The organism is Corallococcus sp. RDP092CA (assembly GCF_041903675.1).
Lineage (GTDB): Bacteria > Myxococcota > Myxococcia > Myxococcales > Myxococcaceae > Corallococcus.
In genome coordinates this window covers 57394-115064 of the sequence record NZ_JAYESI010000015.1, presented here as the reverse complement: position 1 = coordinate 115064, position 57671 = coordinate 57394, and the positions used below count along the sequence as shown (strand labels likewise).

Genomic DNA, 57671 nt, shown 5'->3' with positions numbered 1-57671 from the left:
GGGCGCTCCGGCGGGGACGGCGTGGCTCAGCGGCAGGGGGGCGGCCATGGGGGGCTGGGACTCTAGCCGCCGCCGTCCGCTCCGCCAGTCCGTCTCAGGGAGGGGTGGATCCAGCCAACCGGGAGGCCGCCGCGGCGCGGACCTCCGGGGACGGATCGCGCTCACGGGCCAGCTCCAGGAGCAGCGTGCCCACGGGCTTGGGCAGCTTGCCGCTCGCGGCCTGCTGGAGCGCCTGGGTGCGCTCCCTCACGCCCTGCGACAGGCGCTCGGCGACCTGCTGATCCGCGCAGGTGCGCACGCCCGGGTGCTGCTGGCGCAGGAGCAGCTCCGCGTCCGCGAGCTTCGCCTCGGCGAGCCGCACGGCGTCCTGGGCGGTGCGCTCGTAGGTGTCCAGGTCCTCGGGGAACTCCGTCTTCTCGCCGCGGACCCGGGAGATGGCCTGGGCCGCGAAGCGCGCGTCCACCACCGCCGCGCAGAGCTGCCGGGCCGACGCCAGGGGCACCCCGCCCTCCGCGGACACGAGCTCCTCGCGCGCGGTCGTCTCGGCCCACACCGCGAGCTGCCGGGCCGCCACCGCCGAGGAGAACGCCTGCCGGCGCTGCTCGCGCAGCTGCACCCAGCGCCAGAGCACCAGCGGATCCGTGCCGCCGGCCTCGTAGACGCGCTGGTACTGGCTGGCGGCCTGCTCCAGCTGGCCGCTCAGGTCCAGGAGCGCCGCCACGGTGATGTAGAGCTCCGGGCTGCTGGCGCGCTCGCGCAGCGCCTCCAGCCGCACGGCGACCTCGTAGCCGGCCACCGGGGCTGGCAGCGCGGAGAGCACCGAGCGCAGCGCCGAGAAGGCGTTCTGGCGGATCAGCGGGTTGCGCGCCGTGCGCAGCGCCTCCAGCAGCGGATCCACCGCGCGCACGGAGACGTGCTGGCCCAGCTCCTCCGCCGCCTGCCAGCGGTCCAGCGGATCCGGCGCCACGAGCGCGCGCTTCAGGTCGTCCAGGTCGCGCAGGTAGTGGCCCGGCTGCATCGCGCGGGCGGCGGGCTCGGTGCGGGCGAGGGCGTCCTGCTCGGCGCGGGCGCGGGCCAGGCGCGCGGGGAAGCCCGTCAGCTTCGGCCCCAGCGGGTGGGCCTTCACCTTCGCCTCGGCCTCATCCACCAGCCCGGAGACGAGCAGCCCCTCCACCTCCAGCTCCAGCAGCTTGACGCGGACCTCCTCGCGGTGCGCGCCCGCGGGGAAGTCGCGCAGGTAGGCGAAGAGCCTCCCGGCGTCGCTGGCCTGGGCGAAGGTCGCGTCGTCCAGCTTGCGCTCCAGCTCCTCGCGGCGCGCGCCCGCGGTCTCCCCCTGGAGGAGCTGCGTCACGCGCCGCGGATCATTCGTCGCCTGGAGCTCGCGCTCCTGGGCCGCCTGGAGCCGGGCGCGCGCCTCGTCGCGGTGGGCGCCGTCGGGGTGCTCGGCGAGGAACTGCCGCCACGCGGCCTCCGTGTCCGCCTCCTTCGCCGCGTTGAAGCGCAGGCCCTCCAGCAGCGACTGCGCCCGCTGCCGCTGCGGCGCGTCCGGGTACGTCTCCAGGAAGCGCTTGTAGGCGATGACCGAGTGCAGCCGCTTCGCCTCGTCGAACTCCAGCCCCTCGATGCGCCCCTGGGCCGTGGTCGCTTCGGGGTCATCCGGGTTCTCCCGCAGGAAGTCCCGGTAGGCCTGCACGGTGTCCTGCTCGCTGGCCCTCTCGAAGGACATGTGCGAGCAACCGGTGGCCAGGAGCGCGAGGGCGAGGACGCGTCGGAAGGTGGGCATTCGCCTCCAGCAATACCCCACCCGTCCCCGCTCGAAAACCCGAGCCGCTCCGCCCGGTTGCCTGGGTGGTTTTCTTGCCTACACGCATCAGCGGAGGGAGCCTCTGTCCCAGGACGCTACAGGACGAGGTGGCCATGAAGCTGGGCGCGTGGATGGCGATGCTGGCGATGATGACGGGCTGTGCGACCGGGAGCCCCACGGGGGCCTGGGTGGCATCGGATGCCGTGCGCTACCGCTCCGCCTCCCCGCCGGCCTTCCCGCGCGCCGCGCTGTCCGACGAGGTGGCCGTCCGCGAGCGCGCCCCCGCCAGGCGCCCCGCGAAGGCCCCGGCGCCGAGCAAGGCCCCGGCGGTGGCGAAGGCCCCGTCCAGGGCCAGGGCCCCGGCGAAGCCGCGCGTCACGCCCGCGAAGCAGACGGTCGCGAGCCCGGCCCCGTCGGACACCCCTCGCGAGCGCGTGCTGGCCACGGCGCGCGCGCTGGTGGGCCAGTCCACGGTGCAGGTGAACGGCAAGCGCTACCCGGCGGACTGCACGGCGCTCATCGAGGCCACCTACGCGCAGGCGGGCGTGAAGTTCCGGGGCACGCTGAAGCCCGGGGACAACGGCGTCACCGCGATGTACCGCTACGCCCGGGCGAACGGCCGCGTCTACACGGAGGGGCGCCCCGTGCCGGGCGACCTGGTGTTCTTCCGCGAGACGTACGATCAGAACCGCGACGGCCGGCGCAACGACGGCCTCACCCACGTGGGCCTGGTGGACGGCGTGGACGCGGACGGCACCGTCACCGTCATCCACCGGGTGAAGCGCGGCGTGGTGCGCTACCGCATGAACCTGGCGCGCCCGCACCTGGCCCGCGATCCGAAGACGGGCGAGGTGCTCAACGACATCCTGCGCAGCCCCGCCCCCGGTCAGCCGCACGTGCTCACCGGCCAGCTCTTCGCCGCGTTCGGCAGCGTGCTGCCCTCGGGCCCGGCGAAGCCCCTGGCGGTGGCGGCCCGGTAGGCCTCCGGCCCTCGCGGGCGCTGAAAGAAGAGGGCCCGCCGGTCCCAGCCGGGCGCTTCCGGAACCAGCCGGAGCGCCGCGGGGAACCGACGGGCCTGGACTGCTCGAAGCGTTGAAGCTCAGGTCGACGAGGAGGTCGGCACGCGGGCGGTGCGGTCCCACGCGGCGCGCTGCGTGTTGCGCAGGAAGCGCCAGAAGCCCACGGCGATGGCCGCGTTCATGGTCACGAAGTAGTACGCGATGGACGTGGCCTTCTTCGCGGCGCCGCGCTTGAAGACGCCAGCCCGGCCCAGGTACGCCAGCGCGTAGAAGCCCAGCTGCGCGCCCAGCGTGAAGCGGTAGAACAGGCCGTCCAGCAGGAACAGGTTCGCGAGGAGCGCCACGGCCATCAGCGCGGGCGCGCACCAGCGCAGCAGCTTGTGCGACCAGAAGGCGAACGCGGCGAAGCCCGCCGTGGGCAGCAGCAGCCCGGGCACGAGGCGCAGGCTCTGGAAGTTGCCCGCCGCGATGCGCGCGCGCCGGCCGAACTCCTTGTCGTAGTCCTCCGTCGTCTCCTCGTGGGCGACGGCGCCCTCCTCGTAGACGACCCTGTAGCCGCTCTCCAGGATGCGCAGCGGGATCACGAAGTCATCCACGATGGTGGACGGCGGCAGCTGCGTGAAGAGCGAGCGCCGGATGGCGTAGAGGCCGCCGTTGGCCCCCACCACCGCGCCGCGGCGGCCCTCGTACATCTTGATGAGGGACTCGTAGCTCCAGTAGGCGCTCTCCTCGTAGTCCTGCTTCGTGGGGTTGTAGAGGCGCAGCTTGCCGCAGACGGCGCCGACCTCCGGGTCCTCGAAGTGGCGGATGAGCTTCCGGACCGCGTCCTGTTCGATCATCGTGTTCGCGTCCGAGAGGAGCACGATGTCGCCGTGCGCGGACGGGATGCAGCGGTTGAGCACCGTCGTCTTGCCGGCGCGAGGCGCGGGCGACAGGCGCACGCGAGGGTCGCCGCACTGCTGCACGAGCGCGTCCGTGCCGTCCGTGGAGCCATCCGAGCCGATGACGACCTCGAAGCGGTCCGCCGGGTAGTCCAGCGCCAGGCTGTTCCTCAGCTTCGACTCGATGCAGTCCGCCTCGTTGTAGGCGGCCACCACCAGGCTCACCGAAGGCAGCGGCCCGGCCGCGCCGGCCGCACGGGCGCCCTCCCCGCCGCGCGTCCTCCGCAGGTTCTGGAAGACCTGGGCCCCGCCCTCCAGGGCGAACAGCACCAGGGGATAGAGAAAATACGTGTGCACCAGCGCCAGCGCCGCGCACCAGAAGAAGACCTCCGCCATCGACCTGCCCTCCGAACCCTGAGTCCTCGTCGCCCCAAACCGAAGCAAGGCGCGTGCCCGGACGTTCCGAGGGCCTTCAGGGCGAGGAGCCCCACGAGCGCCCGGGGAGGACTGGAGTTTCTCCAGGGTCGGCCGGAGGTGATCCGGTCAACGCTTCAGGGCGAGGGCTCGGCCTCGGCGGTCTGGGCGAGCATGCGCTTCGCCAGCGCGTGCTTCGGGTTGAGCGCCACCACTTCGTCCAGCAGCTTCCGGGCCGTGTCCGGGTCGCCCAGGCGAACGGCCAGCCGAGCCCCCAGGACGAAGGCGCGCAGGAGGAGCCGGTCCTGCGCGCGCAGCGCCTCCAGCTCCTCGGAGACGGTCTTGAGCGTGGCGGCGGGTGAGCCGGAGCTGAGGGCGTACTCGGCGCGGGCCATGACACTCCAGGAGTGTGCGAGCTCCACCTGGCGAAGGCGCTCCGCGAGGGCCAGGGCGTTGGGAGCGGCGGTCACGGCGGCATGGAGGGCCTGGGCCTTGATGCGCGCGGCGACGGTGGCGGCGGGCTCCACGTCCGGAGCCGCCCGGAGGGTCTCGATCAACGCGTCGAGCGCCTTGCGCCGCTCGGCGATGGTGGTGCGCAGCGGCTGCATGCCGCGCTCGAGCTCGCGCATGTCGTCGCGGAGCGCGTTCACCTGCCCCACCCACCCCTGCGGCGACTTCGCGCGGGTGAGCTCGTCGCTCCGACGCTTGATGGCATCCGACCGGAGGCGCAGCCGGTCGAACTCCGCGTTCAGGTCGCTCAACTGGAGGGTGTAGGCCACGGCAAGCTCGGCCTGGACCTCGGCGTACTGGGGGTGGGCGGTGGCCAGGGCCTGGAGGCTCTGGATGGCCTGTTCGCGCGCGGGGGCGTCATCGCGGCGAAGGAGCATCATGGCTTCGTCCTTCTTCGCCACGGCCGCTTCGGGCATGGCCGCGTTGCGGTCACGGAAGGCGGGATAGGCCAGGTACCCGGCCAGGACGATGCCCAGGAGCACCGCGAGCACGAGGAGCCCCCGGATCAGCATCGATGGCCGGTGGGAGCCGTCCTCGATGACGAGCGGGGCGCTGCGGGAGGAAGCCCCGAGCAGTTCGGGAGGCAGGTCGCCGCCGGGCCTCCGGGGAGGGAGGGGCCGGTCCAGGCCGCTCCCGAGCAGCGACGCGTCGGAAGGAGGAGCCGCGGGCTTGGAGGGCTCGGTCCGCGCGAAGGGCGCGTCGTCTCCGGGCAGCGAGACGATCCCGGTCGGCGCGGAGCCCGCCCAGGGCGCATCACCGTGGCCCTCGGGAACGAGCCTGGGGCGTGAGCCGCCAGCCCCCGACCAGGGCGGATCCGAGGGCTCACCCGCGGGCGAGATGTCCTCGAAGGACCGGGGGGCGGCGCGGGCAGCGGAGGACTCCGCCGCGCCGGACGCCTGCGTCGAAGCGCTGGCTTCACTGGGCCCCGACACCGCACCGAACGCACGCGTCGATCCACTGCCGACGTCAGCGGCTTCCGAGGGCGCGGGCCCCGACACCGCGCCGAACGCACGCGTCGCGCCCCCAGCCTCCGCGCCTCGCGATGACGAGCCGGGCTCCGCGAGGCGGAACGACCCCGAGGACGACGCCGAGACCGCGCCGAACGCACGCGTCGTCGCGCCGGGGGCCGGGGCAGGCCCTGTCCCCTCCCCCATCGGAGCCACGGGCGGAGCACCCACTCCGGGGCCCACGGCCCCGAAGGCACGGGTCGTCCCCATCGGCGCGGGAGCCTGCGCACCGGACGGCACGGGCGCCACCGGAGCCACGGGCTGCGCCGCGACCGGCGCGATGGACGGAGGCGGAGGAATCACACCGGACGACGACAGCGCGCCCGAGGGCGGCGTCGGCTGCGGAACGAAGGCGCCGGGAGCCGTGGTGGTACCCGCGAACAGCTGCGTGGACTTCAGGCCGGACGCGCCCTCACTGCCGAAGATCTGCGTGGACGACTGCGCGCCCGCGTGCTCCGCGCCACCCGCGGGAGGGAGCTTCGGCGCGGGAGCGATGACGCCGGTGGGCGACGCCATGAACACATGGCCACACCGCGTGCACTGCACCGAAGCGCCGCCAGGCGGCAGGAGTCGGGCATCCAGCACGTACTGCATCGGGCATTGCGGGCAGGCGATCTGCACCGGCCGTGCTTACCACACGCTCCCAGTGGCCGCCGCCGCGTCCAGCACCGTGGCAGCCCGAAGGGTCTCCAACCTGGCAGCGCCCACACCGGGCACCGCGTCCACGTCGTCCCAGCTCGTGAACCGGCCCTGCGCTTCACGGGCGTCCACCAGCCGACGGGCCAGGTCACGGCCCACGCCGGGCAACAGGGCCAGCTCGGACTCGGAGGCCGCGTTGAGGTCCAGCTTGAGCCCCAGCGCGAGCGCCTGGGCTCCCGTGGGCGCCGTCCCCGGGCCGCAGGTGGCGAGCCCGGCAGGGTCCAGCCGCACGGCCTCTGGCGGGCAGTCGAGCGACGGCCGCGAGTCCGGCCACCGAGCCCGGGCCGTGAACCCCAGGGCGAGCAGCCCCAGGGCCAGCGCCGCGAGCGCGGACGTGCGCCCGAAGCGCCTCAGGCCTTCTGCCCCTGGAGCGCGTCCACCTCGGACACGGTGGGGTTGGCCTGCACGGGGGGCGGCGCGTCCAGCCCGAAGGCCGTGTGCAGCGCGCGCACCGCCAGCTCCGTGTACTTCGTGTGGATCACGCAGGAGGTCTTGATCTCCGACGTGGAGATGAGCTGGATGTTGATGCCCTCCTGGGAGAGCGTCTGGAACATCCGCGCCGCCACGCCCGAGTGGTTGCGCATGCCCACGCCGACGATGGACACCTTGGCGATGGCGTCATCCACCTCGACGCCGGTGGCGCCCACCTCCTGCGCGGCCTGCCTCACGACCTCGTGGGCCTTGGCGAAGTCGGCCTTGGCGACGGTGAAGGTGACGTCGGTGCGCCCGTCGCGGGACGGGTTCTGCACGATGAGGTCCACCACGATGTGCTTCGCGTCGAGCGCCCCGAAGAGCTTCGCCGCGGTGCCGGGCTGATCCGGCACGCCCACCACGGTGATCTTCGCCTCGTTCCGGTCGTAGGCGACCCCTCGAACCAGCACGTCCTCCATGGATGCGTCCTCCTCGCAGACGAGCGTGCCCGGATCCTCGGTGAAGGAAGACTTCACCCACAGGGGCACCTTGTACTTCATGGCGAATTCGACCGAGCGGATCTGCAACACCTTGGCGCCCAGGCTGGCCAGTTCCAGCATCTCCTCGTAGGTGATGCGGTCCAGCTTCTTCGCGGCCGGGCAGACGTTGGGGTCGGTGGTGTAGACGCCGTCGACGTCCGTGTAGATCTCACACGCGTCGGCCTTGAGCGCCGCGGCCAGCGCGACGCCCGTGGTGTCGGAGCCGCCGCGGCCGAGCGTGGTGACGCTGCCGGACTCGTCCACGCCCTGGAAGCCGGCGACGACGACGATCTTCCCCTGCTTCAGCGCGCCGCGGATGGGCTCCGCGTCGATGCTCTTGATGCGCGCCTTGGAGAAGGTGCTGTCGGTGACGATGCGCACCTGGTGGCCGAGGAAGCTCACGGCCTTGCCGCCCTGCGCCTGGATGGCCATGGCGACGAGCCCGATGGACACCTGTTCGCCGGTGGCGACGACGACGTCCTGTTCCCGCTCGTCGGGCCGGTCGGTGATCTGCGACACGAGCTTGAGCAGGCGGTTCGTCTCACCGGACATGGCGGAGACGACGACCACGACGTCATGGCCGGCGCGCTGGGCGGCGAGGCAGCGGCGCGCGACGTTCTTCATGCGCTCGGTGTCACCCACCGAGGTACCGCCGTACTTCTGGACGATGAGCGCCACGGGGCTTGCGACCTCCCTGCACGGACGGGCACGGGCTATATGAGCGCCGGGGCCCGGGTGTAAAGGGCCCTCAACCTGTCCGCCGCGAATCCGCTAGCGTTCGTGGCCCAACGACTTCAAGCCGCATTCCCGGAGTAGCCAGAACATGTCCCGCCCCCGCCTCCTCATCGATGGTGACACCCTGAAGCTGGAGGAGATCCTCCAGGTCTCCCGCCACGAAGTCACGGTGGAGCTCGCCCCCGAAGCCGCGAAGCGGGTGCAGGCCTCCCGGGCCTTGGTGGACCGGGTGGCGGCGGGCGACACGCCGTCCTACGGCATCAACACGGGCTTCGGGACGCTGGCGGAGGTGCGGATCGACCGGAAGGACCTGCGCGACCTCCAGCGCAACCTCATCCTGTCGCACGCCTGTGGCGTGGGGAATCCGCTGCCGCTTCCGGAGGCGCGCGTGCTGCTGCTGCTCCGGGCCAACGTGCTGGCGAAGGGCTTCAGCGGCATCCGGATGGAGACGTTGCAGCTGGCCATCGACATGCTGAACCGGGACGTGGTGCCGGCGGTGCCCGAGCGGGGAAGCGTGGGCGCGTCCGGAGACCTGGCCCCGCTGGCGCACCTGGCGCTGGTGCTGATCGGCGAGGGCGAGGCGTTCTTCGAGGGCGTGCGGATGCCGTCGAAGCAGGCGCTGGAGAAGGCGGGCCTGAAGCCGGTGGTGCTGGAGGCGAAGGAAGGCCTGACGCTGATCAACGGCACGCAGGCGATGTGCGCGGTGGGCACGCTGACGCAGCTCCGGGCGGAGCTGCTCGCGGACGTGGCGGACATCGCGGGAGCGATGACGGTGGAGGGCCTCCTGGGCAGCCACAAGCCGTTCCTGCCGGAGATTCACGCGGTGCGCCCGCACGAGGGCCAGAAGGCGGTGGCGGAGCACCTGCGCCGGATCCTGAAGGGCAGCGAGTTGGTGGAGACGCACGTCAACTGCAGCAAGGTGCAGGACCCGTACAGCCTGCGGTGCATTCCGCAAGTGCACGGCTCCGCGCGAGAGGGATTGGCGTTCGCCCGGCGCATCCTGGAGGTGGAGGTGAACAGCGGGACGGACAACCCGCTGGTGTTCGTGGACACGGGGAACATCATCTCCGGAGGCAACTTCCACGGTCAGCCCATCTCGCTGGCGATGGACGTGGTGGCCATGTCGCTGACGCAGCTGTCGAGCATCTCCGAGCGCCGCGTGGAGCAGATGGTGAACCCGAGCCTGTCGGGGCTGCCCGCGTTCCTGGCGAAGAACTCCGGGCTCAACTCCGGGTTCATGATCGCCCAGGTGACGGCGGCGGCCCTGGTGGCCGAGTCGCGCATCCTGAGCCACCCGGCGTCGGTGGACTCCATCCCCTCCTCCGCGGGCCGCGAGGACCACGTGTCCATGGGCATGACGGCGGCGCTGAAGGGGCGCCAGGTGTCTGAGTTCGCGCGCTCGTGTCTGGCCATCGAGCTGCTGGTGGCGGCGCAGGCGCTGGACTTCCGTCAGCCGGTGAAGCCCGGCAAGGGCGTGCTGGCGGCGTATGAGCTGATCCGCGGCAAGGTTCCGCACATGGACCGGGACCGCGAGCTGCATCACGACATCTCCGCGGTCACGGCGCTGGTGGAGTCCGGGGCGATCCGTGAGGCGGTGCGGTCGGCGACCGCTTAGGAGCTGCCGTAGCAGTTGATTGGCACGACTCCACCCGCTCGCCCTGCCGAACGCCAGGGCGAGCCAGGACTTGAGCCCCGGGGGGGGAGCGCGCCCGCGGCCCGGTGCCGACGAGCTGTCGCCGTTACACCGCATGGGCAATGTGTAACGAGGGGGAGGCTCCCCCCTCGACCTGTCGTCGCGGCAAGCCCACGCGAAAGGTCGTCCCCGCTTCCGCGGTCGACTCCACATCGAGGGTGCCGCCGTGAGCCTGGACGATGCTCTTCGCGATGAAGAGGCCCAGGCCCAGGCTTTGACGTGCGGTCGACGCCTCTTGCGCCCCCGTCCCCCGGCGGAACGCGTCGAAGAGCGTGGGGAGCAGGTCCGCAGGGATGGGGGAGCCGCCCTCGTTGTGGACTTCCACCCAGGCGGTGTCGTCTGCCTGTCCATGCGTCGTGACTCTGACGGTGGATGTCTCGGGGCTGTACTTCAATGCATTGTCGAGCAGGTTGGAGACGACCCGTGACAGCCGCTCCATGTCCCAGACCCCCAGCAGAGGGGTCTGCTGGAAGTCGCATTGGATGACGCGCTCCTTTCGCACGGTCCTCATCTCATCCACCGCGCGAGCGCAGAGCTCGTTGAGGTCGCAGGGGGCAACGTTGAGGTGGATGCCGCCGCCCAGTCGGACCCGCGTGAAATCCATGAGCTGATCCGAGATGTGTTGGATGCGCTTGCCTCCACGCAGCACTCGCTCAAAGGCCTGGCGCTGGGGAGGCAGCAGGGCTTCCTCCAGCTTGAGCTGCCCCTGGGAGGTCATGAGGATGGAAGACAACGGGGTGCGGATGTCGTGGCTGGCCACGCCCGTGAGGTATTGCTCCAGCTCCGCCTGTCGTTGGAGCTCGGCGGCGGCGCGGCGCTCTCGCTCCCTGGCGAGCACCTGGTGCTTGAGGCGCTCGCCGCGCAGATAGAGCTCCACGAAGACAGAGACCTTGGTGCGGAGGATGTCCGGGTCCACGGGCTTGAGGATGTAGTCAGCGGCCCCTTGCTCGTACCCTCGTGTGATGTAAGCCGTCTCACGGCTGAGCGCGGTGATGAAGATGAGGGGGATGTGACTGGTGCTCTTTCTCGAGCGGATGAGCTTCGCTGTCTCAAGCCCGTCCAGGTCAGGCATCTGGACATCCATCAGGACGCAGGAGAACTCGCCCAGCATGAGCTCCTTGAGGGCGGCTGCCCCTGACTGCACGCAGACAATGTCTTGCCCAAGCGAGCTCAGGACGGCTTCCATCGCCACCAGATTGGCGGGGACGTCGTCCACGACGAGGATGCGAGTCCGCACGGGGGACGTGCTGCTTGCGTCGTCAGTGGGCTCGACGAGAGAGGACAAGGGAGCGGTGGGCTTCACGCTGCTCGCGACTCCATGCGGCTGAGTTGAGCGGATGGATGCGGCCAGCCGAGGACGCATCTGCTCGGAGGCTTGGTAGATTGGGGCGGGGCTTCCAACTTCCAATGTGTGGAACGCTCCGGAGTGGTGGGCCTCTTCCGCCGGATTCGGGCGGCTGTCGGGCGAGCCTCTCCTCACCTACGCGGGATCCGACGGGTCGTCAGTCGGGCCCCTACTCCGAGGCGCCTCATGTTCCTGAACCATTGCAAGCTGACCTTCCTGGGGCTGCTTGCCGGCCTCTTCGTATCGCTGCCCGCGCGTGCGGAGGACGGAGTCCGGGAGCGGGTCCGGCGGTTCGTCGCGGATACGCGCTTCAACGGCGTCGTCCTCGTGGGCAAGGGCGCGCGGGCCGAGTACGTGGAGGCGTTCGGCGTCAGGGACGCTGACGCGAAGAAGCCGCTCCAGCGGAACAGCCGCTTCTTCGTGGGCTCCGTGAGCAAGTGGCTCACGTCCATCGTCGTCCTGCGGCTGGTGGACGCGGGGAAGCTCTCACTCGACGAGCCCATCCTCACGTACCTGCCGGAGTACCGCGCGGACACGGGGAAGCAGCTCACCCTGCGCCACCTGATCAGCCATGGCAGCGGCCTGCCCAATGGACTCATGGACGCAGCCAAGAAGGACCCCAGCATCGAGCGTGAGACGCGGTCCCCGGCTGAAGCCGTGACCCGGTACGCGAGCGGCGACCTGGTGTTCACGCCGGGCACGCGCTTCGACTACAACATCACCAACTGGATCCTCGTGCAGGCCATCCTGGAGCGCGTCTCCGGGCAGCCCTACGCACGGCTTGCACAGCGGCTCGTGTTCAAGCCCTTGCGCATGGCGGACAGCGGAATCTCGGCGGGCGAAGCAGGGGGCCTCCCGAACCTGGCCCTGGGCTATCGCTCCCTGGAGCCCAAGGTGGAGCGTCGCGTGTACACGCTCCCGAACTACCTCGTGACCGCGGGAGGCTTCTACAGCACCGCTGACGACATGCTCCGCCTGAACCACGGCGTGCTGTCGGGAAAGCTCTTGTCGCCCGCGTCCAGGAAGGCGCTGCTCACCATCGAGCGCCCCGAGTCCAACTACGCGCTCGGCGGTCGCGTCCAGACCTTCGAGGCCGCCCGCTCCGTCGCGACGAACGATGGGACCTGCGGCGCCTATCGCACCATCACCTGGCGGGTCCTGGATGACGGCAGGACCGTCATCCTCCTGAGCAGCCTCCGGCCAGATGACGAAAAGCTCTTCGCCTTCACCGAAGCGCTCCTGGGTCTCCAGCGCGCTCAAGAAGACAACTGATCAGGCCCCCTCAGGCATGGCGCCTGCTGCTCCTGCTCGGATCGTCACAAGGGGTCTGGGCCGCCCCAGGCAACACGGCAGGACATCCTGGTGGGACGGACCGTGGGCCAGTCCCGGAGGCACCGCGAGGTCGCCCACCGCGGAGGGCCCGCGCTCTCCGCTGATACCAAATCAATGTATTGAGCTATATTGCACGGTCTCCAGGACAAAACACCGTGCCCGACTTGCGACACGCGTTCGAGTGTAGCACCACGATCAGCCATGACGATCCGCTGGTCCGGGATCACCGGGTCCACGGAGTCCGCATCTTGCCGGGAGTGGTCTTCCTGGACCTGGTGCTCCGAGCCCTGAAGGCCCGCGGCTTCGACCTCCCGGCGGTCGAGCTTCACAACGTCCTCTTCAGCGAACCCGTTGCCACCACGGAGCAGTTCGACCGGCGCGTGCGCCTGCGGTTCGAGCCCCTCGACGCGGACGCCCGGCACTGGCGTGTGGTCGCCGAGAGCAGCCCCCTCCCTCCTGGGAGCACGGCGGACGCCGTCGAGAATTTCCGCTGCGACGTCCACATCACCGCGGAGCCCTTCGAGGGCCGGCTCGACGTGGAGGCCTTGATGAAGCAGGCCACGCGCACCTCGGACGTGGACGACGCATATGTGTACGCGCGCGGCGCGGCCATCGAGCACCTGGAGTTCATGAAAGGCCAGGGACGGCTCTACTTCCATGAGGGGGGCGTGCTGGCGGCACTCCATCTGAGCAAGCCCGCCCGTGAGCACCTGGAGGACTTCCTCCTCCACCCCGTCCTCCTGGACAGCTCCACGCTCCTGCCGTTCCTCTTCATGCAACAGCGGCCAGAGCTGGCCCTCCAGCCGTTCATCCCCATCCACATCGAGTCGTTCCGCGCCGTGCGCTCCCTGGGCGAACGTGTGTTCGTCCACGTGCGTGAGGCCAGCACCGGGCTCGTGGCGGACGACCTCTTCCACAGCGTCATCGACTTCTACTCACCGGACGGCCACCGGCTCGCCTCCCTTCGCAAGCTGTCCACCAAGCGCATCCGCTCCGAAGCCCTCATCTCCCGCCTGCAGCGCCCCGCAGGCGAAGCCCGGGCCCCGGAGCCTCGGGCCGCGCCAGCGCCCCCCACGACAGGGACTCGCGCGCCTTCCGTCCTGGACGCCCTGCGCGGCCTGCTCGCCTCCGAGCTGTCGGTGGCGCCCGAGACGCTCGACGACGCGGAGAACTTCTACTCCCAGGGGCTGGACTCCACCCACCTGCTGCGGGTCGTGCGGCGGCTGGAGCAGGACCTCGACTGCAAGCTCTACCCGACGCTGCTCTTCGAGCACAGCACCCTGCGCGAGCTGGCGGCCTACCTCGAAGAGAACCATGCACGGAGCGTGGCGGGGCTCGCCCTCCGGCAGGCCCCCCCTCAAAGCGCGGAGGTGCCCTCGCCCGCGCGGCAGGGCGTCCCCGCCCCCGCGGCGCCTTCACTCCCACGCCTGGACGAACCCATCGCCGTCATCGGGATCGCGGGGCGCTATCCCCGGGCGGGAGACCTGGACACGTTCTGGGAGAACCTCCAGGCCGGGCAGGACTGCATCACCGAGATCCCCAAGGAGCGCTGGAATCACGACCGCTGGTTCGACCCCACCGGCAGCCGCCCGGGCACCACCCAGGGCAGGTGGGGTGGCTTCCTCCAGGACATTGATCAGTTCGACGCGCGCCTGTTCAACCTGTCGCCGCGCGAGGCCGAGCTCATGGACCCCCAGGAGCGGCTGTTCCTGGAGACGGCGTGGCAGGCGCTGGAGGACTCGGGCCAGCCGGGCCGGGCGCTCCGGGGCCGGCGCGTGGGCGTGTTCGTGGGCGTGATGTGGGCGCAGTACACGCTGCTGGGCCTGGAGGAGACGCTCCAGGGGCACCCCGTCGCGCCCTCCTCTTTCGCCGCGTCCATCGCGAACCGCGTCTCCTACTTCTTCGACTTCCGCGGCCCCAGCCTGGCCCTGGACACGATGTGCTCGTCGTCGCTGACCGCGCTGCACCTGGCCCGCGAGAGCCTGCTGCGCGGCGAGTGCGAGCAGGCGCTGGTCGGCGGCGTCAGCCTCATGCTGCACCCGAGCAAGTACGTGTTCCTGAGCGAGCACCGCATGCTCTCCAGCGACGGCCGCTGCCGCGCCTTCGGCGAGGGGGGCAGCGGCTACGTCCCGGGCGAAGGCGTGGGCGCCGTCCTGCTCAAGCCCCTGTCGCGCGCGGAGGCGGACGGGGACTTCATCCATGGCGTCATCCGCACGACCGCGATCAACCACGGGGGCCGCTCCAACGGCTACACCGTCCCGGATCCCGACGTCCACGCCACGCTCATCTCCGAGGCGCTGGAGCGCTCGGGCGTCGAGCCCGACACGATTGGCTACATCGAAGCGCACGGCACGGGCACGAGCCTGGGAGATCCCATCGAACTCTCCGGCCTGGACAAGGCCTTCCGAGGCAGGACCGCGCCGGGGTGGAGCTGCGCCATCGGGTCCGTGAAGTCGAACGTCGGGCACCTGGAGGCCGCCGCGGGCGTCGCGGGCATCACCAAGGTGCTGCTCCAGCTGCGCCATCGCAAGCTCGTCCCGACCCTCCACGCGCGGCGGCTCAACCCCTTCATCGACTTCGCGGCCACGCCCTTTCGCGTCCAACAGGAGCTGCGGGACTGGCCAGAGCCAACGACCCGCGCGGGCTCCCCCGCCCCCAGGCGCGCGGGCCTGAGCTCCTTTGGCGCGGGCGGTGCCAATGCCCACGTCATCCTCGAGGAGTACGTGGCGCCCCGACCCGCGCTCCCGGCGCCCGAGCGGCCCTGCCTGGTCGTCCTGTCCACCCTCAAGGAGGACCGCCTCCGCCCCTACGCCGAGCGGCTCCTGCGCTTCGTCGAACGGCAGGCCGCCTCTGGTGGCGCACCGCCCCGGGCCAGCCTGAGGCAGATCGCCTACGCGTCGCAGCTCCGCGGCGAGCCCATGGCCGCGCGGCTGGCGTTCGTCGCTTCGAGCCTGGAGGGGCTTCGCGCGCAGCTGCTGCGCTATCTGGAGGAGGGACCGTCGCTGCCGGAGGACTGCTTCCAGGGAACGGGCCGCGCCGGACAGACCACCGGAGCCCTGTCCGCGCGCGAAACGGACGCCCCGGCGCTGCGCGCGCTCGCGGCGCGCTGGGTGGAGGGGCAGGACGTGGATTGGTCCACGCTGTATCCCGAGGGTCCCCCCCGCCGTCACCCGCTGCCCACCTATCCCTTCGCGTGGCGCTCGTACTGGCTGCCCCGGACGACGGCGCAAGCCGGGCCTCCCTCCGGCGGAGTCCCTCCCCGGTTGCACCCGGTGCTGGGCCGCAACACCTCCACATTCGAGTGCGTGCGCTTCGCCACGACGTTCTCCGCGACGGAGCCGCTGCTCGCCGACCACCGCGTCCGCGGCCAGCTGGTGCTGCCAGGCGTGGTGTGCTTGGAGATGGCCCTCGCCGCGGCGCGGCTGGCGGGCGCAGCGACCGTCCACGCCCTCCGCGACATCACCTGGGCGAGCCCCGGGGTGCCGTCGCAGGACAGCTCGACGCTCGACGTGTCCGTCGAGCTCCAGGGAGACGGTGAGCGCCTGGGGTTCCGCCTCGTCGGAGCGGACGGGCTCCTCCACGCGCAGGGTTGGCTGTCGCGGACGGCAGAATCGCCCCAGGTGGCGCCGCTCGAGGCGCCTGGTGACATCCAGGCGCGGTGTCCGCGCCTGCTGTCCGCGGAGGACGCCTATCGCCTCCTCGCCGCGCGGGGGCTGGAGTACGGGGAGTCCCTGCGCCCCATCCGCGCGCTCCACGAGGGACGGGACGAGGCGCTCGCCGCGTTGCGCCTGCCCGGGCCCCATCCCGCGCCGCAAGACGTCACCCTCCCCCCCGGCCTTCTGGACGGTGCCCTGCAAGCCGTCATCGGGCTCCTCGCGCGGGAGCCCGCGGCCGGCGTCTCGTCCCCGGAAAGGACCTGGCTCCCGTTCTCCGTGGCGGCGGTGCACCTGCTCCAACCGCTGCCGCCGGAGTGCTTCGTCCACGTCGTCCGCAAGGCCCGGCGCAAGGACGTGGAGACCTTCGACCTCCGCCTGATCGACGCAGCGGGGACGCTGCTCGTGCGGCTGGAGGACTTCGCGCTCCGGGAGGTTCGCGAACCGGCGCGCGAGACCACCCGCGTCCTGGCCGAAGCCTGGGTCCCCGAACCCCACGGACGCCCGGCCCCCGGGGCGGCCGGGGCCCTGCTGCTCTTCGACCGGGACAGCGTCCTGCGCGATGCGCTTCGTGCCAGGACCCAACGGCCCGTGCTCCTCGTGCGGCCGGGGACGGCCTTCCGATCGCTCGGCGACGGCATCTACGAGATGGCGCCCGCCAACACCGCAGACGCCACGCGGCTGCTCCAGGCCCTGCGGCAGGAGGGCCACGTCCCCTCGTCGGTGATCCATGCCTGGACGGGACAACAGGTCCCTGGGACGGAGCAGTCAGCCCTGGAGCAGGCGCTGGAGCTGGGACTCCACACGCTGATCAGCTTCACCCAGGCGTGGCTCCAGACCCGGCCGGTGCCCCCGCTCCAACTGCTGTGCGTGGAGGCCGGCGACGAGACCTCGTCACCGCATGCCGCGCTGTCGGGGTTCTGCAAGACGATCAACCGCGAGCATGGCGCCCTCCGCTACCGCTCGGTGCGGCTCGGGGATGGAGCCGCGCGCCCGGCCGCGGAGCCGTTGCTCCTGGAGCTCTCCGCGGGCGACGCTCCGGATGATCTGATCCGCCTGGATCCGGCGGGCCGCGCTCGCCTCCGCCTCCGGCGGCTCTCGCTGCCCGAGCCAGACGCCACGCCTCTGCTGCGGCACCGCGGCGTCTACCTCATCACCGGCGGCCGTGGTGGCCTGGGGCTGCTCTTCGCGCGGTTCCTGGCCCAGCGCTTCCAGGCGCGGATCGTGCTGGCCGGACGCGCGCCCGAGGACGCGGCCATGCGCGAACAACTCCAGGCGCTCGGGGCCCATGGCGCGGAGGCCGTGTACCTGCGGGCGGACGTGGCCCGCGGGGACGACGTGGAGGCGCTCGTCAACGAAACCGTGCGCCGCTTCGGCGCGCTTCATGGAGTCATCCACTCCGCTGGCGTGTTGCGGGATGGCATGGTCGCGCAGAAGCGCCCGGAGGACGTGACGGAGGTCCTCCGCCCCAAGGTGGACGGAGCCATCCACCTCGATCACGCCACGCGGGAGCTGCCGCTCGACTTCTTCGTCCTGTTCTCCTCGCTGGCGGGCGTCATCGGCAACGTGGGGCAATGCGACTACGCGTTCGCCAACCGCTACCTCGACCAGTTCGCGCGGAGGCGCGCGGCCCAGGTCACCCAGGGCCAGCGCCACGGCCGCTCGCTCTCCATCGCCTGGCCGCTGTGGCGCGAGGGCGGGATGCGCGTGGACGCGCACGTCGAGCAGCACCTGCTGCGGACGCTCGGCATGAGGCCCTTGAGCACGCAGGCCGGGCTGGACTTCTTCGTGCGGGCGCTGAACGCGACCGAGCCCGTGCTGGCCATCGTGGAAGGCGACCTCGCTGCGATCGACAGGTCCTTCGCGGTGGTCCAGGCTCCCGAGGCAGCTCCCGCGCCGCGGCCCGCCACCTCCGCGCCCGCCAACATGGACGCGGTCGTCTCGACGATCGCGGAGGTGCTCCGCGTAGAGCGGTCGGACGTGGATCCGGACGCGAGCCTCGAGGATCACGGCTTCGATCCCACCACGCTCGCCATGCTGAGCGCTCGGCTGGGTGAGCACATGGGCCGCACGCTGAGCTCGCGCAGGCTGGCGGAGCACGCGTCGGTGCGCGCCCTCTGCCAGACGCTCGCCGCGGCGGAGACGTCGTGCCCGCCCGCGCCGGTGTCCGCCCCCGCCCTGGAGCCTGAGCTCCGCTCCATGGCCCAGGACGGACACCTGCGCGAACGGGTGCTGGGCCGGGTCGTGGAGACCGCAGCGTCGATCCTCAAGATGGACGTGGCGGACGTGGATCCGGATACGGACCTGCGCGACTTCGGCTTCGACTCCATCTCCATGACCCGGCTCGCCAACCAGCTGCGCGATCAGCTGGGCGTAGACCTCACGGCCGCGATGCTCTTCGAGCACGACCGGCTGGGCGCGCTCGTCGGCCACCTGCTCGCCACGCAGGGCGAAGCCCTGAGCGCACGGTTTCCAGGTGCCCACCCGCCAGCGGCCTCCCCGGCCCCGGCGGATGTGGCCTCCGCTCCGGCGGAGCAGCCCAGGCCGCGGCCCCCGACAGGCACCGCCCCTTCGGGCGGCGCGCATGCCCCGCCGGAGCCCATCGCGATCATCGGCATGGGCGGCCTCTTCGCCCGGTCCCCCGACCTGGACAGCTTCTGGCGCAACCTCGAGCAGGGCCGTGACCTGATCGAGGAGGTTCCGCCCACGCGGTGGGACTGGCGCGCGCTTGAAGGCAACCCGCTGACGGAGCCGAACCGCACCCACGTCCGGTGGGGCAGCTTCATCGACGGGGTGGAGCACTTCGACGCGGCGTTCTTCCGCATCACGCCCCGCGAGGCGGCGTTGATGGACCCCCAGCACCGGCTGTTCCTCCAACTGGCGTGGAACACCCTGGAGGACGCCGGCTACCGGCCATCCTCCCTCGCGGGCAGCCAGACCGGCGTGTTCGTGGGGATCGGCACGACCGACTACCACGACCTGCTGCGGGACTCCGGCATCGCCGCGGACGCGCACACCGCCACCGGCAAGGCCCACTCGGTGCTGCCCAACCGGCTCTCCTTCCTGCTCGATCTGCACGGCCCCAGCCTCCCGGTGGAGACCGCCTGCTCCAGCTCGCTGGTCGCCATCCACCACGCGGTCCAGGCGCTGCGCTCGGGACAGTGCACGCTGGCGCTCGTGGGCGGCGTCAACCTGCTGCTCAGTCCACACCTGTACTTCGCGTTCAGCCGCGCGGGCATGCTGAGCGAGGATGGACGCTGCAAGACGTTCGACGCCTCGGCCAACGGCTACGTCCGGGGCGAGGGCCTGGGCGCCCTCCTGCTCAAGCCGCTGTCACGCGCCGAAGCCGACGGGGACACCATTCACGCGGTCATCCGTGGCACGGCCATCAACCACGGCGGTCGGGCCCAGGCGCTGACGGCCCCCAACCCGAGATCCCAGGCCGAGCTGCTGGTGGCCGCCTACGAGGATGCCCGGGTGGACCCGGCGACCGTGGGCTACATCGAAGCGCACGGGACGGGCACCAGCCTGGGCGACCCCATCGAGGTCGCCGGCCTGCGCATGGCCTTCGAGCGGCTCTCCGCGCGCTGGCCGCGGCCCCTCCCGCCCGAGCCCTCCTGTGCGCTCGGCTCGGTGAAGACCAACATCGGACACCTGGAGACGGCGGCCGGCATCGCGGGGGTCCTCAAGGTGGTGCTCGCCCTGCGCCACCGCACCCTCCCCGCCAGCCTGCACTTCCAAACCCCCAATCCTCAGCTGAGGCTGGAAGGCGGGCCGTTCTACGTCAACGCGCACACCCGCCCGTGGCCCGCCCCCGTGGACGGGGAAGGCAGCGAAGTGCCCCGGCGCGCGGGCGTGAGCTCCTTCGGCTTCGGCGGCACCAACGCGCACGTCGTCCTGGAGGAGTACCGTGCCGCGCCCCGACCCGCGGAGGTGTCCCAGCGGCCCCAGTTGGTGGTGCTCTCCGCTCGCGACGCCGCCATGTTGCGGACCAGCGCGGAGCGGCTGCGCGAGGCCCTGCGCGCACCGGAGCCGCCGCGCCTGGAGGATCTGGCCTACACGCTCACCGTGGGACGCGAGGTTCTTGACGAGCGCCTGGCGACCGTGGTGCGCAGCCTGGATGAGCTCGCCGCGCGGCTCGACGCCTGGCTCGAGCGCGGGTCCGCCGAGCACGTGCACACCGGCGACGCGGGGGGAGCGCGCGCGAACGATGTGCTCCTGGGCGGTGCTGCGGGCGCGGCCTTCCTGGACGCATTGATCTCCGGAGGCGAGCTGGACCGGCTTGCCCGTCTGTGGGTGGGTGGGGCCACGGCGGACCTCTCGCGGCTGTTCCCACGCCCGGCGCGTCGCGTGTCCCTGCCGGGCACCCCCTTCGCGCGGACGCGACACTGGCTGCTCACGGGGCCGGTGGAGCGGCTGTTCGTGACGGGCATGGCGCCAGCAGCCACCGCGACCGTCGAAGCCGCGACGCCACAGCCTCCTCGGCGAGAGGAGGCCGGGGCGGAGGCCGCGGACCCCTGCCGCGACGTGCTCCACTTTCTGACCCGGGAGCTCGCAGCCACGGCGCGGCTCGATCCAGCCAGCGTCAACCCCACGGCCGACTTCGAGAGCTACGGGATGAACTCCATCCTCATCGCCGAGCTCCACCAGAAGCTGGAGGCGGCCTTCGGCAAGCTCCCGATCACCCTGTTCTTCAAGTACAAGAGCCTCGCGGACCTCTCGACCTACCTGGGCCGGGAGCACGGCGTGCGGGTGCAACAGCTCACGCGGCAGGCCTCGCTCCCAGCCGAGCCGGTGCCGGCGCGGCCCATCGTGCCGGCGCCGGAGGACGCCGCCGCCGGGGACATCGCCATCGTCGGGATGAGCGGCCGTTATCCCCAGGCGGAGGACCTGGAGCAGTACTGGCACAACCTGGAGACGGGCCGGGACTGCATCGAGGAGATCCCGATCGAGCGCTGGGACTACCGTCCCCTGTTCGATGCCACGCGCCGCGAGCCAGGGTCCCTCTACGCGAAGTGGGGCGGATTCCTGAAGCGGGTGGATCGCTTCGACGCGGCCTTCTTCCAGATCTCCCCGCTGATCGCGCGGTACATGGACCCGCAGGAGCGCCTGTTCCTGGAGACCGCCTGGTCCTGCATGGAGGACGCGGGCTACACGCGCGCGGGGCTGGCGAAGGCGGAGGCGGGAGATCAGCGCGCGCCGGTGGGCGTGTTCGTCGGCGTCACCTACAACGAATATGCCCTCTTCGGCGCGCAGGAGTGGGCGCGCGGCAACCGCGTCCCCTTCAGCACCCAGTCCTTCTCCATCGCCAACCGGGTCTCCTACGCGCTCAACCTGAGCGGTCCGAGCCTCACCGTCGACACCGCCTGCTCGTCGTCGCTCAACGCCATCCACCTCGCCTGCGAGAGCCTGCGCTCCGGAGCGTGCGAGGTGGCCATCGCGGGCGGCGTGAACCTGTCGCTGCACCCGAGCAAGTACGTGATGCTCTGCGCCAACCGCTTCGCGTCGAGCGACGGCCGTTGCCGCAGCTTCGCCGCGGGAGGCGACGGCTACGTCCCCGGCGAGGGCGTGGGGGCCGTGCTGCTCAAGCCCCTGGCCAGGGCGCTGCGCGACGGAGACACCATCCACGCGGTCATCAAGGGCAGCGCGCACAACCACGACGGGAAGACCCACGGCTACACGGTACCGAACCCCGTGGCGCAGACCGAGGTCATCGCCACGGCACTGCGACGCGCCGGGGTGAATGCGCGGACCCTCGGGTACGTGGAGGCGCACGGGACGGGCACCAGCCTGGGCGACCCCATCGAGGTCAGCGGGCTGACGGACGCGTTCCGGAGCCACACCCCGGACCGCGGCTTCTGCGCCATCGGCTCGGTCAAGGCCAGCATCGGGCACCTGGAGTCAGCCGCCGGCATCGCCCAACTCCACAAGGTCCTCCTGCAAATGAAGCACCGGCGGCTGGCGCCCACCCTCATCCACGGCGGGCAGCTCAACCCGCACATCGACTTCGCGAGCACCCCCTTCCACGTCCAGCGCGAAGCCGCGCCGTGGCAGGCGCGCCCCGGCGAGCCCCTGCGCGCCGGCATCAGCAGCTTCGGCGCGGGCGGCGTCAACGTGCACCTCGTCGTCGAGTCCTGGGAGGCGCCCGTTCCCCGGGGCCCTCCGCGCCCCGCGCGGCCCCACGTCCTGGTGCTCTCCGCCCGCACCACCGAGCGGCTGAGCATCCAGGCACGCCGGCTGCTCGATTTCCTCGATGCCCGGCGGGACTCGGGCACGGTCGAGCTCGAGGCGCTGGCGTTCACGCTGCAAGAGGGACGAGAGGCGATGTCCGCCCGGCTCGCCTTCGTGGCTCCGGACCTGGCCACGGCTCGCGAACGGCTGCGCGCCTACGTGACGCACGCGGAGGATCCGGTGGCGCTCCAGGCCCAGGGCCTCTTCACGGCCAGCCTCCCGCCATCGCACGTTGCGGGCGCAGCCCCCACCGAAGCCGAGCTGCTGGCGCTCGTCGCCCGAGGCGAGCACGCCACCGTCGCGCGCGCCTGGGCCGAGGGCACGCCCTGGCCCTGGCGCGCATTGCACCGGGATCCTCCGCCGCGCAGGCTGAGCCTCCCCACCTATCCCTTCGCCGGGGAACGGCATTGGATCGAGCCCTCGGGACCGGCGCCGACGACGCCCCCCTCGGGGTCCCCCCCTGCCCCCTCGGCACCCGCGCCCCTGCGGCCCCGCCTGACGATGCGGGAGCAGCTGCGCGACGCCCCCCAGGCCGAGCGGCACGCGCTCCTCGTCCAACTGCTCGGCGAGGTGGTGGCCCGCGTCCTGGCCTACGCCCCGTCCACCCGGCCCTCGCCGGACGAAGGCTTCTTCGACCTGGGGATGGAGTCGGTGCAGGCAACGCAGCTCGTGGAGCAGTTGGAGGGCGAGCTCGGGATCGAGCTCCATCCCACGCTCGCATTCGATCACCCGACGCTGCGCTCCCTCGCGGACTTCCTCCTCGAGCGGCTCCCCATCGGGGCCGAAGCACCGGCCGAGCTCCGCGCCGGGGGCCCGACGGAAGGGGTGGTCGCCCGTCAGGAATGGCGTGACGCCCCCTCCACGCCGACGCGTGGAGCCACGCCTCGCGGCGTCCTGCTCGTGGGCGGAAGCGAGGCGCACGTCAGGGCCTTCCGCGAACAGCTACACGCGCGGGGACTCGACGTGCCGGTGGTGGGAGCGCGCCTGGGGCGGCGCTTCGCCGACGCTGGCGCGGCGCTCGAGTTGGACCCCGCCGACGCACGACAGGTGCAGCAGCTCCTCGCCTCGCTGGATCGCCGGGGGCTCCAGCCCAGCCACGTCTTCCATCTCGGGGCGCTCGACGCGGCGTTCGGGGAGGAGCCCAGCCGCGGCTTCACCCACCTGCTGGGGCTCGCGAAGGGAATGCTCACGCACTCGTCCAACGGCGCGCTCCGCCTGAGCTACGTGCACGCCACGGTGGACGGGGTGCGCCATCCCGCCCACGCCGCCCTGGGCGGCTTCTGTCGCACGCTCGGCCTGGAAGCGCCGCGGCTTGGCTTCCAGAGCCTGGCGCTGGAGGCGGAGGCGTGCGCGCCGTCCGACGTGGCACGGCTGGCGCTGGCCAACAGCGAGCACGACGACGTCGAGGCCCGGTACCTGGCGGGCCGGCGGCAGGTGCGCGAGCTGGTGGAGCTGCCGCCCGCGACGCCGCGGCCGACACCGCTGCGGCAGGGCGGGGCCTACCTCATCACGGGGGGAGCGGGCGGACTGGGCCTGCTGCTGGCCGAGCACCTCGTGCGCACCGTCCAGGCACGCATCGCGCTGCTGGGACGGGGAGCGCTGGACGAGGCCCGCCGCCTCCGGCTGGAGGCGTTGCGCGCCACGGGCGCGGAGGTGCTCTACCTCCGCGCGGACGTCAGCGACCGGGCCGCGGCCGTGCGCGGAGTCCGCGAGGCCCACGAGCGGCTGGGGGCGTTGCACGGCATCATCCACGCCGCGGGCGTGACGCGGGACTCGCTCGTCACGGCCAAGGCGCCGGAGCAGTGGGCGGCGGTGCTCGGCCCCAAGGTGCACGGCACGCTCCACCTGGACGAGGCCAGCCGTCACCTGCCCCTGGACTTCTTCGCCCTGTTCTCCTCCACGGCCGCCATCACGGGGAACGTGGGCCAGGGCGACTATGCCTTCGCCAACGCCTTCCTCGACGCCTTCGCCGAGGAGCGCGAGGCGATGAGGGTCCGAGGAGAGCGGCACGGGCGCACGGTGTCGTTCAACTGGCCCTTGTGGGCCGAAGGTGGCATGCGGGTGGATGCCAGCACGCTGCGCTTCATGGAGCGCCGCGGCGGTCTCACGCCCCTGCCCACCGCGCTTGGGCTGTCGGTGTTCGAGGCGGGGCTGGCCCAGGAGGGCTGCCAGCGCGTGGTGTTCCACGGCATTCGTGACACCATCGTGCGGCGCTTCGGCGTCCAGAGCGGGGCCGCGCCGGGCGAGCCCGTTCCCGCTCCCGCCGCCGGGCCCTCCGCGCCCGCCCCGGAGACCAGGACACGCCCCGAGACAGCGGCGCAGGAGGGTCGGGAGGCCATCGCCATCATCGGGATGGCCTGCCGGTTCCCCGGTGGGTGCGACAGCCCCGAGGCCCTGTGGCGCTTCCTCCTGGAGGGCGGCGACGCCATCGTGGACGTGCCCGGAGCGCGCTGGGACCCGGAGGCCTTCTTCCACGCGGATCCCGACACCGCTGGGAGCGTGTACGTGAGGCAGGCGGGCTTCCTGAAGGAGGCGCCAGCGCTCTTCGACGCACGGCTCTTCGGCATCTCTCCGCGCGAAGCCGCGGACATGGACCCGCAACAGCGCCTGTTGCTGGAGGTGTCGTGGGAGGCCCTCGAGCGCGCGGGCCTCGCGCCTGACAGCCTCGCGGGCAGCCCCGTGGGCGTCTTCGTGGGCATGGGCAGCGCCGAGTACGGCCTGCTCCCGCGCGCCGCGCGGCAGTTCAGCGCCTACGCGGCCACGGGCCTGGCGGCCAACATCGCCTCGGGCCGCATCGCCCATCGGCTGGGGCTCCAGGGGCCCGCGCTCACCGTGGACACGGCGTGCTCGTCGTCGCTCATGGCCGTGCACCTGGCGTGCGACAGCCTGCGCCGGGGCGAGTCCACCGTGGCCCTGGCCGGCGGCGTCAACCTCATGCTGTCGCCGTACCCCTTCGTCTCGCTGTGCCGCTTGCGCGCCCTGGCGCCGGATGGACGGTGCAAGACGTTCGACGCCTCGGCGGACGGCTATGGCCGCGCCGAGGGTGGCGGGATGGTGGTGCTCAAGCGGCTGTCCGACGCACGGCGGGACGGCGATCCCGTGCTGGCCGTGCTCCTGGGCTCGGCGGCCAACCATGACGGCGCGAGCAGCGGGCTGACCGTGCCCAATGGGCTCGCCCAGCAGGCGCTCCTGCGCAAGGCCCTCGAGGCCGCGGCGCTGGAGCCCCAGCGCATCTCCTACGTGGAGGCCCACGGCACGGGCACGTCCCTCGGAGATCCCATCGAGATGCAGGCCCTGGGCTCCGTCTACGGGCAGCGCCCGGCCTCCGCCGAGGCCTTCACGGTCGGCGCGCTGAAGGCCAACCTGGGGCACCTGGAGGCCGCCGCGGGCATCGCGGGCCTCATCAAGACCGTGCTCTGCCTCCAGCACCGGGCCATCCCGAGGCAGCTCCACCTGCGCCAGCTCAACCCCCACATCCGCCTGGACCGCATGCGCGCCCGGCTCGCGTGGGACACGCTGCCGTGGGACGCAGAGGGACGGATTGCCGGCGTGAGCGCGTTCGGGTTCTCGGGGACGAACGTCCACGTCATCGTGGCCGAGCCCCCGACCGCGCCCGACACCACCGCCCCGCGCCCGCGGCCCGTCCACCTGCTGCCCCTCTCGGCCCGAGACGACGCCGCGCTGCGCGCCCTCGCGCGCTCCTGGCGGGAGTACCTGTCGCGGGAACCCGAGCACGGCGTGGCCGCTGCGTGCACCGCCGCCGTCTCCTCGCGCGGCCAGTTGGAGCACCGCGCCGCGGTGGTGGCCTCCGACGGCGCGGGGCTGGCCGCCGCGCTCCAGGCGTTCGCCGAGGGCGGGAGGGCCGAGGGCCTCCTTCACGGCATCGTCGAGCAGGCCGCCGTCCCCCGGCTCGCGATCGCCATTCCCCACGCGGGAGACCTCCGCGCCACGGTGGCGGCGCTCTACCCGGTGGAGCCCGTCTTCGCGGCGGCCTTCGACGCGTGTGGCGCCGTGGCCCGGGAGCTGTCAGGCGGGGACCCCCGCGTGTTGGAGGCACCGGAGGTCACCACCTTCCGCGCCCGGTACGCGCTGCTCAAGCTGCTGGGGCACTGGGGCTATCACCCCGACGCGCTCCTGGCCGACGGTCGTGGCCTCCATGTCGCGGCGTGCGAGGCCGGGGTGATGGGGCTCCGGGACGCGCTGCGATGCCTCCTGCGCGACCTGGGCTCGCCTGGCGCCTTCCGCCTGGAGGAGGAGCGGCTGGCCGAGCCCCGCGTGCGCCTGCTGCGAACGACGGCCGACGCGCTCATCGATGCCCGGAAGGCGCTCCATCCCGGCACGTGGGAGGCACCCGCCGAGGCGACCGAGCGCTGGGACGCGGCCCTCGCGGGCCTCGGCTCCACGGAGCGCCGGATCATCGTCGCCCTGGGAGACACGGGGCGCCCCTGGCTCCGCGCCACCTCGGAGCACGCCCCCTGGCGCACGCTGATGGAGTGCGTGGCGGACCTCTACACGAAGGGGCTGGGCCCGGCCCGACGCGCCTTCACCGAGGCGAGGCCCCGTCCGGAGCGCCCACCGCCGACCTATCCGTTCCAGCGCAAGCCCTACTGGCTGCCCGGGCTGCCCGTGGAGGCCGCCCCCGCGTCCGTGTTCGACGGCACGCCGCTGCACTCCCCCCGCCGCGAGCGCGAGTTCGCCTATCGGATCAGCCACGCGCGCCTGCCGGAGCTGGCGGACAACCACGGCATCGCCCACGTCGGCCACCTGCAGGAGCTGCTGACCCGCGCCATCCGCCAGCACCTGGACTTCACGTCGTTCGCGCTGCGCGACGTGCGCTACCTGGCCGCGCTGCACGTGGAGCCCGGCGAGGAGCGCGAGGTGCGCCTGGGCGTCGAGCCGCTGGAAGCGGACCGCGCGAAGCTGCTGCTCCACGGCCGCGTGAACGAGCGGGGCCCGTGGACACTCCATGCCCAGGCGGTGCTGGAGCGCGCGGCGCCCACGCGGCAGGCCCCGGACACTCCCCCGGGCCTGGAGCAGGGCACCCACTGGGACGGCGCCACCTTCTACCAGCGGCTCGCCGAGCTGTCCTTCGACCTGGGGGAGAGCGTGAAGTGGGTGGACGCGGTGAGCTTCCGCGATGGCGAGGCCGTGGCCCGCTTCCGGCGGCAGCCCCGCGCTGAGCGGAGCGCACACGCCCTGGGCTTTCACCCCGGCATCCTCGATGCGTGCGCGCAGCTGTTCGCCGTGGCGGGCGCCGCCCACCTGGGCAGGCGCATGAGGTTCATGGTGGTGGGCTGGGAGTCCTTCCAGCTCCACCACGCCCCGGCGGGCGACACGCTCCAGTGTCACATCACCTTCCCCGAACCTCCCGACGCGAACGGGCACGTCACCGGCCACTTCCGGCTCCTGGACGAAGCGAACCAGCTCATCGCCGAGGCCCGTGGACACCAGCTCCGGCTGCTGAGCGCCGAACGGGTGGAGGCGCTCGAAAGGGCCCTCCAGGAGTCCCCCTCGCCGTCCCGGCCCCAGGGCTCCCTGGCCCCAAGGGAGCTGCCCACCCGGCGAGAAGAGGTCGTGGCCTTCCTGACCGCGCGCGCCGCGCATCACCTGCACCTGGAGCCGGACGCGCTGACCCGCCAGGTCCCGCTGCGGGACCTGGGGCTCGACTCCATCATGGGGCTCTCGTTGCGCCGGGACATCGAGGAGACCCTGTCGCTGCGGGTGCCCGCGGAGCTGCTGCTCGAGGGCCCGAGCATCGACAGCCTCGCCCAGGCCCTGTTGCAGGACCTCGCCTCCGCGCGGCCCGCGCCGGAGCCCGCGGCGTCCGACGCCTGGTTCAGCCACGCGGTGCGCCGGCCCCGGCCCCGCGTGCGCCTGTTCTGCTTCCCGTACGGCGGCGGCGGAGCCTCGCTCTACCTGGACTGGGCGCGGCTGCCCGAGCACATCGAGGTGTGGCCGGTGCAGCTCCCGGGCCGCGAAACCCGCATCCATGAGCCGCCCCTCCACCGCCTGGACGACCTGCTGCCACGGCTGGAGGCCGCGCTCTCGCCCCACCTGGACCTGCCCTTCGCCTTCTATGGGCACAGCCTGGGCGCGCTGCTCGCGTACCTCCTCGCCAGCCGGTTGCGCGCCCAGGGGCAGCCCCAACCCGAGCACCTCATCGTGGGCGGCGCCAGCGCGCCCTTCCTTTGCCCCGGCCCCTTCCTGGAAGGGCTCCAGCAGCGCTTCCGCGACGCCGGTTTCGCGGGAGTGCCGGCCCCGGACACGCGCGAGCCGCTGGGGCCGTTGCTCGACATCACGCTGAACACGGCCGAGGGCCGGATGATGGCGGGCCGGGATGCCGACTTCGCGCGGGCGCTGCTGCCCATGCTGCTCGCGGACCTGAAGCTGATGGAGGGGTTCCGCTACCAACCCGAGCCGCCCTTCGCCTTCCCCATCACCGTCCTGCACGGCAACGCCGATGACCGCGTCAGCGCCGAGGCCGCCGCGGCCTGGCGCGCGCTCACCCGGGGGGCGTTCCACCTGCACGTGACGCAGGGGGATCATTTCTTCCTGCGCGCGAACCAGGCCCAGTCCTGGCTCCTCCAGCGGATCGCCGCCGCCCTTCCCCTCCACCCTCCGATGCAAGCCCCCGCCCCCTCTCCCTGATCACCAGCCCCGGACGGCCCCTCATGCGACGCGCCCACCTTTTCGAGTTCAACGACCTGCCGTGGCTGCCCTCCCCCCTGCGCAGGACGATCATGGAGTTCCTGCACCACATGTCCGTGCGGCTGCGGATGTATGACAACGGCTTCGACGCCCTCGCCCGGCTGATGGAGCAGCGGGGCCTCACATCCATCCAGGCGCTGTGCGCGGGGGACGGGGGGCTGATGCTGGCCCTGTCCCGGCGCCTGGGCGGCGAGGGCGTCCGCATCCAGCTGTCGGACAAGTACCCGTCCCTGGAGCGGTTCGCCGAGCTCGAGCGCGAGAGCGCGGGCCGCGTGAGCCACGTCCAGGGGTCCGTGGACGTGCTGAACGTCCCCGAGCAGTTGTCGGGCCTGCGCCTCATCGTCAACGCCGTCCACCACTTCCAACCCGACGCGGTGCGGGGAATCCTGGCGGACGCGGTGGCCAAGCAGCAGCCCATCGTGTTCCTGGACCCCGTCCAGCGGGACCTGGTGTCCGTGCTGCGCTTCACCGCCGCGACGCCGCTCATCAGCGCCTGGCTGAGCCTGGGCGGGATCCGCCCCCTGAGCCTGCGCCGCGTGCTGCTGGGCGTCGTGGCCCCCCTGGGCTCGCTGTGCTTCCTCTTCGACGGCGTGGTCTCGCACCTGCGCGCCTACCACCTGGAGGAGTGGCAGGCGCTCATCCAGCAAGTCGAAGGACACGAGGGCTACGACTGGGACCTGCGCATGCTGCCGGGCTTCATGGGCGCGCGCGTCTCCTTCCTGGCCGGCGTGCCGAAGGCGCTGGCCGCGGGGAGGGCCGCATGAGCGCCGCGGAGGTGTTGATCGTGGGGGCCGGTCCGGTGGGGCTCTGCCTCGCGCTGGCGCTCGACCAGCAGGGCGTGCGGGTGCGCATCATCGACAAGGAGCCCTCGTTCTCCGGCGAGTCCAAGGCCGTGACGATCCAGCCCCGGACCCTGGAGCTCTTCCAGATGCTGGGCGTCGCGGAGCGGCTCATGAAGGACGGGGTGGTCAACCCCGTCATGAACATGCACGTCGGGCGCAAGCGCGTCACCGTGCTGCGCTACGACCGGCTGGAGACCGCCTTCGCCTACTACCTGCACCTGCACCAGGGGCAGACGGAGCGGGTGCTCGTCCAAGCGCTGGAGGAGCGCGGCATCACCGTGGAGCGCTCCACCGCGCTGGAAGGGTTCGAGCAGGACGCGGCGGGAGTGACGTCCCGGCTGGTGCGAGCCGGGGGCGAGCCGGAGGTGGTCCGGGTGCCGTTCCTGGTGGGCTGCGACGGCGGACACAGCCGGGTCCGCGCGGTGCTCGACCTGGGGTTCAAGGGCGCGCGGTACGACGACAACTGGATCATGACGGACGTGCGCATCCCCAACATGTCGCTCGCCCGCGACGAGCGCCACGGCTTCATCCTGGACCGGTTCCCCTTCGTGGTGCTGAACCTGGGCAAGGACTACTACCGGCTCATCGCCGCGCGTCCCCCCGGCTCTCCGCTCGCGGGCCAGGCGCCCACGCTGGAGGAGTTCCGCGCGCTCATGACGCCGCTGGGCCTGGGCCACTGGAAGCTGGAGGACCCCCTGTGGCTCACCCACTACAACCCGAGCCAGCGCCTGGTGTCGCACTACCGGGTGGGGCGCGTGTTCGTGGCGGGAGACGCGGCGCACGTGAACACCCCCATCGCCGCGCAGGGCCTCAACACGGGCGTGCTGGACGCCGTCAACCTGGCCTGGAAGCTGCGGCTCGCGACCCGCGGCAAGGCGAGCACGGCCCTGCTCGACAGCTACCATGCGGAGCGCCACGCCGCCGCCGTGACGATGTTCGCGCAGAACGACCGGCTCACCCTGCTCGTCTTCGGCGCGAACCCGCTCCTGCGCTTCCTGGCGCGCAAGCAACTGCACCTGCTCAACGTGCCCGCGCTGAACCTGAAGAACGTCCTGGCCACCTCGCAGCTCGACCTGCACTACCGCCGCAGCCCCGTGGTGCAGACGGCGCTGGATCCGTCCGGCGCCCGCGCCTCCCTGGCCGCGTTCGAGTGGGGCCGGGCCCGGCCCGGGGATCGCGCGCCGCACTGCGTGCTGGACGGGGAGCAGCGCACCGCGATGTACGAGGTGCTCCAGGCGACCCACCACACCCTCCTCATCCTGGGCGGAGCGAGGCCCGACCCGGCGCGGATGCGCGCCGTGGCCATGCATGCCCGAGAGAAGCACGGCGAATGGCTCCGCCACCACTTCATCTTCCACGGACAGGTCCCGCGGGGCTTCGACGCCGGAGACAGGGGCACCGTGTGGAGTGACGCGGACGGGAAGGCCCACCACGCCCTGGGCGCGAAGGGCGCGGGCTGCGTGCTGATCCGCCCCGACGCCTACGTCGCCGCGCGCTTCCCGCTGGACGCGGCGGCGGGGCTGGATACCTACTTCAACGCGCTCCTGGCGTAGGCTCGCCCGCAGCGGGAGGACGCGCCTCAGGTCCCCCCGCGCATCGCCTGGAAGCGCTCCTCCAGCCAGGTGGCCGTGGCCTCCATGAGCTTCACGCCAACCTCATCCACGTGCCGGTTGCGCCATGAGGACAGGGGAGTCCCGCGCACCCACTGGTTGAAGGCGCCCATCGCCGGCCCGCAGTGGACCTGGTAGTCGGTGCGCTGCTCGCGGCTTCCGCGCAGGGCCAGGCGCGAGGTGTGGACGAAGTACCAGCGGAACACGAGCGCCATCTTCTTCCGGGGGTTGCGCTCGGCGAGCGCCACCACCTCGGGCTCGACGCGCAGGTAATGCTGGCGCGTCTCCTCCCAGACCTCGTCGAAGCCGCGGCGGAAGACCTTCTCCTGGAGCTGCTTGCGGGTCTCCACGTCCAGCGCCTCCAGGGACGGGTGATGTTGATAGAGCGCGTACAGGCGGTTCGCCCTGGCCGGGAAGAAGAGCCCCTTGCGAACCACCTGGATCTTCGCGCCGAGCTCGAACATGTCCCCCGCGGGCGCGCACGTCACGTCCTGCACGTCGAGCGTCTCCAGCAGGTCCTTCACGGGCTCGCTGGTCCCCGCCTCCACGGTGCACTGGTTGATGGACCCCGTCACGATGAAGTCCGCGCCCATCAGGAAGGCCGCGCCCGCCGCGTGGGGCGTCCCGATGCCTCCGGCTGCGCCCAGGCGGATGCGGGCCGGGTAACGGTGCTCGGCCATCATCCGGTCGCGCAGCAGGCTCATCGCGGGGAACAGGGCGCCGGCGACGCCCTGGTCCGTGTGGCCTCCCGAGTCCGCCTCCACGCAGACGTCCTCGGCCATGGGCAGCTCCCTCGCGACCCGGGCCTCCTCCTGGCTGAGCAGCCCCGCGCGCACCAGCCCCTCGAGGAGCTCCTGTGGGGGCGGGCGCATGAAGGCCTCCGCGACCTCCGGCCGGGACACCTTGGCGATGAGGCGGTTCGGGGCCTCGGCCTGGCCACCCTCGCGCCGCCGCGCGCCCGTCATGCGGAAGCGGACCAGGGCAGGCGTCAGCTGCAGGAAGGCGGACGCCTCGACGGTGCGCACGCCCCTGCGCAGGAACAGGTCCACCAGCCCCGCCTCGCGCTCCGGGCGCTCGGGGCTGTGCAGCAGGTTCATGCCGTAGGCCTCGCCCGGGCGCAGCGCGGCCTGGATGGCCAGCAGCTCCTCTTCGACGCGCGCCAGCGGGACGCCACCGGTGCCGAAGAACCCCAGCAACCCCGCGCGGCCCATCCGCACCACCAGCTCCCGCGAGGAGATTCCCTTGTACATGGAGCCCGCGACATAGGCGAGGCGCACGCCATGGGCGTCACGGAAGGCCTTGCTGCCCAGGAGCTCCGCGCGCAGCCCTGCGACGGCGGCCGGCGCGGGGGCGCGGACGGCGGGAGGCACCTCCAGGGTGGCCATGGACGCGGGCGCGGGCGCCACGGCGGTGGGGGTCGCCTGACGGATCTGGTTGATGAGGCCCGTGAGGACCCTGCCGTGCCCCACCTCCACGAACTCCTGCTCCCCCTGGGCGAGCAGGGCGCGCACGCCCTCCGTCCACCGCACCGGCGAGTCGATCTGCCGGGCCAGCAGCTCCGCCACGCGCGCGTCCTCGTAGGGACGGGCCTCCACGTTGGAGACGACCGGGAAGCGCAGCGGCGCGAAGGTGAACTCCCGCAGGAAGGTCGCGAAGGCGTCGCGCGCGGAGCGCATGTAGCGCGAATGGAACGCGGCGCTCACCTTGAGCAGGATGACAGTGCCGCCCGCCGCGCGCAGTTCCGGCGCCACCCGCTCCAGGTCCTCGCGCGGCCCGGAGAGCACCTGCTGGCTGGGCGTGTTGTCATTGGCCAGGTCCAGGGAGCGCACTCCCAGCCGCTCCAGCACCTCGACGATGCGCTCCACGGACAGCCCCATCACCGCGGCCATGCCGCCGCCGGTCGCCTGGGCCATCAGCTCCCCGCGCTTGCGGACCAGGAGGACGCCGGTGGCGAAGTCGAAGGCCCCCGCCGCGAAGAGCGCGTTGTACTCGCCCAGGCTGTGCCCCATGGCGTGATCGGGGTCACGCCCGTGACGCGCCCGCTGCTCCAGGTATGCAAGGGCATTCAGGACAAACAACGCGGGCTGGGTGTATCGCGTCTCGTCCAGGCGCGCGTCCTGACACACCTCCGCCAGCCGGAACCCGAGCAGGGCGTCCGCCTGGGCCACCAGCTCCGGATGTCTCGCGATCAGCTCGCCTCCCATTCCCCTTTTCTGAGAACCCTGTCCTGGAAACACGAACGCCGTCATCTTTCACACCCGATCTCTCCACGCCCCCCGGGAGCCCACGTGGGGTTCCGCCCCGGAGGGACGCGGCCCACGCCGATACATCCAGGGCGCAGTTTTACGCTGTTCCTGAGCTATCATAGTCGCGGTCGTGAGCCCATCCCGGGCCCTGTCCACGCTCGGTGCCCGCAGTCCTCCTGAGGAGACCATCCATGAGCCAAGACACGAAGCTGCACGTCAACGTCCTGAGCCCGGAGTTCAACATCAATCCCTACCCATTCTACAGGCAGCTGCGCGAGCAGGAGCCTGTGTATTGGAGCGAGGAGACGCGGCATTGGCTGCTCACGCGGTATGAAGACGTCCAGGTCGCGCTGAAGGACACGACCCGCTTCTCCAGCCAGAGCAGCGAGACCTTCGTGGTGAACGACGAGTTCATGAAACACCTGGGCCCCATCATCACCCACTTCTCCATGTGGGCCGTGATGAAGGACAACCCCGAGCACAAGCGACTGCGCGGCCTCATCAACCAGGCCTTCCGCCCGGACAACGTCAAGGACATCCACCAGCGCGCCCAGCAGACCGCGAACTGGCTGATCGATCAGGTCTACGACCAGGGGGAGATGGACTTCGTCAACGACTACGCCTACGCGCTTCCCGCCATGCTCTTCTCGGTGGAGATCCTGGGCATGAACCGCGAGGACCTGCCCACGTTCAAGGCGTGGAGCGTGGACCTCGCCCGGGCGACGGGCCGCATCGACAGCCTGGAGGTCATGCTGAAGGGCCAGGAGGCGCTGCTGAAGATGACGGACTACATCACGCGCGCCATCAACGACCGCCTCGAACGCCCGCGCGAGGACTTCATCTCCTACCTGGTCAAGGCGTGGCGCGACGACAACAAGCTCACGCTGGAGGAGGTGGTGGCCCAGATGGTGCTACTGCTGGCGGGCGGCCACACCACCACGCAGAACGTCATCACCACGGGCCTGCTCGCGCTGTTCAAGCACCCCGAGCAGTTGGAGCGGCTGAAGAAGGACCCGCGGATCAACCGGGCCGCGGGCGAGGAGCTCTACCGCTTCACCTCCCCGGCGCAGGCCCCCACCCGCATCGCGGCGTGTGACTTCGAGCTGGGCGGCAAGCAGATCAAGAAGGGACAGGGCATCATGCCCATGGTGGCCGCGGCCAACCGCGACCCCGCGTTCTTCGACCGGCCAGACGAGCTGGACCTCACGCGTGAGAAGAACCCGCACCTGGGCTTCGGCACGGGCATCCACGTCTGCCCGGGCGCCTTCCTCGCACGCGCGGAGGTCCCCGTCGCCTTCGAGACGCTCTTCAAGCGCCTCCCCGAAGTGCGCCCCAAGAGCGACCACGAGGACTGGAACATGAACCTCAGCTTCCGGGGCCTGTCCACCTTCCCGCTGGTCTGGAGCTGAGGTTGCTGTCCGCCTCCCCTGTCGTCAGCCCGTCGCGCCGAAGTCCAGCGCGACGAGCTTCCGCCGGGAGCGAGGCTCCACGCGCGCGGCGTCTGGGATTCGCGCCGCGCGGGCGAGCGGAGCCTCCAGCCAGTAGCGCTGGCGCGTGAAGGCCACGGGAGGCAGGGGCGCGCGCGTGGGCTGCTGCTCACCGGGCGCCTCGCTCACGAGCGCGTGCGCGTTGGTCCCGCCAAAGCCAAACGCGCTGAGCCCCGCGCGGCGCACCCCGAAGCGCGGCTCCCACGGCCGGAGCGTGGTGTTGGGGAAGAGCGGCGAGGACTCGAAGTGGAAGCGCGGGTTGGGCGTCGCGCAGTGCAGCGTGGGGGGCAGCTCGCGGTGCATCAGGGAGAGCACGACCTTGATGAAGCCCGCGACCCCCGCGGCGCTCAGCAGGTGCCCGAAGTTGCTCTTGACGGTGCCCACCGCGCACGAGCCCGGAGGAGCGCCCGCCGGCGCGAGCACCTCCGTCAGCGCCTTCAGCTCGATGGGATCTCCGAGCATGGTCCCGGTGCCGTGAGCCTCCACGTAGCCAAGCGTCCGGGGATCGACGCGGCCCTGGCGCAGGGCCTCCTCGATGACGGCGCGCTGCCCCGCGGGGTTGGGGGTGGTGGCGCCCATGGTGTGCCCGTCGTTGTTGACGGCCGTCGCGTCGATGACGCCGTAGACGCGGTCCCCGTCCGCGAGGGCCTTGCGCAGCGGCTTGAGCAGGAGGGCCCCCGCGCCCTCGCCGGGAACGAAGCCGTCCGCTCGCTCGTCGAAGGTCTTGCACCGGCCATCGCGCGACAGCGCGCGGCTCTCGCTGAGCGTCAGGTAGACGTTCTCATCGAGCAGGATGTCCACGCCCCCGGCGAGCGCCAGCTCGGACTCCCCCGAGCGCAGGCTCTGACAGGCCAGGTGGATGGCGACGAGGGAGGACGAGCACGCGGTGTCCACGACCAGCGCCGGCCCCTTCAGGTCGAGGAAGTGGGACACGTGCGCGGCGATGAAGTTCTGCCCCGACCCGAGGACGCCATTGCGCGTGGGCTCCGGCATGCGCGCGGCATAGCCGCTCATCCGCGAGCCGACGAACACGCCCACGCGCCTCCCCGCCACCTCGTGCGAGTCATGGCCCGCGTGCCGGAGGCACTGGACGCTGACCTCCAGGAACTGGCGCATCAACGGATCGATGCAGGGGGCATCCGCCCGGGAGATCTGGAAGTAGTCTGGATCGAACAGCTCGATTCCCTCGATGAAGCCACCCCAGCGGCTGATGCTCCGTCCGGGCTGATGGGTGGGGGAATGGAAGTCCGCGATCCGCCAGCGGGCCTCGGGCACCTCGGTAATCAGGTCGCGCCCCTCGCGCAGCACGCGCCAGTACGCCTCCAGGTCGGGCGAGCCGGGGAAGTGACAGGCCATGCCAATCACCGCGATGGGCTCCACGCCTCCAGGAGTCGTCACTGGCAGGGGCGCGGGAGCGGCCTGCGCCGTCGACGCAGGAGGTGCCTGCTCCGGAGCGCTCCCGACAGACCGGGGCTCCAGGCGCCCCGCCAAGGGAGGCATGGCCCGCGCATGGGCCGCCAGCACGGCCTCCGGGTACGCCTCCACGAGCTGGCGCGTGAGCGCCGTCAGCGTCCGGTGCAGCAGGGGGAGTGACGGGTCGAGCTTCACGCCCAGCCACGCATCCAGATGCGTCACCAGCTCGATGACGAGGATGGAGTCCAACCCCAGGGCCTCGAAGTCCGCGTCGGGGTCGAGCTGCTCCGGGGCCAGTTGGAGCTCCCGTGCGAACAACTGGCGGAGCCACTCCGCGGTGAAGGCGCGGAGCTCCGCGTCCGTGGAGCGGGAGGGAGCGGACGCGGGCGCGAGGACCGGCGCCTCGGGCACCACCAGCGTCGAAGGTTCAACGGGCGCGGGGGGCTCGGCGGGTGTTGGGCGCCCGGCCCACGCGCTCGGGCGCGAAGGGTCTCGGCCAGGCTGCGGCCTGCTCCGCGTCCTCAGCAGGGCGTCGGGCGCGAAGTGGCTCGGGTTGATCACGGCGGGCAGGAGCACGGCCCGCCCGGAGGCCATCGTCGCGTCCAGCAGCGCCAGCCCGTCCGGAGTGGAGTGCGCCATCAGGCCGAGTGACTGATACGCCGGGCTCTTCACCTCGCCCATGCCGACGTCCCTCCAGTTGGGCCAGACGACGGACTGGTGGGAGACCCGGCCCGCGGCGCGCCGGTGCTCGACCCACAGGTTCATGAACGCGTTGGCGGCGGAGTAGTCCAGCAGGCCGACGGCCAGCGACGGCACCTGCGCCGAGACCGACGAGAACACGACGAAGAAGTCGAGCGCATCCGCGGCGAGCGCACGTTCGAGCGCAAGCAGTCCCTCGACCTTGGGCTCGAGCACCTTGCGCCACTGGCCCAGCGGCTTGCTGGTGAAGGCAGGCGGCGTGAAGAAGACCGCTCCCGCGGAGTGGATGCAGCCCGCGATGGGGCCGAGGGACGCGCGGACCTCGGAGAAGAGTGCAGCCAGCGCGGCGGAGTCCGTCAACGCCCCGCAGTGAACGCGCAGGCGCACGCCACGGGACTCCAGGGCCCGCAGGGAGGCCAGCCGCTCCCGCAGGGCTGGTGCGCACCCAGGGTCGGCCACGAGCGCGGGCCATTGCTCCCGAGGCGGCAGCGGCTGCACGCCCATGAGGACCAGCCGCCGGGCGCCTCGGGCCGCCAGTCGGTGGGCGACCTCCAGTCCGATGCCGCGAACACCGCCCGTAATGACATACACCTTGTCGGCGGACAGGCGCGGCACGAGAGCCGGCGAGACGAGCAGGGGTTGCATCTGGGGGACGTAGCGGCGCCCCCTCCGGTGGAGGACCTCGCCACCGGAGTCCCGGTCGCCGAGTTCCTGCCGGAGCAGCGCCTCCAGCGCGCGGGCATCCGCCGGAACGCGCTCCAGGTCCACGGTGCGGGCATGCAGGCCCGCGAGCTCCGCGCCCAGGTTGCCTGCCAGCGCCGCCATCACGCCACCGCCGAGATCCAGCGGGCCGGTGCTCATGAAGGTGCGCAGGCCACGGGTGAAGTGCAGCAGCGCGAAGCGCTCCGTCCGGCCGCGCTTCAACAGCGTCTGCAACAAACCGATCCGGCCGAACGTCTCCATCCGCGCCGACGCGTCCTCCGCTTCCTCTCGCGGCGCGGTCCGGAGGTCCGAGAGGTCGACGATCCCAGCCAGTGGCTCGCGGCGGGCGTTCAGCTCCTCCCCCAGCCGGACACCGGCCTCATGGCGATCGAAGTCGAGCAGCGCATCGACGCCGGAGGCCGAGCTCCCGCAGCTCGCGATGAGGAACAGGCGGGTGTTCCGAAGGGGCGCGAGCGCCTGCCGTGCCAGGGCGGTCGTCTCGTCGTTGACGAGCACGACCAAGGTGCCCTCCAGGTCCAGCGGCTGCGCGGTCCCCTGCTCCTCCACGATGCGCCACCCCTTCTCCAGCAGGAGCGCGTTCTCTGGGAGCATCGTCACGTCGGGGGGCGCCTCAACGCTCGCGATGCGCTCCAGCGAGGCGGCTTCCGGCACGGGTGCGTGGCTCCAGCAGCGCTCGCGGGCGAAGGGATAGGAGGGCAGCGGGACGCACCTGTAGACGCCCTCCGGAAACAGCGCGGCCTGCTCCAGGTCCACGCCCAGCGCGTACAGCTCGGCCGAGGCACGGAGCGTGTCGCGCCAGGCGGAGGCCGGCGTCTCCAGGCCGAGACCCTGGAGCAGGCGGACGTTCACCTCACGCAGGAGCGCCCGGGAGGCCTCGGAGAGCCCTCGCGGTTCGGCGCTCACCCGTGAGGCAGCGGGCGTGTCGCGGAACCGCGTCAGGAGGAGGATCAGCTCCTGGAGATCCGCGGCGACGAACGCCGCGCGCCGCTCCAGCGTGCCCCGCCCGCGCGCCAGGGTGAAGGCGACGTCTCCGGGATGAGGGGCTTCGCCGTCCGCCAGCGAGCGCTTCAGGCTTTCGATGAGGTTCGCGGCGATCCGGCCCAGCGCCTCATGGGTGTGCGCGGACAGGACAAACAGGTACGCGGGGCGCTCGGGCGCGGCCGCACGAGGCTTGGGAGGCGGTGCCTCCTCCAGCACGAGGTGGCAGTCGGTGCCGCTCGAACCGAAGGCGCTGATGGCGGCCCGGCGTGGCGTCCCCTCGGTCCCCCTCCATGGCGCGGACTCCGTGTCGATCCGGAAGGGCGTCTGCGCAACCAACTCCGCGCGCGCGTGCAGCGAAGGAGGGAGCTCCCGGTGCTCGAAGGCGAGGAGGATCTTGAACACCCCCGCCATGCCCGAGGCCGCGCCAGCGTGCCCCACGTTGCCCTCGACCGATCCGATGGAGCAGAGGCCGGTGCGGGCCGTGCGCGACTGGAAGACCCGCCTGAGGGCCTCCAGCTCCACGTCATCCTGACGGCGGGCGCCGCTGCCGTGCGCCTCCACATACGAGATCATCTCCGGGTCGATGCCGGCCTGCTGGTGGACCGCTCGAATGAGGTCGGCACGGCACCGCGCGTCGTCGGAGAGTGGCGCTCCCGGAAGCCGTCCGACCTGGACGCTCTCGCAGCCTCGGATGACCCCGAAGATGCGGTCCCCCTCGGCCAGGGCCCGCGCCAGGGGCTTGAGGACCACCACTCCCACGCCCTCCGCGGGGACGAACCCGCCCCCGCGCTCCGTGGCACGGAGCGCCGCACGGTACGTGCGAACGGTGGACATGATGGAGACGCCACCCGCCAGGGCCCACTCCAGGGAGCCCGTCCACAACTGCTGGCAGGCCAGTTGGATGGCGACCAGCGAGGACGCACAGGCCACGTCCACCACGAGGCCCGGCCCCTGGATGCCCAGCAGCCGCGACACCCGTGCCAGGAGCCGCGAAGCGTCATCCTCGGGGAGCCCGGCCGGGTAGTCCGAAGGGGGAATCCCCATGAACACGCCCGCCCTCCGCCCCTCCGCAAGCCGGGGCAAAGCGGCCGCCTCCAGGGCCAGCCAGCAGTGCTCCATCACGAGGCGGTGTTGGGGATCCATTCGCGCCGCCTCCTCGGAGGACAGGCCGAAGAACGCGGGCTCGAAGCCCTCGACATCATCGAGGAATCCGCCGCGAACCCCCGAATCGATCCCGGCCGAAACCTCCCGTGTCCAGCGGTGCAGTGGCGCACCCGACACCGAGTCCACTCCCTGGCGCAGGTTCTCCCAGAACGCCGCCAGATCCCTGGCCCCTGGAAAGCCCCCCGACATGCCGACGATGGCAATCGGTTCGTGGTGGCCCCCGTTCATTCCACGCAGCGTGCTGCCGATGTCACCCACTGGAATCCCCATTCCATGGTATTATTCCAGGCTGAGCGTACCCAACAGCCTTGGCGCGTCACAACGTCGTCGGAGTCCCAAGCGCGTCACGAGGGGACCGTGACCTTGGCGCTCCCGGCGGATGCGCTGCGCTCCGGCCAGCCCGGCGAGGCCCTCCAGCGAGAGAATGGCACCCGCCCTCCGCCCGTCCGCCTGCCCTCCCTGCACTCAAATCGCCAGGAAAGACGGGAAGTTGAGGGGCCAGCCGAGCGCGTGGTACGAACTCCCGTTCAGTCTCCCCCTCTCATTTCAAAGTGCCTGGAGCCGGCTTCCATGAGCGAGCGCAATGACGTCACGCGGCCTTCGTCCCCCGCATCGGAGCCTCCCCCGGGAGCGCCCGGGCCGGGGGTGAGCGCGGTCGAGACGCTCGCCCAGAACGTGAGCACGCTCCCCGCCCCCGCCCCCCAGGCCAGCGCCGAGGACGACGCCCGCGAGCGCATCGCCTCCATGGAGCGCGAGGCCAAGGCGCTCGCCACCACCGAGCCGCAGGTGGCCGCGCTCCTCTTCCACGAGGTCGGCCTGCTCTGGGAGGAGCCGCTCAAGAACCCCCGCAACGCCGCCGTCGCGTTCCAGAACGCGTACAAGCTGGCGCCGCGCTTCCTCGCCAACATCCGCGCCGCGCGCCGCCTCTTCGCCGACGTGGGCAACTGGCAGATGGTCGTGCAGCTCATCGACGCGGAGCTCGCCGCCTCCGAGGACCCCCGCCAGCAGGCCTCGCTCCTCTTCGAGAAGGGGCAGATCCTCGAGGAGCGCCTGTCCCGCGACAACGACGCCGCGGATGCCCTGCGCCAGGCCCTGGACCGCAAGCCCACCGACGTCACCCTCCTCACCCAGCTGGAGTCCGTCTACGCCTCGCGCAACGACGCGGCCGCGCTGGTGGAGATCTACCGGCTGCTCGCCAACGCCGTCGTCCCGCCGTCCCTGCGCGCCCACTACCTCACCTCCGCGGGCATGCTCCTGGAGGAGCGCCTCAAGCAGAAGGAAGCCGCCGCCGAGGCCTTCCGCGAGGCCTTCGCGCTGGACCGCTCCGACCCGCTGCTCCAGGCCGCCATCAAGCGCGTCGCCGAGCGCGAGGGCCGCACCGACGAGCTGCTCTCCGCCCTCTTCTCCGAGGCCGAGGGCCAGGGCTCCCAGGGCGCGCCCGCCTACCTCCACATCGCCAAGGTCCACGACCGCCTGGGCCGCAAGGACGACGCCCTGTCCGCGCTGCTCGCCGCGCGCCGCGTGAGCCCCCATGAGCCGCTGGTGCTGAGCGCGCTCGCCGGCATCTACGAGACGCAGGGGCGCTTCGAGGAGCTGGCCGACGTGCTGCTCGCGTGGGTGGGCTCCATCAACGACGAGAGCGAGCTGGTCGCCATCAACCTGCGCCTCGCCGCGCTGTACGAGGACGACCTCAAGCGCGACCAGGAGGCCGCCGCCCGCTACCAGGCCATCCTCGCCCGCATCCCCAGCCACGCCGCCGCGCTCGCGGGCCTGGGCAAGCTGTGCTTCCGGATGAAGAACTGGGAGGGGCTCGTCGCCGTCTTCGACGCGGAGGTCACCGCCGCCGAGGACGCCAAGGGCAAGGCCGCGCGCATGTACAAGGCGGCCGAGATCCTCGAGGAGCGCCTGAGCCGCCAGGAGGACGCCATCGCGCGCTACAACGCGTGCCTCCAGCTCCAGCCGGGCTACCTCCCCGCGCAGAAGGCCCTCACCCGGCTCTACGAGCGCCAGGGCCGCTTCGCGGAGCTGGTCGCGATGTACGAACAGGACCTGCTCCAGACGTCCGACCGCGACCAGGTCATCACCACGCTCAACAAGATGGCGGTCATCTACGAGGACCGCCTGGGCGACCTGGACCACGCCATCGAGTGCATGAAGCGCATCCTCGACCTGGCGTCGGATCACCTGCCCACGCTGCGCAACCTGGCCCGCCTCTACGAGCGCGCCGGGCGCTTCCGGGAGCTCTTGGAGACCAACGACCTGGAGGCGTCGTTCGCCGGCGACACCAAGCAGGTCCTGTCGCTGCTCCACCGCAACGCGGAGATCCTCGACGAGCACCTGAAGGACCGCGTGGGCGCCATCACCGCGTATGAGCGCGTGCTCGCGCTGTCGCCCTCGTACCTGCCCGCGCTCAAGGCGCTGGGCCGGCTGTACGCGCAGGACGGCCGGTGGGAGAAGCTCATCGACATGTACCGCGCGGAGTCGGAGATCTCTCCGTCCACCGACGCGGCCGCCGCGCTCATCTACAAGATCGGCGAGCTGTACGAGCACCGCCTCAAGCAGGAGAACGAGGCGCTCGCGTCGTACCAGGAGGCGCTGATGCTGGCGCCCAGCTACTTCCCGGCGCTGCGCGCCCTGGCCCGCATCCACCGGGCCCACGAGGCGTGGGAGAGCCTGGTGGAGGTCCTGCGCGCGGACGCCGCGAACCGCACGGATCCGCTGGAGCGCGCCAACGCGCTCTACCAGGCCGCCGCCATCTGGGAGGACCAGTTGGGCCGGCCGGAGCTGGCCATCGACGGCTACCAGGAGGTGCTGCGCCTCACGCCGGGCCACGCCGCCACGCTGCGCGCGCTGGAGCGCCTGTACGTCGCGCAGGACAACGTGAAGGAGCTGGTCTCCATCCTCGACCGCGAGACGCAGGTGGGCCAGACGCCCGCGGCCAAGGTGACCGCGTACCTCAAGCTCGCGCGGCTGTACCTGGACCGCTTCCAGGAGCCGTCGCGCGCCGCGCAGTGCTGCGAGGCCGTGCTCGGCCTGGAGCCCGGCAACCTCACCGCCCTGACGCTCCTGGAGCGCATCCGCGTGTCGGACCGCCCCCGCCGCGCGGAGCTGCGCGCCCGCATCGCCGAGCGCGTCACCGACGCGCGCCTGTCCAGCGCGCTGCGCCTCCTGGCCGCCGCGGATCAGGAGAAGGGCCAGCCCACCGAGCGCACCCTGGAGGTCTACCAGCGCGCCTTCGACGCGGATCCCTCCGACGCGCGCCTCGCCTTCGGCCTGGAGCGCGTGCTGCGCCAGAGCGGTGACACCGCGGGCCTGTCGCGCATGTACGGCATGCGGCTGGCCGTCACCACCGACGCCACGGAGGCGCTGGAGCTGCTCCTGCGCGCCGCGGACCTGGCGGAGAAGAACCCCGACCCGGAGCAGGCCGCCGCCCTCTACCGGCAGGCGCTGGAGCTCCAGGCGCAGTGCCTCCCCGCGCTCCAGGGCGCCCGCCGCGTGGCCCTGCGCCGGGGCGACTTCGCCACCGCGCGCGCCATGATGGAGGCCGAGGCCCGCGCGAGCCGCGACACCCAGAGCGCCATCGAGGGCTTCGTCGCCGCCGCGAGGCTCGCGGCCCAGAAGCTCGAGGATCCGGACGGCGCCGCGGCCCTCTACCGCCTGGCGCTGGAGCGGGATCCGCTGCACCCGGGCGCCGCCTCCGGCCTGGAGGAGCTGCTCGCGCAGCGCGGCGGCTCCTCCGACCTCGCGGCCCTGCACGAGCGCCGCGCCGAGGCCCGGCTCGCGCAGCGGGACACGGAGGCCGCGGCGGCGGCGTACGTCACCGCGGCCCGCCTCTACAACGTGGCCCTCGGCGACCGGGCCCGCGCCCTCGCGGTGCTGGAGAAGGCCCTGGCGGCCCGGCCCGGCTACCCCGACGCGCTGGAGACGCGCGGCCTGCTCCTCCTGGAGGCGCAGCAGTACGCGGAGGCCGCGCAGCTGCTCGGCCAGCGCGTGCAGCAGGGCGGAGACCCGCGCGTGCTCGCGCAGCACCACCTGACGCTGGGCGGGCTGTACCAGCAGCACCTCAACGACCCGGGCCGCGCGGCGGCGCACCTCCAGACGGCGCTGGCCACCCTGCCCCGCCACCCGGAGGCGCTGGAGCGGCTGGCCACGGTCTACGCGCAGGGCCGCAACTTCGGCGGCGCGGTGGACTGCCTGCGGCGGCTGCTGGATCAGGACCTGCCCAACGACTCCCGCGCGCGCTTCACCGTGGAGCTGGCGCGCATCCACGAGGAGGGCCTGGGCGACGTCGCCTCCGCCACGGCGCTCTACAAGAAGGCGCTGGAGCTGACGCCGGGCGAGCCCGCGCTGGTGGACCGGCTGGTGGTCCTCTACGAGCGCCAGCGCAACCTGCCGGAGCTGGCGCAGATGCTGGAGGCCCAGGCGGCCGCCACCGCGTCCACGGACGTCAAGCGGGCGGTGTCCCTGCGCATGCGCGTGGCCAGCTTCTACGCGGGCCCCCTGGCGGAGCCCGCGCGCGCCACCGTCATCTACCGGCAGCTGGTGGAGCAGGACGCGCAGAACCTCCAGGCCCGCGCCGCGCTGGCGGACCTGTACGGCCGCGACATGGCCAGCTACCCGCTGGCCATCGAGGAGCACCGGCAGATCCTCCGCCAGGACCCGGGCCGCGTGGAGAGCCTGCACGCGCTGTTCAAGCTGTGGGAGGCGCAGAAGCAGCAGGACAAGGCGTTCGCCGTCGCCGCGGTGCTGACCTTCATGCGCGCCACCAACGAGGTGGAGCAGGCCTACTACTCGGAGGCCCGCGTCCGCCAGCCGCAGGAGCCGCGTGAGCCGCTGCCCGCCACGGACGTGGACACCGTCCTCATGCACCCGGCCGCGCGCGGCCCGCTGACGGACCTGCTCCGCGCCATCGGCGAGCACCTGGGCAAGGTGTACCCGCCGCAGTTCGAGATGCTCGGCGTGAACCCGAAGCAGGACAAGCTCAAGCCGGACTCGGCCGTGTTCAAGGCCGTGCGCGCGGTGGCGCAGACCTTCGGCGTGGAGGAGTTCGAGGTCTACCTCGCCCGGCGCGGCCTCTTGCAACTGGAGACGACGGAGCCCCTCTCCCTGTGCGTGGGCCAGGACGTGGTGCGCCGCTTCAACGCCCGGGAGCAGAAGTTCCTCATCGGCAAGGCGGTGCTGGGCCTGCTCAACAAGACGGCCGTCCTCTCCAAGCTGTCCCAGGGCGAGACGGTGGACCTGTTCGGCAACGCCATCCGCGTCCACGTGTCGCAGTTCAACGGCCTGGGCCGTCGCAACGACGACATGACCAAGCAGCTCAAGAAGGCCTTCAACCGCAAGGCGATGAAGGCCTCGGAGGGCCCGGCGCAGACGCTGTCCGAGCAGCCGAAGCTCGACGTCGCGACGGTGGTGGACGCGCTCGGCTTCTCCGCGGACCGCGCGGGCCTGCTCGTCTGCGGCGACCCGTCCGTGGGCCTAACCATGGTGCTGCGCGAGGATCCGAACATCGTGGCCAACCGCCAGGAGGGCAGTACCGACGCCATCCTCCAGGCGGTGCGCGAGCGCGCGGACCTGAAGGCCCTGCTGTCGTGGCTGCTCACGGACGACTTCTTCCGGCTGCGCCAGCGCATCGGGCTGGCGCTGTAGCCGTCATCCCCCGGGCCCGGCGACGGGCCCGCGCCTACTCCCTGCGGACGAGCGCGTCCGCCGGGAACCCCGCGAGCAGGCGGCCCACGGCGTCATCCACGTGGGCCCGCTCCAGGGACTCCACGGTGACCTTCACGCGGTAGTCGAGGGCCCCGTCGAACACGGGATACGAGCCGATGGCCACGTGGGGCATGTCCAGCGCCACGCGGTCCAGCACGGCGGCCAGCGCGCTCTCGCCCAGCTTGAAGTACAGGTTGACCAGGTGCACCGGCGTGCCGCTCAGCCGCGACAGCACGGTCTCCAGTTGCAGCCGGAAGAGCTGCGGCACCCCCGGCAGGAGGAACAGGTCGCCCACGGTCAGCACGGGGAACCACATGCCCGGCTGGGCGATGAGCACCGTGCCCTCGGGCGCGTCCGCCAGGCGCAGCGACTCCGGCGTCACGGGAGACGTGCCCGCGCGGGCCTGGATGGCCGACACCATCTCCGGCAGGCGCACCACGGGCTTGCCCAGCGCGAGCGCCACCGCGCGCACCGTGACGTCGTCGTGGGTGGGGCCAATGCCGCCGCTGGTGAAGACGTAGCGGGCCTTGCGCCGGGCGCGAGACACCGCGTCCACGATGGCGTCCACGTCGTCCAGGATGGTCTCCACCGAGACGAGCGGGATGCCCACCTCCCGCAGCCGCTGGATGAGGTGGGGGCCGTTCTCGTCCTTCACCTTCGCGGTGAGGACCTCGTTGCCAATGATGATCGCCGCCGCGCCGGTCCGCTCCATGGAGACGCCGACTCTACTCCAACGGACCCCGGGGGGTGGACCCGCGCGGTGCTCGAGCGTGGACCCGCCCTGCCCTGGAGTCAGCCCGAGGGGGCGGACATCCTGCGCCACGGCGACACGACGATTGGCCGGATGGACATCGTGTACCGCACCGGATTGTCGAGACACCAGGTTGGTCGTATTCAGGCCGCCTGCTTCGACTGCATCAACTCTCGCCGAGCCTGACTCGGTGAGAGGAACGGGTGGCGCTCCAACAGCCAGTGCTCGTTTGTGTCAATACGGGTGGAAGCGGGTCACGAAAGGCACGGCTTCGCTCTGTCCCTCCGGGACTCGCGTCCCGGTGACGCGCAGGAAGCCCTGTGCGTCCAACTTCGCGGCCGTGGGCTGCTCCTCCCCGGGCAGGTCCGTGCGGTGCGCGCGCACGATGCTCGCGCCATTCGAGGCCACGTGCACGACGCCCAGCCCGGAGGCCCCCTTCGCGTCCTGACTCCAGGTGGCGGCGACCAGGGTGCCATCCGCCAGCAGATCCATGCCCACGACCGCCTCCCGCCCGCCCGGGCGCCCCGCCGTGAAGAAGGCGTAACCCGCGTCGCCGAAGGACGTGTCCTGATCCCCGTACGCGCTCAGCCGCGCCACCACGGCCCGGCTGTTCCCATCGGAATCCACCGCCCTCCCCCCCACCAACCATTTCCCGTTCGACAGCCGGAGCAGCGTCCTCGGCGTGATGTCCGGCGAGCTGAAGGCCGCGGCGTAGTGGAAGGTGCTGTCCCGCGTACCGCTGGCGTTGAAGCGGCGCAGGGCCAGCGTATCGAAGCTGCCCGTGGAGGTCCCCGCCACGAGGATCTTGCCGTCGGGCTCCGCGACGACGCACAGGCCATCATCCTGGCGCCCCTCGTCCGCCGTCGCCACGCCGTCCCCGCTGAAGGTCGTATCCAGGGCGCCCAGCGCCGTCAGGCGGATCACCACCATGTCCAGGCCGTCGTTCTCGACCGTGCCCGCGCCGATGATCCGCTCACTCGCGTCGAGGGTGACCGCGTGAAGGGTGGCGACCCCCGTGGAGAGCTGGAAGGTGCGCACGCCCGTCCCCCCGAACGTGGTGTCCAACACGCCCGCGGGCGTGTACCTCGCCAGCAGCAAGCTCTGGTACTTCGTCCCCGCGCAGGTATTCGTGCCGGAGATGGCGCCGCCCGCGACGACGATGCGGCCATCCGCCTGCAAGGTGACGGCATCCACGTAGTCATCGCCCCCGCAGATGTCGCTGACCACCACGCCCCGCGTGCCGAACGTGGCGTCCGGCGTTCCATCCGGAAGCAGGCGCGCCACCAGCACGTCCCTCGCGCCCGTGTAGCCGGTGGAGCCGACGAGGATCCACTTGCCGTCCGCCTGCACGACCATGGCGTTGATCTTCACCACGGGCAGGCCGAGCGCCGGCGTCGCCACGCCCTCCGTGCCGAAGGCGCTGTCCAGCGCGGCCGGCGCGGGCTCCACCTTGAGGGTGAGCGGGAACTCCACCCGCGCTCCGCCCCCCACGCCCACCACCTTGAGGGAGAACTGGCCATAGGCGGCGAACTCGTCCGGGACGTAGCCCAGCGGCGTCGCGGTCGCTCCCTCGGGGATGACGACCGGCAGGGCCTGGGTGGTGCGCACGTGGGGAGGCAGGCCCTCCACCGTGATCGCGACCTCCCCGGTGAAGGACGGATCGCGGGTCACATTGATCGCCTGCGCGAACACGGGGGACAGCTCGAAACGGACCGTCTGCTCGAGGGGCGTCCACAAGGTGAACGCGGGAGGCGTCCCTCCCCCATCTGAAGGGAGAGGCTCGGTGCCGCCATCCTGCTCGCCCGCACCGCCATCCGCTCCGCCGTCCACGGTCCCCGCCCCCGCATCCACGCCCGCGTCGCGCGGCTGCGACGGGGAAGGACCCGCGGGCGCATCGGACCCGCCGCAGGCGCCCGCCACCAAGGCGGCCACCAGCAGCGCGAGCGTCGAAAGGCTTCGGAGGTGGAACCGCGAACGAAGGCCAGGAGCCGGGGGATGAAGGGCGATTGGGCGCATACCAGTCAGGAATGAAGGGTGCGCCCACCCGATAAGCGACCCGGGCCCCGGTGATAAATCGATCCGGAGATCCATGCCCCCGGCACGCCGGGAGCGCCCGGGCTCAGCGCTTGCGCGCGAGCACCCGCCGCACTTCCTTGAGGCACGCGTCCGTCACGGCCTCGACGGACAGCTCACCGTCGATGTGCACGATGCGCTCGCGCTTCTGCCGCAGCGTGATGGCCTTGAGGTACTGCTTCGCGATCCGCCGCTGGGCCTCGTCCGCCTCGAACAGCTCCGCGGGGCCTCCGCGCACGGCCCGGCGGTTCGCCGCGACCTTCGGATCCACGCCCACGAACAGGGTCAGGTCCGGCGACACCGCGTGCGCGTTCACCGTGTCCACCCACGCCATGGGCAGGCTCGCCCCCTGGTACGCCAGCGACGACAGCACGTAGCGGTCGCACAGCACCACCTGGCCCTGCTCCAGCGCCGGCAGCACCCGCGCGTGCAGGTGATCCGTCCGGTCCGCCGCGAACAGCAGCGCCAGCGTCTCCTGCGCCAGCGGGCCCCGGCCGTGCGGCAACCCCAGCCGGCCCGTGAGCGCCTGACGCAGCATCGTCCCCACCGGACCGTCGGACGGCTCGCGCGTCGTCACCACCGCGCGCCCCTCCGCCCTCAGCGCCGACGCCAGCCGCTCGGTCTGCGTGGTGGTGCCGGCGCCGTCCAGCCCCTCCAGCACGATGAACCGCCCCGGCAGGGCGACCTTCCTCCCGGCGCTCACCGGGGGAGGAGCGCCGCGGGGTTGTCGAGGTGCAGCTCGCGGCGCAGCGCGAGCATCGCCTCGTACTGGCTCAGCTCCTCCAGCAGCACGGCGCGGCCCTTGCGGTAGCTGATGAAGCCGTACACCAGCAGCCCCAGCGCCAGCAGCGACGCCCCCCAGGCCAGCAGCGGCGTGCGCAGCGAGTCGTAGAACAGCTTCCCCGCCGCCCCGGCAATCAACATGAAGGCGATGATGGACACGCCCGCGTGGGCGAAGTGTGTGGTGCTCTGCCGGGTCGCCAGGCTCTCCTGCAGCTGGTCGAACCGGGCCCGCTTGTCCTGGTTGTCTGCGCTCACGGAGCCGAGCACCCTACATCACACGCCCCAGCCCGTCGAGTCGCCGCCCCCGCCGGGACCTACCTACACGGACGCGCAGTCCAGGTGACGCTCATCCCAGCCATTGAGCGGACGCACGCTCGCTTCCCGGGCATGGCTTGCCACCCCACCCCCCTCGCGTTACATGCCGCGAACCATGCCTCTCCACGTCGTCAGCAGGATGAGTTCCCCCGACATGAGCCGTGACTCCGAGTTGAACACCATCGAGGAGGCCATCCGCGACATCCAGGCCGGCAAGTGCGTCATCGTCGCCGACGACGAGGACCGCGAGAACGAAGGCGACCTCATCATGGCCGCCGAGCTGGCCACCCCCGAGACGCTGGCCTTCATGGTGCGCCACACCAGCGGCATCATCTGCCAGCCCATGCTCGCCGAGCGGCTGGACGCCCTGCGCCTGCCCCAGATGGTGGCGGAGAACACCGAGTCCCACCGCACCGCCTTCACCGTCTCCGTGGACTTCCGCCACGGCACCACCACCGGCGTCTCCGCCAGCGACCGCACGAAGACCATCCGCGCGCTCGCGGACCCCCACAGCACCGCGGACGACTTCCTGCGCCCCGGCCACATCTTCCCGCTGCGCTATCGCGAAGGCGGCGTGCTGCGCCGCGCGGGCCACACCGAGGCCGCCGTGGACCTGGCGCGCCTCGCCGGCCTCCAGCCGTCCGGCATCCTCTGCGAGCTGGTGAAGGACGACGGCACCATGCAGCGCATGCCGGACCTCAAGCAGTTCGCGCGCGAGCACGACCTCAAGCTCATCACCATCGCGGACCTCATCGAGTACCGCAGCCGCAAGGACCGCCTGGTCCGCCGCGAGCCGGGCCAGGGCGCCGTGCGCACCCGCCACGGTGAGTTCACCGCCTTCACGTACACGTGGACGCCCGACGGCGCGAAGTCGCTCGTGCTGGTGAAGGGCGACCCGTCGAAGACCCAGCCCGCCCCGCTGGTGCGCCTGCACGGCGCCTGCGCCATGGGCGACGTGTTCGGCTCTCCCGACTGCAAGTGCCACCTGCTGCTGGACCGCGCGATGGAGAACGTGGCGCGCGAGGGCACGGGCGTCATCGTCTACCTGCCCGGCATGCACGGCAACGACTTCGGCATCCACCACAAGCGCACGGGCGACGGCGGCAACGCGGCCGCCAGCCGCGCGGCCAACGAGTCCCGCGACGTGGGCATGGGCTGCCAGATCCTCACCGACCTGGGCGTGAGCACCATGCGCGTGATGTCCAACACGGAGATCACCTACCGGGGCATCTCCGGCTTCGGGCTCACCATCGAGTCGCGCGTGGCGCTCGACGTGGAGTAGCACCGCCGGGAGACACGCGCGAGGCTTCAGCCCAGGTCCTGGAGGGCCTCGCGCACGGCGGACAGGTCCGCGGGCAGCTCCAGCGGCGGGTTCGCGTGCGCGGCCTTCACGTCCTTCAGCGCCTCCCGGTGGTAGCCCACCTTGAAGTCCGCGAACTTCAGCCCGTGCGCGGTGGCCACCACCGCGACGCTGGAGCCCTTCGCCATCACGCCCGACGCGGCCAGCTTCTCCACCGCAGCCAGCGCGACGCCCGTCTGGGGACAGGTGAAGGTCCCCTCGCGGTCCGCCCGCGCCGCCGCGTTGGCCAGCTCCGACTCCGTCGCCTCCTCCACCACGCCGTCGAACGCGCGCAGCATCCGCACCGCGCGGCGGAAGGACACCGGGTTCCCGATCTGGATGGCGGACGCCAGCGTCGCCCCCGCCTGCATGGGCACCAGTTCCTGGAAGCCGCCCCGGAAGGCGCGCGCCAGGGGGTTCGCCCGCTGCGCCTGCGCCACCGCGATGCGGGGACGGCGGGAGATCAGCCCCAGGTTGAAGAGCAGGTCCAGGCCACGGCCCAGCGCGCTCGCGTTGCCCAGGTTGCCGCCCGGGATGACGATCCAATCCGGCGGCTCCCAGCCCAGGTCCTGGCACAGCTCGATGGCGATCATCTTCTGGCCCTCGATGCGCAGCGAGTTCATCGAGTTCGCCAGGTACAGCCCCGTGTCCGCCGTCACCGCCTGCACCAGCTTCATGCAGCCGTCGAAGTCCGTGTCCAGCGACAGCACGCGCGCCCCGTTGGCGATGGGCTGCACGAGCTGGGCGAGCGACACCTTGTTCCTCGGCAGGAACACCACCGCGGGGATGCCCGCCGCCGCCGCGTACGCGGACAGCGCCGCGGACGTGTCGCCCGTGGACGCGCACGCCACCGCGCGGATGGGCGTGCCGCGCGAGCGCAGGTGCTTCACCGCCGACACCAGGACCGTCATCCCCCAGTCCTTGAAGCTGCCCGTCGGCGAGACGCCGCACTCCTTCAACACCAGCGAGCCCAGCCCCAGCTCCGCCGCCATGCGCGGCAGCGGCTTGAGCGGCACGCGGCCCTCGCCCAGCGAGACGATGTCCTCCGCCGGCAATTCGGGCAGCGCCCACTCGCGCTTGCCCCAGACGCCGGAGCCGTCCGGCAGCCGGGACGTGGCGAAGCGGGACTCGAAGCGGCGCTTCCACTCCGCCGCGGGGGTGGCGCGCAGGGCGGCCTCGTCGTGGACCACCTCCAGCAGGCCCTCGCAGCGCGGGCAGCGGTAGACGACGTCCCACAGCGAGGCGGTGAAGCCGCAGCCCTCGCTGCACGCGTAGCCCGCCTTCAGCGCCGGGCCCGCCGTCATGCCTCCACCTTCGTGCCGCACGCCACGCACGCGCGGCCCGGCCAGGCCGGCACGTGGCAGGAGGGACAGGGCACGCGCTCGCCCTCGTCCCGGCGCTTCGCCGCCACCGGCGCCGCCACGCGGGCCCGGGGCAGCCGCATGCCGCAGCCGTCACACAGGAGGCCCTCCGCCTGGACGTGGCGACAGTAGCGGCACGTCACCGCGCCCACGGGGGCGGCGGTGCGCACGCCGTCGTCCTGCGCGCGGCCCGTGTCCAGGTCCGCCATCTGCGCCACGGGCACGTCGCCCGTGACCCCAGAACGGGTCAGCTCCAGGTCGGGCACGGACATGGGCGGCAGGTCCGGCCCCGAGCGCAGCCGCGTCAGGTCCAGCTCCGGCAGCGCGGGCGCGTCCACCGGCACGCGCCCCCCCACGTGGTGCGTCAGCTCCAGCTCCGGCAGCGGGGCCACGACGGGCGCCGGGACGTTCAGGAGGCCGGGGAAACGCTTGCCACAGCCTTCGCACTCTTCGCCTTCCGACTGCACGTGGTCGCAGACCGGGCAGATGATCATGCCCGGGACGTTACCGGTCCCCTCTCCGCTCGGCAACGCGACCCGGGACGCGAGGAGTGGGCATGCGGGCGCGCGGCCCGTCGCCCCCCGCGCGGCCCTCAGCGCGGGGTTGAGCCCAGGCCCGTCATGGGAACGAAGCGCACCGGCAGCAGGTGGTCCACCCGGGGCAGCATCCCCGGCTGTCTCCGGCGGACGCGCAGCAGCTCCTGCGGCTCGTGCCTGGCGCCCACGGGGATGACCATCCGCCCTCCGGGTTTCAGCTGCCGCAGCAGCTCCCGGGGGATCTCCTCCGGCGCGGCGGTGGCGATGATGGCGTCGAAGGGGGCAGCCTCGGGCCAGCCCTGGGAGCCGTCGCCCTCCCGGAAGAACACGTTGGTGAAGCCCAGCCGGTGGAGCAGCCGCCGCGCGGGACGGGCCAGCTCGCGGACGATCTCCACGGTGAAGACCTCGCGGGCCAGCAGGGCCAGCACCGCCGTCTGGTAGCCGGAGCCGGTGCCGATCTCGAGCACGCGCTCACAGCCGCGCAGGCGCAGGGCCTCCGTCATCAGGGCGACCACGTAGGGCTGGCTGATGGTCTGCCCGTGGCCGATGGGCAGGGGGACGTCCTGGTAGGCCACCTCCCGCTCGCCCGCGGGCACGAAGTCCGCGCGGCTCAGGTTGGCGATCGCCGCGAGCACCTTCGGGTCCCGGATGCCCTGCCGCGCCAGATACTCCGCTCGGCCCCAATCTCCCATCGCGTGCATCCCCCAGGGTCCTCCAGCGGAAAAGTAAGCACGCCGACAGTGCGAGACAATCCGGGGGCCGAGGCCCCGCCTCCCCGGTCCTACCCCACCCGGGCGAGCGCGAGCCGGCCCTCCCAGCGCTCCTCCAGCGCCTTCACGAGCCCCTGGTGCTCAGGGTCCTTGAGCTGGGGGTCCGTGTCCATGATGCGCCGCGCTTCCGCCTGGGCGAGCGACAGCAGGTCGCCGTCGCGCACCAGGTTCGCCACGGCCAGCTCCGGGAGGCCGCTCTGCCGCGTGCCCAGGAACTCACCGGGGCCGCGGATCTCCAGGTCCTTCTCCGCGATGACGAAGCCGTCGCTGCTGCGCTCCATCACCCCCAGCCGCTCGGTGGACTCCCAGGAGCGCGCGGTGCCCGCGACGAGGAAGCAGTAGCTGGCCGCGGCGCCACGGCCCACGCGCCCGCGCAGCTGGTGCAGCTGCGACAGGCCGAAGCGCTCCGCGGACTCCACCACCATGACGGACGCGTTGGGCACGTCCACGCCCACCTCCACCACCGTGGTGCAGACGAGCAGCTGGATGCGCTTCTCGCGGAAGGCCTCCATCACGGCGTCCTTCTCCTCCGGCTTCATGCGCCCGTGCAGCAGGCCCACGCTGGCGTTGGGGAACACCGTCTGGAGCTTCGCCGCGCCCTGGGTGGCGTCCTCCAGGTCCAGCTTCTCCGACTCCTCCACCAGCGGATACACGACGTAGGCCTGGTGGCCCTTGGCCAGCTCCGCGCCCACGGCCTCGTAGACGCGCGCGCGCTGCTCGTTGTTGAAGACGCGCGTGGTGATGGGCGTGCGGCCCGGCGGGAGCTGGTCGATGATGGACACGTCCAGGTCCCCGTAGAGCGTCATCGCGAGCGTGCGCGGGATGGGCGTGGCGGTCATCACCAGCACGTCCGGCGTGAGCCCCTTGCTCATCAGCGTGTGGCGCTGGAGCACGCCGAAGCGGTGCTGCTCGTCGATGACCACGAGCCCCAGCTTCTGGAAGGACACCCCGCCCTCCAGCAGCGCGTGCGTGCCCACCGCGAGGTGGATCTCGCCCTTGCCCACGGCCTCGCGCACCTCGCGCTTGTGCTTCGCGGTGCCCGCCGCGCTGATGAGCCCCACGCGGTAGCCCAGCGGCTCCAGGATGCGGCGGAAGGTGCGCTCGTGCTGCTCGGCCAGGATTTCGGTGGGGGCCATCACCGCCACCTGGTAGCCGTCCTGGAGCGCCACCATGCCGGCCACGAGCGCCACGGCCGTCTTGCCGCTGCCCACGTCGCCCTGCACCAGGCGGTTCATGGGCTCCGGGCGGGCCATGTCCCGGGCGATGTCACCCACCACGCGCGCCTGCGCGCCGGTGAGCTGGAAGGGCAGCGCGGCGCGCGCCTTGTCCAGCCGCTCCGGGGTGACGTCGAAGGCGATGCCCTCCTCCGCCTTGATGCCCTGGCGCTTGAGGGCCATGCCCAGTTGGAGGAAGAACAGCTCGTCGAACGCGAGCCGCCGGTGCGCGGGGCTCTGGTGCGCGTCCAGCGCCTCCAGGTCCGCGTCGTCGGGCGGGAAGTGGATGAAGCGCAGCGCGTCCGGCAAGCCCATCAGGTGGTAGCGGCGGCGCAGGTCCGCGGGCAGCGGCTCCTCCAGGTGGTGCGAGTGCTGCTCGCTGATGCGCGCGGCCAGCTCGCGGAAGGAGCGCTGCTCGCCGCGCTCGAAGCCCGGGTAGATGGGGACGATGCGGTGGAAGTGGACGGAGGTGGAGCTCTCCAGGTCCTCGGCGGGCTCCAGCTCCGGGTGGGCCATCTCCCGGCCGTTCATCGAGGCGCGCACCTCTCCGGAGAGCACCAGTTGCTTGCCCACGGAGAAGCGGCTCTTGAGCCACGGCCCGGCGTTGAAGTACGTGGCCGCGATGCTGCCCGAGCGGTCGCCCACGACGGCGCGGAACATGCGGCGGCCGCCGCGCCCCGGGACGAAGTCGGCCGTCTTGACGGTGCCCACCGTCACGCCGCGCGCCCCCGGGATGAGCTCCGCGATGGTGCGCAGCCGGCGGCGGTCCTCGTAGCAGCGCGGCAGGAGGAACAGGATGTCGCCCGTGCGGCGCAGGCCCTTCTTGTCGAGCACCGCGACGAGGCGCGGCCCCAGGCGCTTGCCCAGCGACTTGAGCGGCGCGGACAGCGGGCCGGTGCGCGGCGCGATGGACAGGAGCCTGGCCTCGGAGCGGGACGCCTCCGCGCCCACGGCCTTGGCCTTCTTCTTCCGGGCCTTCTCCGCGGGAGCGCGGTCCGCGGGCGGCGCGCCCTTCACGGGGGGCTTCGCCCCCGGAGCCCGCGCCGGCGCGCTGTTGGGAGCGGCGGCGGCGTTGCGGGCCGCGGCCATGCGAGCGCCGTAGGGCTGGGCGTCGCCTGGAGCCGGTGCACCGCCCCGGGCACCCTGACCCGGCGCGGGCCCCGCGGCCCCGCCAGCGCCCGGTGCCGGGCTCGCGGCGCCCGCCCGGGCCGCGGCCATCCGAGCCCCGTAGGGCACGGGCTCCCCCTTCGCCGGTGCCCCCTGCGGTGTCACGGGGCGCGGGGACGCGGCCCCGCCTCCCAGCGGGGGGACGGGGTCCCGCGAACGCCACGGCGGCACGGTGTTGGCTCGCACCTCCGCCGTGCCCTGCGCGGGCGTCAGCCGGCGATGAGGCAGCGCGGGGACGAGCTCCCCTTCGAGGACGTGCGCGCGCTCCGGCGCCCGGGGGAACCCCGCCGCCACGGCGTTGAGCTCCCCGGTGACGACCACCCGCTCCAGCTCCTCCGGCAGCGTCACCCCGCTGAGCTTCAGCGCGCCCAGCACCTGGCGCAGCGCGGCCTTGCGGTGCTCCGGCGGCGCGGGCGGATCCACGTGCGGCAGCGCCGCCCTCAGGTCCTCCAGCGCCCGCGCATCCACGCCCCCAGCCGTCGCCAGGGTGCGCTCCATCAGCGTGCGCAGATCCCGCACGGTCCCGAGCTGGGCGAAGTCACGCTGACACGCGTACTTGAGAGGTCCAACGAGGCTGGCGAGCGGGTGGTTCACGCGGTGTTTCCAGCTTCCATCCTACGAAGCGCCCCTGACGCCACGGGGAAAACGAAACCGGGGGAGCGAGCCCAGGCCCGCCCCCCCGAAGGAACTCCAGCCAGCCGGCTTCAGCTCGCGCTGGAGGGCTCCTCCTGCGGATCCTCGAAGCGGATCGTCACGACCTCCAGCTCGCGCACGCCGCCGGGGCTCTGCACCGTGGCGATGTCGCCCACCTTCTTGCCGATGAGCGCGCGCGCCACCGGCGAGGTCACGGCGATCCACCGCTTCTTCAGGTCCGCCTCCGTCTCACCCACCAGGCGGTAGCTGATGGCCTTGTCGTTCTCCGTGTCCACCAGCTCCACCGTGGCGCCGAAGACGACCTTGTCCCCGCCCAGCTTCGTCGGATCGATGACCTCCGCGCGGGCGATCCAGTCGTTGAGGGTCAGGATGCGCCCCTCGATGTGCGACTGCTTCTCCTTGGCCGCGTGGTACTCGGCGTTCTCGCGAAGGTCGCCGTGCGCGCGCGCGACTTCGATTTCACGCGAAATCTTGCCCCGCTCCACGGACTGGAGGTGCTTCAGCTCGTCCTTGAGCTTCTGCAGACCGTAGGGGGTCATCGGGATGTTGTCGCTCCCGCTCATCGAACCACCGCTCCTTCCGTCACCTGCTGGCATCGGGGTCCGGCGTTCCCTCCTGGAACCCGGCCCGCGACTCGAAAGGATCAATGTAGGGAACGAGTGACTGGCCGGTCAACGAAAGCCGTACCGGCAACGTCCGGTAGTGGCTGGGCGCCCGACGGCCGACCCGTTAGGCTGCCCCACGTGCTGTCCGTCCAGGAATTGCGCGCGCTCGCCGCCGCCCTCCCCGTGGGTGCGTTTCAACATCAGCTGGGTCCCTTCGCGCTCGTGCAGCGTCCGCCGTCGGAGCTGTCCGC

The 57671-nt window shown here is 72.1% G+C and carries 28 protein-coding genes and 1 pseudogene (2 of these 29 only partly in view); 10 read left to right on the top strand and 19 right to left on the bottom strand.

Features of this window, described 5'->3' with window-relative positions; all coding sequences use genetic code 11:
* Nucleotides 1-48, bottom strand: partial view of an ATP-dependent helicase gene (locus U8525_RS17940; RefSeq protein ID WP_374267256.1) — the start only. It extends 2007 nt beyond the left edge of the window; 48 of the gene's 2055 nt are visible here — the first part of the coding sequence; its start codon is at nt 46-48; its stop codon lies off the left edge, out of view.
* 46 nt (nt 49-94) lie between these two features.
* Nucleotides 95-1783 (bottom strand): HEAT repeat domain-containing protein, encoded by a 1689-nt coding sequence (locus U8525_RS17935; RefSeq protein WP_374267254.1) that lies wholly within the window; start codon nt 1781-1783, stop codon nt 95-97.
* A 134-nt stretch (nt 1784-1917) separates the two neighbouring features.
* On the opposite strand from U8525_RS17935, the gene U8525_RS17930 reads away from it, so the two are divergent.
* Entirely contained in the window at nt 1918-2784 is an 867-nt protein-coding gene (locus U8525_RS17930; protein WP_374267252.1) for a CHAP domain-containing protein, read from the top strand.
* A 119-nt stretch (nt 2785-2903) separates the two neighbouring features.
* Here the strand turns inward: U8525_RS17930 and U8525_RS17925 are convergent, their stop codons facing one another.
* The 5 genes and pseudogenes from U8525_RS17925 to U8525_RS17905 form a co-directional block, all read right to left on the bottom strand.
* Nucleotides 2904-4100, bottom strand: coding sequence for a glycosyltransferase family 2 protein (locus U8525_RS17925; protein WP_374267250.1), 1197 nt, complete (start codon nt 4098-4100; stop codon nt 2904-2906).
* A gap of 155 nt (nt 4101-4255) precedes the next feature.
* On the bottom strand, nt 4256-6151 hold the full coding sequence (locus U8525_RS17920) for a hypothetical protein (RefSeq protein ID WP_374267425.1): 1896 nt from the start codon (nt 6149-6151) through the stop codon (nt 4256-4258).
* Between the two features lie 6 nt (nt 6152-6157).
* Nucleotides 6158-6256, bottom strand: a pseudogene (locus U8525_RS17915) (zinc-ribbon domain-containing protein); the annotation flags it as partial.
* A 9-nt stretch (nt 6257-6265) separates the two neighbouring features.
* The gene (locus U8525_RS17910) at nt 6266-6565 is read right to left on the bottom strand and encodes a ComEA family DNA-binding protein (protein ID WP_374267248.1); all 300 of its coding nucleotides are present in this window, start codon (nt 6563-6565) and stop codon (nt 6266-6268) included.
* Nucleotides 6566-6684: 119 nt separating this feature from the next.
* Nucleotides 6685-7962, bottom strand: coding sequence for an aspartate kinase (locus tag U8525_RS17905; RefSeq protein ID WP_374267246.1), 1278 nt, complete (start codon nt 7960-7962; stop codon nt 6685-6687).
* Nucleotides 7963-8107: 145 nt separating this feature from the next.
* Between U8525_RS17905 and hutH the strand changes: the two genes are divergently transcribed.
* The gene (gene hutH, locus U8525_RS17900; RefSeq protein ID WP_374267244.1) at nt 8108-9634 is read left to right on the top strand and encodes a histidine ammonia-lyase; all 1527 of its coding nucleotides are present in this window, start codon (nt 8108-8110) and stop codon (nt 9632-9634) included.
* 124 nt (nt 9635-9758) lie between these two features.
* On the opposite strand, the gene U8525_RS17895 is transcribed toward hutH, so the two are convergent.
* On the bottom strand, nt 9759-10949 hold the full coding sequence (locus tag U8525_RS17895) for an ATP-binding protein (protein WP_374267242.1): 1191 nt from the start codon (nt 10947-10949) through the stop codon (nt 9759-9761).
* Nucleotides 10950-11243: 294 nt separating this feature from the next.
* Between U8525_RS17895 and U8525_RS17890 the strand changes: the two genes are divergently transcribed.
* The 4 genes from U8525_RS17890 (at nt 11244) to U8525_RS17875 (ending at nt 31376) form a co-directional block, all read left to right on the top strand.
* Nucleotides 11244-12329, top strand: a complete 1086-nt coding sequence (locus U8525_RS17890) for a serine hydrolase domain-containing protein (protein WP_374267240.1) — start codon at nt 11244-11246, stop codon at nt 12327-12329.
* Between the two features lie 215 nt (nt 12330-12544).
* Nucleotides 12545-28921, top strand: a complete 16377-nt coding sequence (locus tag U8525_RS17885; RefSeq protein WP_374267238.1) for an SDR family NAD(P)-dependent oxidoreductase — start codon at nt 12545-12547, stop codon at nt 28919-28921.
* 23 nt (nt 28922-28944) lie between these two features.
* The gene (locus U8525_RS17880) at nt 28945-29745 is read left to right on the top strand and encodes a hypothetical protein (protein ID WP_374267236.1); all 801 of its coding nucleotides are present in this window, start codon (nt 28945-28947) and stop codon (nt 29743-29745) included.
* Nucleotides 29742-31376, top strand: coding sequence for an FAD-dependent monooxygenase (locus U8525_RS17875; protein ID WP_374267234.1), 1635 nt, complete (start codon nt 29742-29744; stop codon nt 31374-31376). The genes U8525_RS17880 and U8525_RS17875 overlap by 4 nt, the downstream gene beginning before the upstream one ends.
* Nucleotides 31377-31402: 26 nt before the next feature.
* Here U8525_RS17875 and fabD read toward each other — a convergent pair whose 3' ends face one another.
* Nucleotides 31403-33682 carry an ACP S-malonyltransferase gene (gene fabD, locus U8525_RS17870; protein WP_374267232.1) on the bottom strand — a complete coding sequence of 760 codons (2280 nt, stop codon included), beginning with the start codon at nt 33680-33682 and terminating at the stop codon, nt 31403-31405.
* Nucleotides 33683-33870: 188 nt separating this feature from the next.
* Between fabD and U8525_RS17865 the strand changes: the two genes are divergently transcribed.
* On the top strand, nt 33871-35088 hold the full coding sequence (locus U8525_RS17865) for a cytochrome P450 (protein ID WP_374267230.1): 1218 nt from the start codon (nt 33871-33873) through the stop codon (nt 35086-35088).
* A gap of 24 nt (nt 35089-35112) precedes the next feature.
* On the opposite strand, the gene U8525_RS17860 is transcribed toward U8525_RS17865, so the two are convergent.
* Entirely contained in the window at nt 35113-40374 is a 5262-nt protein-coding gene (locus tag U8525_RS17860; protein ID WP_374267421.1) for a beta-ketoacyl synthase N-terminal-like domain-containing protein, read from the bottom strand.
* 342 nt (nt 40375-40716) lie between these two features.
* Between U8525_RS17860 and U8525_RS17855 the strand changes: the two genes are divergently transcribed.
* Nucleotides 40717-45792: a tetratricopeptide repeat protein gene (locus tag U8525_RS17855; protein ID WP_374267228.1), complete on the top strand. Its 5076-nt coding sequence runs from the start codon at nt 40717-40719 to the stop codon at nt 45790-45792.
* Between the two features lie 34 nt (nt 45793-45826).
* Here the strand turns inward: U8525_RS17855 and U8525_RS17850 are convergent, their stop codons facing one another.
* From U8525_RS17850 to U8525_RS17835, 4 genes are all read right to left on the bottom strand, one after another.
* Nucleotides 45827-46564, bottom strand: a complete 738-nt coding sequence (locus tag U8525_RS17850) for a competence/damage-inducible protein A (protein WP_374267226.1) — start codon at nt 46562-46564, stop codon at nt 45827-45829.
* A 273-nt stretch (nt 46565-46837) separates the two neighbouring features.
* The gene (locus tag U8525_RS17845; protein ID WP_374267225.1) at nt 46838-48340 is read right to left on the bottom strand and encodes a hypothetical protein; all 1503 of its coding nucleotides are present in this window, start codon (nt 48338-48340) and stop codon (nt 46838-46840) included.
* A 382-nt stretch (nt 48341-48722) separates the two neighbouring features.
* Nucleotides 48723-49379: a dTMP kinase gene (gene tmk, locus U8525_RS17840; RefSeq protein WP_374267223.1), complete on the bottom strand. Its 657-nt coding sequence runs from the start codon at nt 49377-49379 to the stop codon at nt 48723-48725.
* Entirely contained in the window at nt 49376-49714 is a 339-nt protein-coding gene (locus U8525_RS17835) for a hypothetical protein (RefSeq protein ID WP_374267221.1), read from the bottom strand. Before U8525_RS17835 ends, tmk begins: the two co-directional genes overlap by 4 nt.
* A 214-nt stretch (nt 49715-49928) precedes the next feature.
* Between U8525_RS17835 and ribB the strand changes: the two genes are divergently transcribed.
* Nucleotides 49929-51056, top strand: a complete 1128-nt coding sequence (ribB, locus tag U8525_RS17830; protein WP_374267219.1) for a 3,4-dihydroxy-2-butanone-4-phosphate synthase — start codon at nt 49929-49931, stop codon at nt 51054-51056.
* A gap of 26 nt (nt 51057-51082) precedes the next feature.
* Here ribB and thrC read toward each other — a convergent pair whose 3' ends face one another.
* The 5 genes from thrC to greA all read right to left on the bottom strand — a co-directional run bounded on the left by thrC (nt 51083) and on the right by greA (nt 57378).
* Nucleotides 51083-52417 (bottom strand): threonine synthase, encoded by a 1335-nt coding sequence (gene thrC / locus U8525_RS17825; RefSeq protein WP_374267217.1) that lies wholly within the window; start codon nt 52415-52417, stop codon nt 51083-51085.
* Nucleotides 52414-52968: a hypothetical protein gene (locus U8525_RS17820; RefSeq protein WP_374267215.1), complete on the bottom strand. Its 555-nt coding sequence runs from the start codon at nt 52966-52968 to the stop codon at nt 52414-52416. Before U8525_RS17820 ends, thrC begins: the two co-directional genes overlap by 4 nt.
* Nucleotides 52969-53066: 98 nt before the next feature.
* Nucleotides 53067-53702: a protein-L-isoaspartate(D-aspartate) O-methyltransferase gene (locus U8525_RS17815; protein WP_374267419.1), complete on the bottom strand. Its 636-nt coding sequence runs from the start codon at nt 53700-53702 to the stop codon at nt 53067-53069.
* Nucleotides 53703-53791: 89 nt separating this feature from the next.
* Nucleotides 53792-56755 carry an ATP-dependent DNA helicase RecG gene (gene recG, locus U8525_RS17810; RefSeq protein ID WP_374267213.1) on the bottom strand — a complete coding sequence of 988 codons (2964 nt, stop codon included), beginning with the start codon at nt 56753-56755 and terminating at the stop codon, nt 53792-53794.
* A gap of 110 nt (nt 56756-56865) precedes the next feature.
* Complete coding sequence (gene greA, locus U8525_RS17805; protein ID WP_374267212.1) at nt 56866-57378, bottom strand: transcription elongation factor GreA; 513 nt, start codon at nt 57376-57378, stop codon at nt 56866-56868.
* A gap of 180 nt (nt 57379-57558) precedes the next feature.
* Here greA and U8525_RS17800 point away from each other — a divergent pair, with 180 nt between their 5' ends.
* Nucleotides 57559-57671, top strand: the start of a protein-coding gene (locus tag U8525_RS17800) for an FHA domain-containing protein (RefSeq protein WP_374267210.1). It continues 418 nt past the right edge of the window; only the first 113 of its 531 coding nucleotides appear in the window; the start codon lies at nt 57559-57561; its stop codon lies off the right edge, out of view.

Excerpts from the sequence above, each read along its gene's own strand:
- U8525_RS17935 (WP_374267254.1), bottom strand. The coding sequence starts at position 1,783 with ATGCCCACCTTCCGACGCGTCCTCGCCCTCGCGCTCCTGGCCACCGGT.
- U8525_RS17930 (WP_374267252.1), top strand. The coding sequence starts at position 1,918 with ATGAAGCTGGGCGCGTGGATGGCGATGCTGGCGATGATGACGGGCTGT.
- U8525_RS17925 (WP_374267250.1), bottom strand. The coding sequence starts at position 4,100 with ATGGCGGAGGTCTTCTTCTGGTGCGCGGCGCTGGCGCTGGTGCACACG.
- U8525_RS17920 (WP_374267425.1), bottom strand. The coding sequence starts at position 6,151 with ATGGCGTCGCCCACCGGCGTCATCGCTCCCGCGCCGAAGCTCCCTCCC.
- hutH (WP_374267244.1), top strand. The coding sequence starts at position 8,108 with ATGTCCCGCCCCCGCCTCCTCATCGATGGTGACACCCTGAAGCTGGAG.
- U8525_RS17890 (WP_374267240.1), top strand. The coding sequence starts at position 11,244 with ATGTTCCTGAACCATTGCAAGCTGACCTTCCTGGGGCTGCTTGCCGGC.
- U8525_RS17880 (WP_374267236.1), top strand. The coding sequence starts at position 28,945 with ATGCGACGCGCCCACCTTTTCGAGTTCAACGACCTGCCGTGGCTGCCC.
- U8525_RS17875 (WP_374267234.1), top strand. The coding sequence starts at position 29,742 with ATGAGCGCCGCGGAGGTGTTGATCGTGGGGGCCGGTCCGGTGGGGCTC.
- fabD (WP_374267232.1), bottom strand. The coding sequence starts at position 33,682 with ATGACGGCGTTCGTGTTTCCAGGACAGGGTTCTCAGAAAAGGGGAATG.
- U8525_RS17865 (WP_374267230.1), top strand. The coding sequence starts at position 33,871 with ATGAGCCAAGACACGAAGCTGCACGTCAACGTCCTGAGCCCGGAGTTC.
- U8525_RS17860 (WP_374267421.1), bottom strand. The coding sequence starts at position 40,374 with ATGAACGGGGGCCACCACGAACCGATTGCCATCGTCGGCATGTCGGGG.
- U8525_RS17855 (WP_374267228.1), top strand. The coding sequence starts at position 40,717 with ATGAGCGAGCGCAATGACGTCACGCGGCCTTCGTCCCCCGCATCGGAG.
- U8525_RS17850 (WP_374267226.1), bottom strand. The coding sequence starts at position 46,564 with ATGGAGCGGACCGGCGCGGCGGCGATCATCATTGGCAACGAGGTCCTC.
- ribB (WP_374267219.1), top strand. The coding sequence starts at position 49,929 with ATGAGCCGTGACTCCGAGTTGAACACCATCGAGGAGGCCATCCGCGAC.
- thrC (WP_374267217.1), bottom strand. The coding sequence starts at position 52,417 with ATGACGGCGGGCCCGGCGCTGAAGGCGGGCTACGCGTGCAGCGAGGGC.
- U8525_RS17820 (WP_374267215.1), bottom strand. The coding sequence starts at position 52,968 with ATGATCATCTGCCCGGTCTGCGACCACGTGCAGTCGGAAGGCGAAGAG.
- U8525_RS17815 (WP_374267419.1), bottom strand. The coding sequence starts at position 53,702 with ATGGGAGATTGGGGCCGAGCGGAGTATCTGGCGCGGCAGGGCATCCGG.
- greA (WP_374267212.1), bottom strand. The coding sequence starts at position 57,378 with ATGAGCGGGAGCGACAACATCCCGATGACCCCCTACGGTCTGCAGAAG.